The following is a 57,671-nucleotide window of genomic DNA, read 5'->3' as shown; positions in this document are numbered from 1 at the left end:
ATGGACTGCCTGCTCGTGCTGACCGGCGTGAGCGGGGCGGCGGATCTGCTGCACGCGCCGCAGCAGCGCCGCCCGACCTACGTGGCGGCCGACCTGTCGGGGCTGTTCGGCGAGGCCGAGGCCGCCCGGATCCCGGCACCCCGGGAGGAGCTCGGCGGCTGGCGGCTGGCGCCCGGAAAGCTCACCGGATCCGGTACGCCGGTGGACGCGCTGCGCCTGCTCGCAGGCGTGTACTGGAACGGCGGCGAGGTGCAGGCCGGCTCGGACGAGGCGGGTGAACTGCTGACCGGCTGGGGACTGCCCGCCTGAACCACGAGCGTTGCCGACGGCCCGTTCCGCCCGTACCGGGTGGACGGGCCGTCGGTCGTCGAGGGCTGTCCGAACGGCGGATAACCGCCGCGCGCGGCCGTCGTTGATCACCGGCAGGCGCCACGCCTACGGGGGATTTCCCCGCCGGGTGCGGCCGGAGATAGTGGACACCCAGAGGTCGGTTCCGACGCTTTGTGGTGGCCCCGACGGGAGTCGACGACCAAGTGGCAGCACGTACACAAAAGGACCGGACGCCCCCGCGTCGAGGCCTGCTGATCTGGCTCTCCGGCGCCGATCCCGACACGTTGGCGCGCAGCCCACGGGAGAAACGCAAGTTCTCCGGGCTCGGCGGCATCGTCCTGACCACCGCGTGCATGGCCGGCCTCTCCGCGGGCTTCGCCCTGCACTCCGGGGTACGCGCGCCGCTGCTCGCCTCCGCCGTGATCGCCCTGCTGTGGGCGCTCGCCATCGCCAACCTGGACCGGTGGCTCGTCGCCGCGGCGGGCCGCCGCGAGCGCTGGTGGGAGAACCTGGCCACGCTGGTGCCCCGCATCCTGCTCGCGCTGGTGATCGGCGCGGTGGTCTCGACGCCGCTGGTGCTGTGGATCTTCCAGCAGGAGATCCAGGCGCAGCTGACCGTCACCCGGCAGGTCGAGCGCAACACCTACGAGCAGAAGCTCAAGACCGACTCCCGCTTCGCGGTGATTCCCGGTCTGCAGGCCGAGGTGACCAGGCTGCAACAGGTCGCGGCGGGCTCGCTGATCGAGGATCTGGTCGGCAAGGACGCCGCGGTGAAGCGGGACCAGGCCGAGTACGACAAGCTCGACAAGCGGTACAACGACGCGCGGGCGGCCGCGATCGCCGAGTTCGACGGGACCGACGGCACCGGGCAGCGCGGCGGCGGCCCGGCGTACAAGACGAAGCTGAAGGCCGCCGCCGAGCTGCGCGACCAGCGGGACTCCGCCAAGGAGCGGCTCGAGCGGTCGAAGAGCGACGCCCTCGAGCGGCAGAAGGCGACCAGCACCAAGGAGCAGGCGACCGCGCAGTCCGACCTGGCGAAGAAGGAATCCGAGCTGGCGCGGCTCAAGAGCCTCAAGCAGGCCGATGAGGACCGCTACCTGATCGACAGCGGCAACGACCGGGGCCTGCTCGCCCAGCTCGAGGCGCTGAGCCAGATCACCGACAGCAACGCGACGCTGAAGACGGCGTACCTGACCCTGCTGCTGTTCATCACCGCGATCGAGATCCTGCCGGTGCTGACCAAGTTCCTGCTCAACATCGGGCCGGCGACCGCGTACGACGAGATCCTGGCGACCGCGGAGAAGAGCGACGTGCAGGCGGCGCGGGCCAGGATCGAGTTCGAGCGGGAGCAGGAGCGCCAGGACCTCAAGGCGCAGGCGGCGCGGCAGGAGGAGATCCGCAAGGAGACCGCCGGCCGGGAGACGCACGTGCAGACGGAGATCCGTAAGCGGGAGCTGGACCGGTGGCGCAGCGACGAGCTGCACCGGCTGAACGGCGGCGCGGAGCCGGCCACCCGCCGGACGCTGCGGTTCCCGGGTCCGCGGCGGGCCAAGGCGGACCGCTCCGGTTATCAGGACTGGCCGGCGGACGAGTCGACGACCCGGGCGGCGGGGCAGGAGACGCACCTGGCGCTGCCGCCGGAGAACGAGGGCGACGGCGAGGGCACCGTGCCGCGCTGGCGTTTCAAGTAGACGGTCATGGCGGGAGGGCCCGCAGAGCCCCGTAGCCCTCCCGCCGTGCTGCGGTCATAAATCGAAAATGCATGGGTTTTCGCCGCGGGTGGGCTCAGGTCTGGAAGTAGAAGTTGCCGACCAGCGAGCCGTCCGGTATCCCGGCGGGCGGCTTCTCCTGGCTCGCCCACGCGCCGATGCTCACGAACTGCAGCTCGGGGTACTCGTGCTGAAGCATGGCCCGCAGCCTCTTGGCCCGGTCCTCGCCGGTGCCGTAGGCGATGATCTCGATCCTCTTCGGCTTGCCCTTTCGCAAGACCTTGAGCTCCAGCTGGTGCCGGAACTCGCGCAGGTCGTCGTCCGGGCTGCTGCGCGACGGCGGCTCCAGGAGGACCTGGATCGGAGCCTCGGCCGCAGCGATGGTCGGCTCGACGGTCGCCGGCGCCGCGGCGGCCTGCGGCTGCTTGCGTACCGGCGCCGGGTCGACCCGCAGGACGATCATCGCGGCCGAGGTCGCGAGCGCCGCGGCCGCCAGGCCGGCGCCGAGGACGAAGACGTGCCGCCAGGTGAGCGCCTGCTCCCGCGGATGACCGTCGAACCAGCGCAGCCAGGATGGCCAGCCGCGGTCCGGGTGCCCGGCGTCCTCGTCGTCCGGCGACCGGAGCCGCCGCGGCGGCTCGACCGGGGTGAACCGGCTCTTGGCCAGCCGCAGCGCGGTGGCGACGTCGTGCGGCGCGCTGTCGTAGCCGATGACGAGGCAACGCTCGGCCAGCGGCCGGGTGCGCGGCGCGTCCGGATCGAGGTCGAGCAGCGCCTCGAGGGCGCCCCACATGATGCGTTTGAGCCGGTTGGTGCGCCGGGCCGAGGGCTGCGCCAGGACGGTGCGGAGCAGCTCGGCGACCCACCCCTCGTCGGCCTTGCCGCGCAGGCCGGCCCGGGTGAGCGTGGCCGTGAGCGGCTGGAGCAGGCGGGCCTCGGAGGGGCGGCCGGGGTGCCGGGACGCGGCTATCCACAGCATCGTCGCGACCTCGTCGGCCGGCAGCGGCTGCAGCTCGCCCGCCAGCGAGACCAGCAGGGCCAGCGGGTTGCGGGTCAGGTTCAGCTCGGCGTCGGCCGTCGGCGTGTACTGGTGGTGATGGTTGAGTTCGCCGATGACGATGTCCGGGCTCGCCGGGAAGTGCTCGGGGTCGTCGCCCGGCGTGAGGCCCAGCTTGAGCAGCCAGTCCCGGGCGGCGGCGAGGTCGCGGTCGTTGCCGAGCACCCCGAGCGGGGTGATCCATTGGCGGGTGTGCTCGCGCAGCCTGTCCGGCTGCCGGTAGCAGCTCAGCAGCAGCGCGGCGAGATGGTCGTGCCAGTCGGTGAGCTCGGGCGCCTCGGCGGTGGGCAGCCCGAGCAGGTTCTCCGAGGTGTCGTCCTGCGCAGCGACCGCGCCGGCGAGCACCTCCTCGGCGAGCGGGGCGGCGAAGTCGGCGCGGAGCCGGGCGATCGCCGCCGCGGGCTCCTTCCCGGCCCACTGCCGCACCAGCTTCCGGTGGTTCGCCGCCAGCCGGCGGACCCCGCCGGGCGTCTCCAGCATGGACGGTACGTCGGGCCAGTCCGGCACGTGGTTGGCGTGGCCCAGCTCGATCAGCATCTCGTCGAGCGAGTGGTCGCCGCTGAGCAGTTCGGGCTCCGGGCGCTTGCCGGTGCTGGCGTAGTGCACCAGGTACTCGAAGCCGCGGCGCACGTCGGCGCGGGTCAGGTGTGCCTTGATCTCGTCCTCGCTCACCGGCCCGCGGCGGAACCAGTGGTCGATGGACTCGGCGCGGTTCGGCTCGCTGCGCCGGAACTCGTCGGGCCAGCCGCCGGACACCACCCGCAGGTCGGCGGAGTCGGGGCGCTGCAGCATGCATGTGGTCCAGGACCAGGCGCGCGACTGGCGCTCGGGCAGGACCTTGAGCGCGGCCGGGATGAGCGCCGCGGCCTCGGCCGGGCCGCCGGCGACGGGTATGGCGGACTGCCGGACCACGACGCCGCCGAGGACCTGCAGCACGGTGCGCTCGAACCAGGCCGCGTCGTGCGGCACCGGCGGAAGACCCTGGTCGCCGGCGGCGAGCTCGCTGCCGGCGGTCCAGGCCCGCAGCGCCGGCATGTCCTCGGTGGCGAACGCGAACCGGCAGGTGCCGGCGACCCCGAACGGCCCCCGGCGGCCCTGCACGACGAAGCACCACAGCCACCGGCCCTGCACCTGTACGCGGCGCAGCGTCCAGATCGGGTGCCCGACGGTCGAGCGGATGCCCTCGGGCGGCTGGCTCAGGTCGGCCTGCAGCAGGCGCTCGGCGGCCGCCCAGTACTCCCGGGGCGCGGGCGGGCCGACCTCGTGCGGGCTGAAGCCGCGGCCGGTCAGGTCCGCCCACTGCACCATGATCATCGACGTGCTCATCGGCGGGCCCTCCCGAGTACGGCGAGCAGGAGCTGGGTGAGTGCGGCGGCACGGTCCTCGACCCGGGGGAAGCGGCTGCGGGGGTCGAGCGGCTTGAGCCGGACGTCGTCCACCGCGATCGGCACCGTGGCCAGCGGCGAGCAGAGGAAGAACCGCAGCGTGATCCAGGGCTCGCGGTGCATGCGGTAGAGGGCGCTCTGCTGGCCGAGTCCGTACGCGAGGCCGCAGCCGACCGCCGACATGATCAGGTCGCGGAGCAGGATCTGCGCGTCGGAGCCGGGCCGCAGGGCGCTGTCGAGGTGCTCGTCGATCGACGGCACCCGGATGTGCTGCGGCACCTCGGCCATCACGTCGCCGCCGGGGATGTGCACCTCGTTGGCGGTGCCGACGTGCACGAGCTTCCAGAACTCGTCGGCCTTGGAGAAGTGGTCGAGCAGGCCGCGGGCGACCTGGACGGCGCGGCGCTGCCGTACGGCGGGCTCGGTCGAGCTGGCGCCCCAGAGGTAGGTGAGCAGCTGCGCGGCGCCGGGGTCGGCCGGCGTCCTGCGCTGCGCCCAGCGCTCGACGGCGAACGCCAGGTAGCTGGCGGTGCCGCGCTCGACGTCGCCGGCCGCGCCGATGTCGTACAACCTCAGGCCCGGTCTCTCCAGCGCGGCGCGGATCAGGTCGCACTTGGTGATGGCGATCAGCATCTGCAGCGGGCGGCCCTCGTCGGTGGCGAAGAGCCCGTCGACCATGGTGATCTGTTCGCCGATGCCGTCCTGGATGGACTCGCGGTTGCCGCGCACGACCTCGGCGCCGTACGCGCTGACGGTGCCGGGCCGCAGGCTGCCGTTGAGCAGCAGGCGCTCCTCGGTGACCGACTCGGTGGCCATCCAGTCGGTGGCGTTCGGCGCGACGGCCGGGTCGACGACCCAGAGCAGGGCGTCGAACGAGCGCAGCATGCCGGCCTCGCGCCGGTTGGTGCCCTGCTCGTCGAAGAGCTCGCCGGGCAGGTCGGCGACCCCGGTCCAGGTGCGCCGGTCGCCGGTGTCGGTGCGCAGCACGAGCGGCTGGCGGAACTGCCGGCCCCACTGCTTGGCGCGGCGCTCGCCGTCGACGACCGTGCGGCGGATCAGCTCCTGTATCGCGCCCAGGGCGTCGCGGAGCTGGTCGTCGAGCATGCCGGCGGGGGTCGCCTGGCGGTCGGTGCCGGTGGGCTGGATCGCCTCGCCGGTGTTGCGGGTCTCGTTGTACTTGCTGATCCGGGCGGTCAGCGGCAGCTCCTCCAGGGGGCTGAGCTTGCGCAGCCGGATCCGGCCGGGGTCGTTCTGCGCGCTCCAGTGCGTCAGGTTGTCGAGGTTCTGCCGCAGCATCCGGACCAGCAGGTAGGTCTTGCCGCTGGCCGGCGCGCCCATCGCGGCGACCATGTTCCAGTCGTCGATCTTCTGCTGGACGTTGTCGGCGCCGCGGGCCGGTCCGGAGTGGAACACCAGCGCCGCGTCGGGGAAGATGTGGCCGCCGCCGCACAGCAGGTAGCTGAAGTCGATCTCGTGCTCGTTGAAGACCGGGTCGGTCGACTCCGCCGGCCGGTAGTTGCCGGCCAGCATCATCACCCGCCACGGCAGGCCGTTGCGGCCGTCGGGCGCGCCGACCTCGAGCCGGAACGACGGCGGCATCAGGAACCGGCCGGTCTGCCGGTCGACCGGGGGCGCGCCGCTACCGAGCTGCTGGCGGCAGACCGGGCAGGCCTTGCCGAAGCGCTCCGACGGGTCCTCGGTCGCCGGCGGCGTCCTGGACCACAGCATCAGGCGACCACGCAGACGACGAGGAACACCAGCGTCGCCGCGGCGCCGCCGACCACGAGGCCGGCGGCGGTGCCCAGCTGCCGGCCGGTCTGCGCGGCCACCTTCAGGTAGTCGGCGACGCCGGCCTCGACCTCATGGAACGCCGGCAGCCGGGCGCCGGGTGCGGCGTCGATCCAGTTGCCGAACGTGTACCCGTACCGGGCGAAGTGCTTGTCGGGCTCGCCGCACCGCCGGGCCACCCGCTCACGCAGCGCCACGCGCCAGGAATCGGTCATCTCATCCCCCGCCCACCAGAAGACCCAGCGCCACCGCGACGGCGACGCAGCTCACACACCAGATCGACGACCAGAGCACGGCCTGGCGCAGCGCCACCTCCTGCGCCCGGGCGCCGATCTCGTCGTACGCCCGGTGCACCCGTTCCGGCCGGGTCGCCGGGCCGCGCTGCGCGTACGCCCGGACCGCCTCGATGTGGCCGGCGTACTCGGGTACCAGTTCGGTGCCGGCCGGCGCCGGGCCGCCGGGCCGGTCGCGGTCGCAGCGCTGCTCGGCCTCGATGACCTCGGCCAGCCACGCCTCGGCCCACGGCCGGGACGCCTCGAGGGCGAGCTGGCCGCGCGGCCCGGTCCCGAACGGCTCGGCCAGCACCGCGATCAGCGGCTCCCAGCGCGGATCCGGCCAGTGCTCGCCCAGCGCCTTGCGCACCGCCGCCTCGCTGTCGGCGACCCGCTGGTACGGGTTGTCGGGGTCGGTGTTCAGCAGGGTGGTCTCCACCCAGTGCCGGCCGGCGAGCGCGCACAGCACCACGATCATCAGGCCGAACCGGTCCTGCGCGTAGAGCAGTCCGGGCGTCAGCCGCCAGGCCCGGGACGGGTCGGTGCGCATCCGGCGCAGGCCGCCGTACTCGTAGAGCTCGGTGCCGCGCAGCACCGGCGGCGGCGGGTCGGCCTGAGTGGCCGCGTCGGTGTCGATCAGCACGTAGCCGCTGGTCTCCTGGTACGTGCACCAGCAGACGTTGTCCGGCTTGAGGTCGCAGTGCGCCCACTTGAGCTGGTGCAGCTGGTCGAGGCCGGCGGCGAGCTGGCGGAAGTCGATCAGGTGCTCGGTGCCGGGCCAGCGCCGCAGCGCCTCCCACCGGAGCAGGTCGATCTGCGGCGAGACGGCCAGCAGGTACAGGTCCGGGCGGGCGCCCTCGCCGATCCAGGACGGCAGCCGGCGGTCCAGCTGGGCGACGACCAGATCGGACGGCGTGCCGAGCCGGGTGGTGACCGCGCCGGAGAACTTCTCGAGCTGGCCGTCGCCGCGGACCACCTGCACCGGCACCACCGCCCAGGGCGGCTCGATCGGGGTGCGGTGCGCGTGGTCGCCGAGGTACTGGTTGGCCCGTTGCAGCGCGCTGGCCTGCTCGTGCAGGTGCTGGCGCAGGGCCTCGGCGTCGCCGAGGTCGGCGCAGCCGTAGATCTTGACGTGCCAGTTCTGCCAGCCGCTGCGCTCGTTGGTCGCGGTGGTGAAGATGACCTCGGTGCGGATCCGGCGCAGCTGCCCGGACTCCCCGGCGCCGATCAGCGGCACGTCGAAGTCGACGGACTTGCGGTCGGCGGCCGGCGGTGGAGCGACGGTGAGCTGGACGTGCCAGTGCGGCCCGCTCAGGTCGATGACCATCGCGGGTTCCTGCTCGTCAGCCACGGCCACCGTCCCAGGCGAGTAGGTAGTCGAGCCGGGTCGACGAGGCGGCGCCGTCCGCGTACTCGATCGAGCCCGCCGGGCCGGCCGCTATCGGCCGGCCGTTCGCGCGCAGCGGCGTCCCGTCGATGCGGACCAGGTAGGCGGGCCGGACCCGGGACCGGGCGAACTCCACCTGGTGGCCCTGGTGGCGCAGGTAGACCAGCTCGCCGCGGGGCAGGAACGTGGCGTACTCGGGCAGGCGCACCGAGGCGTCGTGCCGGCTGCCGGTCCAGCGGCCCAGCGGCACCCAGCCGGGCGCGGACGCGAGGTGGCAGACCCAGTGGAAGTCGGCGCCGTAGCGCAGCGTCAGGTGCACGGTCTCCGGCGGCGGCTGCGCCGGCGCCACGGGCACCTCCTGCGACTCGATCCGGGTCTGCGGCAGCGCCTGCCTCGGTGCCGGCAGGGCCGGCGGCTGGATCAGGAACCGGTGGCCGGGATCCTCGGGCAGGCCCGGGTCCACGGTGCACACCACCGAGACGACCCGGGCCAGCGGCAGCCACCGGTGGGTCGACGGGTGCACGATGCGGTGGACCTTGCCGGCGAAGTCGCGGCCCATCGGCGTACGGGTCGCGACGGTGACCGAGATCCGCAGCGAGCGCGGGTCGACGTCGCCGGTGACGACGACCGCGCAGTAGCGCTCGACCGCGGACCGGAACGCGCCGAGCACGGCCCGCTCGAAACGCGGGTCCGGACTCATGCGGCTTCTCCGATCTTGGCGGCGGTTTTCGGCTGAAGAGGGAATGCACTGCGAACCGGTCGGGTCACGCCGCCGGAAACCAAAAGGTAAAGCAGCGGCCGGGGATCACGTAAATGGCCGAATGTCCGCGGTTGACACCGGACGGGTGACAGGACACGTCCGGGGTAGCCGCAAAGGCCGCGTGGTACGGGCCGTCCGGTCCCTTGATGAGATCGGAATTCGCAGCTCGACGGCGGTGCGTGAGCGCGGGCGGGCGGCGCCGGGCGGCCATTCACAAGAATGGCTCGGATAGCCGGGTCCGAATGCGCTTCCCCGGACTTCACCCGGCCGAATGACGGCCATTCGGACGGCCCCGTCACGCCGAAGGTCGAACAACGGGGAGCGTGTCGCCTGTGGATCTAGTCGACCAGCCCGGACTGATAGGCGAAGACCACCAGTTGCGCGCGGTCGCGGGCGTGCAGTTTCACCATCGCGCGGCTGACGTGTGTGCGGGCGGTCGCCGGGCTCACCGTCAGGCGGGCCGCGATCTCGTCGTTGCTCAGGCCCTCGCCGACCAGGCCGACGATCTCGCGCTCGCGGTCGGTCAGCGTGTCCAGCCGCGGGTGCGGGCGCAGCACCCGGGCCGGCCGGGCCGCGAACTCGCGCACCACCCGCCGGGTCACCGACGGCGACAGCAGCGCCTCGCCGCCGGCGACCAGGCGGATCGCGCGGACCAGCTCGGCCGGCTTGGTGTCCTTGGTGAGAAAGCCGCTGGCGCCGTTCCGGAGCGCGTCGAACACGTAGGCGTCGACCTCGAAGGTGGTCAGCACGATCACCCGGGTGCCGGCCAGCGCCGGGTCGGCGGCGATCCGGCGGGTGGCCTCGATGCCGTCGATGCCGGGCATCCGCACGTCCATCAGGACGACGTCGGGCCGGTGCGTGCGGGCCTGCTCGACGGCGCCGAGCCCGTCGGCGGCCTCGCCGGCCACGACCAGGTCGTCCTCGCTCTCCAGCAGCGCCCGCAGGCCGATGCGGACCAGGTCCTGGTCGTCGGCGAGGACCACGCGGATCGGGCCGGCGGCGTCGCCGGCGGGCCCGGTCACCGGCGCACCGGCAGCGTCGCCAGCACGGCGAACCCGCCCTCGGGCCGGGGCCCGGCGGTCAGCGACCCGCCGAGCGCCGCGACCCGCTCGCGCATCCCGGCGAGCCCGTGTCCCGGCGTGACGGCCGCCGGGCCGCCCCGGCCGGTGTCGCTGATCGACACGGTCACGTCCTCGTCGGTACGGGCGACCGAGACCGACGCCGAGGCGGTGCCCGCGTGGCGCAGCACGTTGGTCAGCGACTCCTGCACGATCCGGTAGGCGGCCAGGTCGACCGCCGCGGGCAGCGACTCCAGCCGGCCGGCCAGCTCGACCGTCACCGGAACGCCGACCGAGCGGGTGCGGTCGACCAGCTCCGGCAGCCGGGCCAGCCCCGGCGCCGGGGAGCGGTCGTCGAGGTCGTCGCCGCGGCGGACCGCGCCGAGGGCGGCGCGCAGCTCGTCGAGGGACTCGCGGCTGGTGCGGCTGATCGCGGTGAGCGCCGCCTCCGCCTGCCCGGGCTGCTTGGCCAGCAGGTGCAGGGCGATCTCGGCCTGCATGTTGATCGCGGCGAGGCCGTGGCCGACCACGTCGTGCACCTCCTGGGCGACCCGCAGCCGCTCGGCGTCGGCCAGGCGGCGGGCCTCGTCGCGGCGGTTCTGCACCCGCTGCTCGCGCCCGACGCGCACGGTGACGCCCACCGCGAGCGGGCCGGCCACCCAGGCGAGCGGGGGAGCCACCGAGTCCAGGCTCAGGCCGCCGCCGATCAGGCCGCCGACGATCACCGCGGCGAACGCCAGCGCCGCGGCGGCGGCCGCCTGCCGCAGCGGCCGGTGCGCGCCGACCGAGTAGACCGCGACCAGCAGGCTCAGCAGGATCGGCCCGAACGGCTGCCCGCCGAGCAGGTAGACGCCCACCGCGGCCGCGCAGACCGTCAGCGCCGCGACCGGCGCGGACCGGCGGGCCACCATCGCCAGCGCCGCCGCGACCACCAGGACGTAGGCCCACCCGGGCACCGAGTCGATGCCCTGGTTGCGGCCCGCCGGCGCCGTGCCGATCAGGCCGATGCCCGCCAGCGCACACGCCAGCAGGGCGTCCGGCAGATATCTCCGCACCCGGTTCATGTCGTTCACAGGATGTCACGGCGGCGCAGCAGCGCGCCGCCCAGCGCGGCGAACGCCAGCAGGTACCCGGCCACGACCGCGGCCGCCTGCCCGCCGCCGACGAGCGCCGCGACGCCCGGCGTGTCCGTGCCGGCGCCGAGCGCCGCGACCAGGGAACCGGCGTTCGGGCCGGGCAGGGCCTTCTGCGCCCGCGCCACCCAGTCCAGCAGCGGCGCGGCGATCAGGGCGAGCAGGTTCTGCACCGCGAGCAGCCAGACCAGGCCGAGGCCGACCGGCAGCGCGACGCCGCGCAGCGCGATGCCGAGCAGGGCGCCGAGCACCGTCCACATCGCCGCGATCAGCCAGCCGGCGCCGACGCCGCCGGCCAGGTCGGCCACGCCGGGCCAGTCGACCGGCCGGTCCTCGGCGAGCGCGACGAGCAGGCTCGCCGGCGCGCCGGCGGCGAAGACGGCGACCACCCCGGCGAGCGCGGCCAGGCAGAGGGTCACCAGCTTGGCGGCGTACACCCGCAGGCGGTCCGGGTCCTGGGTCAGCACGGTCTTCCAGGTGCCCCAGGCGTACTCGCCGCCGGCCGCGAGCACGCCGGGGATCAGCATCAGCGCGCCGAGGAAGACCGGCAGGCCGCCGATCGAGTTGCCGACCAGCCGGTCGGGCAGCAGGGCGTCCAGGCCGCGGTCGGCGCGCGGTCCGCCGGTGCCGCCCGCGTACCCCGCGTACGGGATCAGGTAGGTGAAGGTGACGCTCAGGGTGAGCGCGATCGCCAGCAGCGCCCAGGTCGCGGGCCGGCGCACCAGCTTGAGCGTTTCCGCGCGGATGTGGTCAGTCATCGCCTGCCGCCTCCGGTCAGGGCGAAGAAGGCCTGCTCCAGGCTGCGTTCGCAGGCGCGCAGCTCGCTGACGGCGATGCCCGCGCCGACCAGCGCCGCGTTCACCTCGGCCGCGCGGTCCGGCGGGACCGCGAGGTCCAGGCCGTCGCCGGTGACCCGGACGGCGTCGGCGCCGAGCAGGTCGCGGGCCCGGGCCGCGGCGGCGTCCAGGGGAGCGGCGACCAGCCGCAGCGTGCGTTCGCCGCGCAGCTCGGCGACCGTGCTCTCGGCCACCAGCCGGCCGTCGGCGATGACACCGACCCGGTCGCAGAGCTCCTGCACCTCGGTCATCAGGTGGCTGGAGAGCAGCACGGTGCAGCCGGCCGCGCCGAGGCGCCGCACCAGCAGGCGCATGTCCGCCATCCCCGCCGGGTCGAGGCCGTTGGTCGGCTCGTCGAGCACGACCAGGCGCGGGTCCTTCAGCAGGGCGGCGGCCACGCCGAGCCGCTGCTTCATGCCCAGCGAGTAGGTGGCGTACCGGTCGCCGGCCCGGCCGGTCAGCTCGACCTGGTCGAGCACGGCCGCGATCCGGGCGGACGGCACGCCGGCGTGGCGGGCCAGCACGCGCAGGTTGTCGCGACCGCTCAGGTACGGGTAGAAGGCCGGGCCCTCGATCAGCGCGCCGACCCCGTCGAGGCGCCCGGGCGGGGCGCCGAACAGGCGCACCTGCCCCGAGGTGGGCCGGACGAGGCCGAGCAGCATGCGCAGGGTGGTGGTCTTGCCGGCGCCGTTGGGCCCGAGGAAGCCGTACACCTCGCCCGCGCGGACGGTCAGGTCCAGGGCGTCGACGGCGGTCACCGCGCCGTACCGCTTGGTCAGGCGCCGGGTCTCGACGGGAGCTGTCATGGTCCCATCGTCGTGGCGGAGCGGCCCGGCGGCGTCCGCCCCAGCGCGGCCCGGTGCCTACGTCGCTGGACGTATGTCAGAGGAGTTTGCGCAGCTTCAGCAGGTCGAACGGGTTGGCCTTGATCGAGACCTGGCGCGACGCGATCGCCTTGGTGACGTCGAGCCGGCCGGTCACCAGCGCGATCAGCTCGTCGCTGTCGGCGGTCAGGGCGATCTTCGCCTTGGGGTCGTCGCCGTCGGCGATGTCGACCAGGCGGCCGCCGTCGAGCCGGGCGTGGAACGCGGTCTCCAGGTCCGGGATCCGGCAGGCGAGCGTGCGGTCGAGATCGAGCCGGCCGCGGGTCTCCGCGCTCGCGTCCAGCCGGGCCGCAAGATCATGTAATGCCTGCCGGCACTCGTCCACGCTGGCCAATTCCCCGACCTCCTCCGCGACACCTTGACGCACCGCACGGTACCGCAGCACGCCCGCGGTCCGGCCCGGTAGCGTGGCAGCAGCGCAACGGCGTGGCGGAGTCGGAGGGGAGTTGACATGCAGGACGCATGGCGGGCGTATCTCGAGCTGGCGCTCGGACTGACCGAGGCGCCGCGCAAGAAGGCCCAGCGGGTCGCGGGCGACCTCGTGAACCGTGGCGGCGCGACGGCCGCGCAGCTGCAGGGCCTGGTCGAGGACCTGTTGTCGACGGGCGTGGCCAACCGCGAGGCGCTGACCAACATCGTGCGCTACGAGGTGGACCGCGCGCTGGGGCTGGTGGGGCTGGCGACGGCCGACGAGGTCTCCGACCTGACCGACCGGGTGCGCGACCTGGAGCGGCAGCTGCGTGACGCCAGGTCGCGGGCGGCGCAGAACGGCGAGCCGGCCGTGATCGTGCCGCCGGCCAAGAAGGCCGTGGCGAAGAAGGCGGTCGCGAAGAAGGCGGTCAAGGCGACCCCGAACGCGATGCCGGCCGCGGGTGCGCCGGTCACCCCGACGCGCGCGGCGCCCAAGCAGGCGGCCCCCGCCAAGGCCGCCGACACCGACACCGCCCCTGCCCCCGCTAAGGCCGCGCCGGCGAAGACAGCCCCTGTCAAGGCCGCGCTGGCGAAGACAGCCCCTGTCAAGGCCGCGCCGGCGAAGTCAGCTCCCGCCAAGTCAGCTCCCGCCAAGTCAGCTCCCGCCAAGGCCGCTCCGGTCAAGGCCGCTCCCGCTAAGACGGCTTCCGCCAAGGCCGCTCCGGGTAAGGCGGCGCCGGGCAAGGCGGCCAAGGCCGCGCCGACCAAGGTTGGTCCGGGCGAGGCGGTCGGTGTAGAGGCAGGCCCCGCCGGGTCGGTGCCGCCGGCAGGCCCGTCGGATGCGCCGCCGTCGGGCGGGATCGGCACCCCGGCCGGGACCGCCGCCGCGCCGACCGCGCCGGTGAAGGAGGCCGCGGCCGCCACGTCGCTCCCGCCGGTCGCCAAGAAGACCGCCGCCAAGAAGACCGCGGCGAAGAAGACGGCCGCCAAGAAGGCCGCGCCGAAGACCACCGATTCCGCCGCGCCGGAGGCAACGCCGTGACCTACCCGAACCAGCAGCCGCCCGCGAGCCCGCGTCCCGGGCCGCCGCCCGGCGGCTTCCGCCCGGGACCGCCGCCGCAGCACCAGGCGCCGGCACACCGCCCGGAGCAGACCGCGCACGGGTACGACGACGCTCAGCCGGTGGCCGGCGCCGAGCGCGGCGAGGGCGGGCAGGGCACCGGGCACCCCGCCGTCGACGCGGTGCTGCGGTCGCTGGCCAACGCCGCCACGCTCGCGCCCGCCGACCAGATCGCCGAGTACGAGGCCGCGCATCAGGTGCTCCAGGAGACGCTGGCTAGCATCGACCGCTGACCCCGTACCCGAAAAGTTTGGATCCGATGGCCCGCCGTGCGCGTCTCGACGCGGAATTGGTTCGTCGCAAGCTGGCCCGGTCCCGGGACCAGGCCGCCGCGCTCGTCGCGGCCGGCCGGGTCCAGGTCCGTGGCACCGTGGCGCAGAAGGTTGCCACCATGATCGACCCGGCGGACCCGGTCGTCGTGACCGGCGACGATCCGGCCGACGAGTACGTGTCCCGGGGCAGCCACAAGCTCGCCGGGGCGCTCGCCGCCTTCACCGGGCTCGCGGTCGCGGGCCGGCGCTGCCTGGACGCCGGCGCGTCCACCGGCGGCTTCACCGACGTGCTGCTGCGCGCGGGCGCCGCCCGCGTCTACGCCGTGGACGTCGGTTACGGCCAGCTGGCCTGGTCGTTGCGTACCGACGAGCGGGTCATCGTCATGGACCGCAGCAATGTGCGCATCCTGCATCCGGACGTGCTGGACGGACCGGTCGACCTGACCGTCGCCGACCTGTCGTTCATCTCGCTGCGCCTGGTGCTGCCCGCGCTGGCCGCCTGCACCGTCGCCGACGGTGATCTGGCGCTGATGGTCAAGCCGCAGTTCGAGGTCGGCAGGGAGCGGGTCGGCTCCGGCGGCGTCGTGCGCGACCCGCTGCTGCGCGCCGAGGCGGTCCTCGACGTCGCCGCGGCCGGCGCCGAGCTGGGCCTGGGCGTCGCCGGTGTCGCGGCGAGCCCGCTGCCCGGTCCGAGCGGCAACGTGGAGTTCTTCCTGTGGTTCCGCCGGGACGCCCCGCCGGCCGACGAGGCCCGCGTGCACACCGTGGTCGCCGCCGGCCCGTCCGGGCCTGTAGCCTCCGCCGGGCCGGCATCGCAGTCGGTCCCTGCCCCGCTGGAGGATTCGTGACGCGGTCCGCGTTGCTGGTGACACATACCGGTCGCCGGCAGAGCACTCAGCATGCCCAGACCGTCGCCCGCGACCTGGTCGCGGCCGGTTTTGAGGTACGGGTGCTCGCGCCGGAGGTCGCCGACCTCGAGCTGCCCGCCGGCGTCACGCCGGTCGACGACCCGACGGCCGCGGAGGGCGTGGAGATCGTCTTCGCGCTCGGCGGCGACGGCACGTTCCTGCGCGCGGCCGAGCTGGCCCGACCGGCGAAGGCGCCGCTGCTCGGCATCAACCTCGGCAAGGTCGGCTTCCTGGCCGAGGCCGAGCTGACCAACATCGACCAGACGGTGCGCGACATCGTCGCCGGCGACTACACGGTCGACGAGCGGCTCACCCTCGACGTGCGCGCCGAGTACGACGGCCGGCTGATCGCCGACTCGTGGGCGCTCAACGAGGTCAGCGTCGAGAAGGGTCAGCGGGCGCAGATGCTCGAGCTGCTCGTCGACGTGGACGGGCGGCCGCTGTCGCGGTACGGCTGCGACGGCGTCGTGTGCGCCACGCCGACCGGCTCGACGGCGTACGCGTTCTCGGCCGGCGGCCCGGTGGTGTGGCCCGAGGTCGAGGCGCTGCTGCTCGTGCCGATCAGCGCGCACGCCCTGTTCAGCAGGCCGATCGTCACCGCGCCGACGTCGCGGTTCGTGCTGACCGTCGACCCGTACACGTCGTTCGCGGTGCTCTGCTGCGACGGCCGGCGCACCTGGGACCTGCCGCCGGGCGCGCAGGTCACGGTCCAGCGTGGTGAGCTGCCGGTGCGGCTGGTCCGGCTCGCGCCGCGGCCGTTCACCGACACGCTGGTGGCCAAGTTCGGGCTGCCGGTCGACGGCTGGCGGGGCAACCGACGCTAGACGCGGCGCGGGGGCGGTGGGCAATTGTCGGTGTGCACCGATACCCTTCGGCCTGTGCTGGAGGAACTGCGCATCACCGGGCTTGGCGTCATCGATGACACGACACTGCGACTGACCACGGGCATGAATGCCATCACCGGTGAGACCGGCGCCGGCAAGACCATGGTGGTGACCGGGCTCGGGCTGTTGTTCGGCGGCCGGGCCGACGCCGGCCGGGTCCGCGCGGATCCCGGCCGGGCGGTGGTCGAGGGCCGGCTGCGGCTGACCGGCCCGCTCGGCGACGCCGTGCAGACGCGCATCACCGAGGCCGGCGGCGAGCTGGACGACGACGGCACGGTGCTGCTCAGCCGCACGGTGACCATCGAGGGCCGCTCGCGGGCGCACGTCGGCGGGCGCGGCATGCCGGTGTCGATGCTGGGCGAGGTCGGCGAGCAGGTGGTGGCCGTGCACGGCCAGTCCGACCAGCTGCGCCTGCTGCGCCCGTCCGAGCAGCGCGCCGCGCTGGACCGCTTCGCCGGCGCCGAGCACGAGAAGCTGCTGGAGACCTACCGGGAGGCGTTCACCCGCTGGCGCGCCGTCGTCGAGGATCTCGCCGACCGGCGCCGGCACGCGCGCGAGCGCAGCCAGGAGGCCGACCTGCTGACCCTCGGGCTCGACGAGATCAGCCGGGTGGACCCGCAGCCGGGCGAGGACGACGACCTGCGCGCCGAGGTGCAGCGCCTCGAGCACGCCGAGGGGCTGCGCGCGGCCGCCACGATCGCCGCGCAGGCGCTCGCCGGCGGCGTCGAGGCCGCCGAGGAGACGCCGGACGCGACAGTGCTGCTGGGCACCGCGCGGCGCACCCTCGAGGCGCAGGCCGCCGTCGACCCGGCGCTCAGCGAGCTGGCGGCCCGGATCGAGGAGGCCGCCACGCTGGTCGGCGACGTCTCCGCGGAGCTGTCGGCCTACCTGAGCGCGCTGGACGCCGACCCGGCCCGGCTCGAGGTCATCTACGAGCGGCGGGCGGCGCTGCGGGCGCTCACCCGCAAGTACGCCGACGACGTCGAGGGCGTCATCGCCTGGGCGGAGAACGCGCGGACCAGGCTGGCCGCGCTGGACAGCTCCGACGAGCTGCTCGAGGAGCTGGACCGGGAGCGGCTGCGCATCGCGGCGACCGTCGGCGAGCTGGCCGGGCGGCTGACCGCGGCCCGGGCGGAGGCCGCCGGGCGGTTCGCCGAGCAGGTCAGCGTCGAGCTGACCGGGCTGGCCATGCCGCACTCCCGGGTCGCGATCGCCGTGCTGCCGCGGGCCGCCGGACGCGACGAGCCGACGGTGACCGTCGACGGCGGCGAGCTCGCGGTCGGGCCCGACGGCGCGGACGAGATCGAGCTGCGGCTGATCGCACACCCGGGCGCGCCGGCGCTGCCGCTGCAGAAGGGCGCCTCCGGCGGCGAGCTGTCCCGGGTCATGCTGGCCATAGAGGTGGTGTTCGCCGGGGCCGGCGGGCCGCCGACGCTGGTGTTCGACGAGGTCGACGCCGGCGTGGGCGGGCAGGCCGCGGTGGAGATCGGCCGGCGGCTGGCCCGGCTCGCCCGCACCCACCAGGTGCTCGTCGTCACCCACCTGCCGCAGGTGGCCGCGTTCGCCGACCGGCACCTGGTCGTCGCGAAGGACACCGGCGGGGCGATCACCACCAGCGGGGTGCGCATCGTCGAGGAGACCGAGCGGGCGCGGGAGCTGGCCCGGATGCTGGCCGGCCTGCCGGACTCGGACCTGGGCATCGCGCACGCCGAGGAGCTGCTGGCGGTCGCCGACCGGGAAAAGCGCGGCTGACCGGGCCCGTGAACGGTGAATACTGCGCAGAGTGACGGCTGTTTGTCGCTTTTGTCGGTGACCTTGTGCATGTCGCGTGGGTGATGCATGAAATGGCATGTCAGGATGGCCGGGATGCGACTTCCCACCTTGCGCCGGACCCGGAGCGTCGAACCGGGAACTGTCTCCGGCACCGCCCGACTCGACCGCCGGACCAAGCGCCTGGTTGGACGGCTGCGCCCGGGTGACATCGCGATCATCGACCACGTCGACATCGACCGGGTCGCCGCCGACTCGCTGGTCGCCGTCGGCGTCGCCGCCGTGCTCAACGTCAAGCCCTCGATCTCCGGGCGCTACCCCAACCTCGGACCCGAGGTGCTGATCCAGGCCGGCATCGTGCTCGTCGACGACCTGGGCGACGAGGTCTTCGACCGGATCAGCGAGGGCGCCCTGGTCAGCATCGACGGGGACACTGTGCTGCTGGACGGCGAGCCGGTCGCCAGCGGCATCGCGCAGGACACCCAGACCGTCGCCGCCGCGATGGCCGACGCCCGCGAGGGCCTGTCCGTGCAGCTCGAGGCGTTCGCCGCCAACACCATGGACTACCTCAAGCAGGAGCGCGACCTGCTGCTCGACGGCGTCGGCGTGCCGGACGTGCAGACGCAGATCTCCGGCCGGCACGCGCTCATCGTCGTGCGCGGCTACGACTACAAGGCCGACCTGGACGTGCTGCGGCCCTACATCCGCGAGTTCAAGCCGGTGCTGATCGGCGTCGACGGCGGCGCCGACGCGCTGGTCGAGACCGGCTACACGCCGGACATCATCATCGGCGACATGGACTCGGTCACCGACGACGTGCTGCGCTGCGGCGCCGAGATCATCGTGCACGCGTACCCGGACGGGCGGGCGCCCGGGCTGGACCGGGTGCACGGGCTCGGGGTGCCCGCGGTGACGTTCCCGGCGGCGGCGACCAGCGAGGATCTGGCCATGCTGCTGGCCGACGACAAGGGCGCCACGCTGATTGTCGCCGTCGGCACGCACGCCAACCTGGTCGAGTTCCTGGACAAGGGCCGCGGCGGCATGGCCTCGACGTTCCTGACCCGGCTCAAGGTCGGCGGCAAGCTGGTCGACGCCAAGGGTGTGAGCCGGCTCTACAAGCAGAACATCTCCGGCTCGTCCCTGCTGCTGCTCGTGCTCTCCGCGATCGCGGCGATGGCCTCGGCGGTCGCGGTTTCCACGGTCGGCAAGGCCTATCTCTCCGTGGTGTCCGAGTGGTGGGACAATCTGGTCTTCCAATTAGGGCAGCTCTTCTAATCCGCGAGTGACCAAGAGGCTTTTGGCGTGATCAACTTCCGGTACCACGTGGTGTCCCTCACCGCGGTCTTCCTTGCCCTGGCCATCGGGCTGGTGGTCGGCACGGCCGCGCTCAACGGGCCGGTCGCCGACACCCTCAAGGACCGCGTCGACGCGCTGAGCAAGGACAACAGCAACTACCGCGAGCAGGCGAACCAGTACCGCGAGGAGCTCAACAAGGCGCAGGACTTCGCCACCGAGGTCTCGCCCGCGCTGCTGGGCGGCAAGCTCGCCGGGCGCAAGATCCTGGTGATGGTGATGCCCAGCGGCCAGGACTACGCCGAGGGCGTCACCGCGATGCTCAACGCCGCCGGCGCCCGGATCACCGGCACGGTCACCGTGCAGGACAAGTTCTTCGACCCGGCGAACGCCTACGAGCTGCTGAAGCTGGCCGACAAGGCCTCGCAGCCGACCGTGCCCGCTGAGGGGCTGCCGCTCAACAGCGACGGCGTGGAGACCTCCAGCGCGCTGCTGGCCGTCGCGCTGCTGCAGCGGCCGATCCCGGTGACGCCCGCGGACCTGACGGCGGTGCTCACGGCGTACACCGAGCCGGGCTACATCGCGGTCTCCGACGACGTGGCGCCGGGCGCGGAGGCCACCGTCGTGGTCTCGGGCCTGCCGCCGGTCGACCGCGACGCCGCGAAGAAGAATCAGAACGCGGTGACGTTCACGACCCAGTTCGCCAAGGACCGGCCGCTGGTCGTCGGCGGCAACGGCATCGGCGACGGCAACCTGGTCGCCGAGGTCCGCGCCGACCCGACCCTGGTCAAGGGCATCTCGACGGTCGACAACGTGAGCACCGAGCAGGGCCAGCTGGCGACCGCGCTGACGGTGGTGGAGCGGGTGGTGGCCGGCAAGGTCGGCCACTACGGCCTGTCGGCGGGCGCCACGTCGCTGGTGCCCAAGGCCCCGGCCTGACCCGCAGCCTGACCGGCGGGCGGCGCGTCCGTGCGGCCGAGCCGGGACCGCCTAGACTGGGCGGTCGGTCGCGCAGGGGTGCGGCCCGGCGAGGCGGGAGTTCACACCAATGGCCACTCGGGTCGTGAAGTCGTTCGGGATCGGTGCCCTGGTGGCCCGCGCCACCCTGGCCTGGATCCGTAGCGATCCGCGCGCCGCCCAGCTGGAGCGGACCAACTTCCACGGCCGCACCGTCACCCTCGCGGGTGGCCCCGCGCTGGCCGCGGGCGCCACCGTCGCCGCGGCCGCCGGCGCGCCGAGCGCCGCGGTCGCCGCGGCCGTGCTCACCGCGGGCACCACCTCCGGCGCGGTCGGCTTCTACGACGACGTGGTCGGCAACCGGCCCGAGCAGAAGTCCGCGAAGGGCTTCGCCGGGCACCTCGGCGCGCTGCGCGAGGGCCGGGTCACCAGCGGGATGATCAAGATCGCCGGGCTCGGCGCCGCCGGGCTCGCCGCCGCAGCGCTGCTCGCGCGCGACCCGGGCGTGCGCGCACACCGCGGCCGCCGCCGGGGCGGCGTCGTGCGGCGCACGACCGACGTGCTGCTCGGCGCGGGCGTCATCGCCGGCACGGCCAACCTGATCAACCTGCTGGACCTGCGCCCCGGGCGCGCGCTGAAGGCGGGCACGCTGATCGGCACCCCGCTCGCGGTGGGCCGCGGCGCCGGCGTCGCCGCCGGCACGCTCGGCGCGGGCGCGGCGCTGCTGCCGGCTGACCTGGGCGAGGAGATCATGCTCGGCGACTCGGGCGCCAACGCGCTCGGCGCGCTGCTCGGCGTGGCACTGGCCGCCCGGACCGGCCCCGCCGGGCGCGCGCTCGCGCTGACCGTGCTGGCCGGGCTCACCGCCGCCAGCGAGAAGGTCAGCTTCACCAAGGTCATCCAGGACACGCCGTGGCTGCGCGAGCTGGACGCGCTGGGCCGCCGGCCGGCGGAATGACGAGCGGACCGGACCAGGACCTCGCCGGGACCGCGAAGCGTTTCGGCGCCGGGCGCATCGCCGGCGCGGCCGCGCTGATCGCCGGGCTGACCGTGCTCGCCCGGATCGCGGGCTTCGGCCGCACGGTCGTCTTCATCGGCACGGTCGAGGCCAACACGCTCGGCGACCTCTACAGCGCCGCCAACACGGTCCCGAACATCGTCTTCGAGCTGGTCGCCGGCGGCGCGCTGGCCAGCCTGGTGGTGCCGCTGCTGGCGGGCGCGGTGGCGGTGGGGGACCGGGGCCGGGTCAACGCCGTCACGTCCGCCCTGTTGACCTGGACGCTGCTGCTGATGGTTCCGCTGGCGATCGCGGTGGCGCTGTTCGCCGGGCACATCGTCGGACTGCTGCCGAACATGCCGCCGGAGGCCCACGAGGTCGGCGCCCGGATGCTGCGGGTCTTCGCGCCCCAGCTGCCCCTGTACGGGGTCGGCATCGTGTTCGCCGGGGTGCTGCAGGCACACCACCGCTTCGCCTGGCCGGTCATCGCCCCGCTGCTGTCCAGCGTCGTCGTGATGGGCGCCTACCTGACGTACGCGCTGGTCGACGGCCGGGGCAGCGACCTGCGCGGGCTGAGCACCGGCGGCGAGCTCGCCCTGTCGCTGGGCACCACGCTGGGCGTGGTCGCGCTCAGCCTGTGCCTGCTGATCCCGCTGCGCGGCCTGCGCCTGCGGCTGCGCCCGGCGCTGCGCTTCCCGGGCGACGCCGGCCGCCAGGTCGTCCGGCTCGGCTGGGCGGGCGCGGTCACCGTCGGCTCCCAGCAGGTCATGATCGTCGTGGTGCTGCTACTGGCGGCCGGCAAGGGTGACTTCACCACCTTCAACCTGGCGCAGGCGCTGTATCTACTGCCGTGGGCGGTGCTGGCCGTGCCGCTGGCAACTGCCGCATATCCGACATTGGCCGCGACGGCCGAGCGTGGCGACGAGGACGGCTACCGCGCGGCGCTGGCCGGCACCGCCCGGACCGTGGTGCTGCTGGCCTGCCTCGGCGCCGCGGCCCTGTTCGCGCTCGCCGGGCCGGTGGCGCGGCTGCTCGGCACGCCGCAGGCCGCGCCGGGCATCGCCGGGTTCGCGCCGGGCCTGCTCGGCTTCGCGCTGTTCGCGCTCCTCTCCCGGGCCCTCTACGCGCGCGGAGCGACCGCGGCGGCCGCGGCGGCGACCGCGGCGGGCTGGGCGGTGGCCGCCGGCGCCGCCCTGGCGCTGGCCGGCCTCCTGCCCGGCGTCGACCGGGTGCTGGCGCTGAGCCTGGCCAACAGTGTGGGCATGCTCACCCTCGGGGTGTTGCTGGTCGCTGCGGTACGCCGCCGCGCCGGTGCCGCGGCGCTCGCAGGGCTGCCGCGCGCGACCGGCGTGGGTATCGTTGCGGCCGTCGTCGCCGGGCTGGCCGGCTGGGGTGTCGTCGAGGGACTGCGGCACGCCTACGGCCCGACCCCGGCAGGGTGGGTGAGCGTGCTCTCGGGCATGCTGGGCGGTGTCGTGGTGTTGGCCGTCTTCGTCGCGGTCACCTACCCGCTGGACCGCCACGACCTGCGGCCCCTGGTCGCCAAGGCGATGGCACGGATCCGCCGGAGTTCGGCGCCGGACGGGAAGGAACCGACGTGACCGACACAGCGCAGCCGTGGCACGGCTCGGTGGCCCTGGTGCTGGGCTCCAGCACCGGCGGCGTCGGTCAGCATGTCGCCTCGCTGGTGCGCGGCCTGGTCGCCGCCGGCTGCCGGGTGATGGTCTGCGGCCCGGTCGCCACCGACGAGCTGTTCGGCTTCTCCGCCGCCGGCGCGGAGTTCTTCTCGGTGGAGATCCCGGCGAGCCCCGGCCCGCAGGACTCCGGCGCGGTCCGGTCGCTGCGCCGGGCCCTGGCCGGCCGCGACGTCGACGTCGTGCACGCGCACGGGCTGCGCGCCGCGTTCGTCGCCTCGCTCGCCCGCCCCGCCCCGCCGCTCGTGGTCACCTGGCACAACGCGGTGCTCGCCCGCGGCCTGCGCGGCCAGGCCTCCGCGCTGGTCGAGCGGATCGTGGCCCGGGCCGCGACGCTCACCCTCGGCGCGTCCGAGGACCTGGTCCAGCGCGCCGTCTCGCTGGGCGCCCGCACCGCCCGCCTCGGCGCGGTGTCCGCGCCCGTGCTCGCCCCGGCCCGGCGCACCCGGGCCGCCGTGCGCGCCGAGTTCCGGGTGCCGCCGGGCACCCCGCTGATCCTCGCCGTCGGCCGGCTGCATCCGCAGAAGCGCTACGACGTGCTGCTCGAGGCCGCCGCGCGCTGGCGTGGCCTCAAGCCCGCGCCGGTGGTCGTGGTGGCGGGCTCCGGGCCGAGCTACATGGTGCTGGCACAGCGGGCCTCGGAGCTGCACGCGAAGTTCTACCTGCTCGGGCACCGCCGCGACGTGCCGGACCTGCTGGCCGGCGCCGACCTGGCCGTGATCACCAGCGACTGGGAGGCCCGGCAGCTGTTCGCACAGGAGGCGCTGCGCGCCGGGGTGCCGCTGGTCAGCACGGCCGTCGGCGGGCTGCCGGGGCTGGTCGGCGACGCCGCGCTGCTGATCGCGCCGGGCGACGTCGACGCGCTCGACACCGCCGTGCGCGGCCTGCTCGCCGACCCGGAGCGGCTGGCCGACTACGCCGCCCGCGGTCCCCGGCAGGCGGCGACCTGGCCGACCGAGGACGACACCGTCGCGGACGTGCTCGCCGCCTACGCGTCGGTGACCGCCGCCGCCCGGGCGGGCCAGGGATGAGCGAGGCGACACCCGCCCAACCCGGCCCGGAGGCGCCCGCGGTGGCGCGGTGGCGGCCGGCCCGCTGGCCCGGCCGGGCCTGGCGCAGCCTGCGCCGCGGGCCGCGACCCGACTCCGCGCCGCCGTCGCGGGTGCGCGGCGGCCGCACCTGGCTGCCGTACGCGCTGATCGTGCTCGCCGCCGGCGCCAGCATCGCCGGCCTGGCGGTGCGCCCGGCCACCGGGGCGCCGCAGGACACCGCCGACTACGTCATCGTCGCGGGCGCCGCCGGCCTGCGCTGGGAGGACCTCGACCCGAAGCGCACCCCCGCGCTGTGGCGCCAGGCGACCATCGGCTCGATCGGCTGGCTCTCCGTGCGCTCCGCGCACCACACGACCTGCCCCGCGGACGGCTGGCTCACCCTCGGCGCCGGCAACCACGCGATCTGGAACGACCAGCGCATCGACGCTCAGTGCCCGGCGGCCGCCCCGGCGCTGGAGCAGCCGGACGGCATCGGCGCGAACCTGTCCCAGCTCGGCGGCGTGGTGCGGGAGAACCAGGACAATCAGCCGTACGGCGCGGTGCCGGGCGCGCTGGCCGAGTCGCTGCGGTGCACGGTCGCGGTCGGGCCGGGCGCGGCGATCGCGGCGGCCCGCCCGTTCGGCCGGGTGGACCGCTACGAGGAGTCGCTGCCGCCGGACCCGCGGACTCTGTTGTCGCTCTGCGTGCTCAGCATGGTGGACCTCGGCACCATCACCGGCACCGGTGCCGAGCGGGAGGCGCTGGTCGCCCAGGCGGACGCGACGCTGGCTCGGGTCGTGGCCGCGCGGCCGGAGCGCTCGGTGGTGATGGTCGCGGGCGTCTCGGACACCGACAACACCTCGCGGCTGCACGTGGCGATCGCCGAGGGGCCGGGCTGGCGGGGCGGCTGGCTGACCTCGGCCGGCACCGGCCGCGACGGCTACGTGCAGCTGGTCGACCTCGCGCCGACCGTGCTCACCTCGCTGGGCCGGCCGGAACCCGAGCGGCTGTTCAGCGGGCACAGCGCGTTCTCGGCGCCCGGGCGTCCCCGGGATCCGGCCGACGCGGTGCTCGGCGTGCACAACGCGGACCGGCGCGCGGGGGCCCAGCTGGGCATCGCCGGCACGTTCTTCACCGTGCTGGCCGCCGTACAGCTGGCGGTGTTCCTGCTGGTCGTGCCGTTGATGATCCGGGCGCGGCGGCATGCCGGGCCGACCGGCCCGGCCGCGGCGCCGAGGTGGCGCGGGCTCGCCGTCGAGGTGCTGCTGATCGCCGTGGCCCTGGCCATCCCGGCCGCGCTGCTCGCCGACGCGTCGCCGTGGTGGCGCACCGACCATCCCGGTCCGGTCTTCGCCCTGCTGACGCTCGCCCTGGTCGCGGCGGGCACCGCCGCGGTGCGCTTCGTGCCGCGCTACCCGCGCACGCTGTGGCCGATGGGGCTGGTCTCGGCCGTCTCCGCGGCCGTGATCGGTTTCGACCTGCTGACCGGCGCGCAGCTGCAGCTCAACGGCGTTGCCGGCTACTCGGCGCTGGAGGGCGCGCGCTACTCCGGCGTCGGCAGCGTCGGCCTGGGCATCTTCGTCGCCGGCATCCTGGGCGTCGCGGGCTGCCTCGCCCAGGCGGTGCGCCGCCCGTGGCGGCCCGTCGTGGTGGTGCTGATCGGCGGCTTCGGCGTCGTCGTGGTCGGCAGCCCGTACCTGGGCGCGGACCCGGTCGGCGCGATCGCGGTGACCGCCGGGGTGTGCGTGGCCGCCGCGATCAGCACCGGCGGCTGGCTGACCTTCCCGCGCTTCGCCTGGGCTGCCGTCGCCGGGCTGGCGGTGACCATCGGCTTCGCCGTGCTGGACCTGCGCCGGCCCGAGCACGAGCAGGGCAGCCTGGGCCGCGCGCTGACCGCGCTCGGCGACGGCACGGCCGGCCCGGCGATCCAGCGCGCGGCGACCTCCAACGCGCACGCCCTGGACAGCCCGCTGACGCTGCTGGCGCTCGTCGGCGTGCTGATGCTCGCCTTCTGCCGTTTCTCGCCCTGGGGCGGCCTCAACCGGGTCTTCGGCCTGCATCCGGCGCTGCGCGCGGCGCTGGCCGGCACGGCCGTGGCGACGCTGATCGCCGGGGTGCTCGGCGGCGCGGCGTTCGCCGTGGCGGGCGCCGCGGCGGCCGTCGCCGTGCCGCTGGCCGTGCTGACGACGCTGCGGGTGCTGGAGCACGCGGCCGACCGCACCCGGCCGGAGGGCGGTACCGACGGACCGGGCGGACCCGGCCTCTCCATGCGCCGGATCCCGGTCCGGACCCGCCGGCGGGCGCCCGCGCGTACGGATAAATCCGACTCGGAGGGCGTGACCGTCCGCGGTGGGTGACCCGGACACGCGCGGCGACCAGCCCGGACGCCCGGCCGGCGGCGATGGTGTTACCGTGGAATCCCGTGGATGGCGCGATCAACGCGTTGGGTTGAGCGCCGGTCTGCACGATCGCATCTGACCGACCACGGGAGCAGGCCTTGGCAGCAACAGTTCGCGAGACGCGGCACATCTTCGTCACCGGAGGCGTCGCCTCCTCGCTGGGCAAGGGCCTCACCGCCTCCAGCCTCGGCAATCTGCTGACCGCGCGCGGACTGCGGGTCGTCATGCAGAAGCTGGACCCCTATCTGAACGTCGACCCCGGCACGATGAACCCGTTCCAGCACGGCGAGGTCTTCGTGACCGAGGACGGCGCCGAGACGGACCTCGACGTGGGCCACTACGAGCGGTTCCTGGACCGGGCACTGTCGGCGAAGGCCAACGTCACCACCGGCCAGATCTACTCGGCCGTCATCGCCAAGGAGCGCCGCGGCGAGTACCTCGGCGACACCGTGCAGGTCATCCCGCACGTGACCAACGAGATCAAGGAGCGCATCTTCGCGATGGCCGCTCCCGACGAGTTCGGCCGCACGCCGGACGTGGTCATCACCGAGGTCGGCGGCACCGTCGGCGACATGGAGTCGCTGCCGTTCCTCGAGGCGATCCGCCAGGTGCGCCACGAGATCGGCCGGGACCACGTCTTCTACCTGCACGTCTCGCTGGTGCCGTACCTGGCGCCGTCGGGCGAGCTGAAGACCAAGCCGACCCAGCACTCGGTCGCCACGCTGCGCAACATCGGTATCCAGCCGGACGCGCTGGTCTGCCGCAGCGACCGGGAGATCCCGGAGAAGCTCAAGGTCAAGCTCTCGCTCTACTGCGACGTGGACCGCGAGGCCGTCGTCGCGGCGCCGGACGCGCCGAGCATCTACGACATCCCCAAGGTGCTGCACCGCGAGGGCCTGGACGCGTACGTGGTGCGCCGGCTGGGCCTGTCGTTCCGGGACGTGGACTGGTCGACCTGGGACGACCTGCTCGAGCGGGTGCACCACCCGCGCCGCACGATCACCGTCGCGCTGGTCGGCAAGTACGTCGACCTGCCGGACGCGTACCTGTCGGTGAGTGAGGCGATCCGGGCGGCCGGCTTCGCCAACCACGCCCGCGTGCAGCTGCGCTGGGTGCCCAGCGACGACTGCGACACCGCGGCCGGCGCCGCCTCCGCCCTGAAGGGCGTCGACGGCATCGTCATCCCCGGCGGCTTCGGCATCCGCGGGATCGAGGGCAAGATCAACACTTCCCGGTACGCCCGGGAGAACGCGATCCCGATCCTGGGGCTCTGCCTCGGCCTGCAGTGCATGACGATCGACGCCGCGCGCAACCTGGCCGGGCTCGAGGGCGCCAACTCGCTGGAGTTCGACGAGCGCGCCGCGCACCCGGTCATCTCGACGATGGCCGACCAGCAGGACATCGTCGCGGGCAAGGGCGACCTGGGCGGCACCATGCGCCTGGGTGCGTACCCGGCGGCGCTGGCGCAGGGCTCGCTGGTCGCGGAGGCGTACGGCAGCCACGAGATCTCCGAGCGGCACCGCCACCGCTACGAGGTCAACAACGCCTACCGGGACCGGCTGAGCAAGGCCGGCCTGCGGTTCTCCGGCACCTCGCCGGACGGGCGGCTGGTGGAGTTCATCGAGCTGGACCGCGAGCAGCACCCGTTCTTCGTGGCCACCCAGGCGCACCCGGAGCTCAAGAGCCGGCCGACCCGGGCGCACCCGCTGTTCGCGGCGTTCGTGCACGCCGCCGTGGAGTACGCGGCCGCCGACGAGCTGCCGGTCGAGGTCGCGGAGCCGAACCACGCCGTCAAGGCGGCGGTCGCGGCGTCATGACCTCGTTCGCGCACGAGGTCGTCTCCCGCACCGAGCGGTACTCCGGGCCGATCTTCACGGTCCACACGGACGAGGTGACCATGCCCGGCGGGCGGGTCGCCAAGCGTGACGTCGTGGTCAACAAGAACGCCGTCGTGGTCGTCGCCGTCGACGACCTCGGCCGGGTCGTGCTGATCCGGCAGTACCGGCACCCGCTGGGCACCAAGCTCTGGGAGCTGCCCGCGGGCCTGCGCGACGTCGCGGGCGAGGACCTGGCGCTCACCGCCGCGCGCGAGCTGGCGGAGGAGGCCGACCTCGTCGCGGCCCGCTTCGACCTGCTCATCGACCTGCACACCTCGCCGGGTTTCAGCGCCGAGACGGTCCGGGTATTCCTGGCCCGGGAGCTGTCGCCGGTGCCGCCGGAGCAGCTCCACGAGCGGTACGACGAGGAGGCCGACATCGAGATCGCCTGGTACGACCTCGACGAGGCCGTCGCCATGGTGCTGCGCGGCGAGATCACCAACGCGGCCGCGGCCGGCGGGCTGCTCGCCGCCGCCCGGGCCCGCGACGACGGCTGGGCGACGCTGCGCCCGGCCGGCACCCCGCCGATCTGAGCGTGCCGGCACGGCCCCGAACCGGGGACGTGCCGGCCACCGGGTGTTGTGTGCCACATCAGCGGCGGCGGTCCACTTCTTGATCTTCGGGCCGCGCATCGGCAGTATCTTCCAACTGGTGGGACGGTATTCTGCGAAGCAGCCCGTCTCGGGTATGAGCCATCGACGTCTCTCCCGGAAAGGACGGTGTCGACTCGTGAAGGTCGGCATTCCGAGCGAAGTCAAGAACAACGAGTTCCGAGTAGCGATCACCCCCGCCGGGGTCTTCGAGCTGAACCGGGCGGGCCACGAGGTCTTCGTGCAGGCCGGCGCGGGCGCCGGTTCCTCGATCGCCGACGCGGACTTCGCCGCCGCGGGCGCCACGATCCTGGCGGGCCCCGACGACGTCTGGGCCGCCGGCGACCTGATCCTCAAGGTCAAGGAGCCGATCGCCGAGGAGTACGGCCGCATGCGTGAGGGCCAGGTGCTCTTCACCTACCTGCACCTCGCGGCGTCGAAGGAGTGCACCGACGCGCTCATCGACCGCAAGGTCACCGGTATCGCCTACGAGACCGTCGAGCTGCCGGACCGCAGCCTGCCGCTGCTCGCCCCGATGTCCGAGGTCGCCGGGCGGCTCGCGCCGCAGGTCGGCTCGTACCACCTGATGCGCTCCGGCGGCGGCCGCGGCGTGCTCATGGGCGGCGTCCCCGGCGTGTACCAGGCCAAGGTCGTCGTAATCGGCGCCGGCGTCTCGGGCATGAACGCGGCGGCGATCGCGCTGGGCATGCAGGCCGAGGTGCTGGTGCTCGACAAGAACATCGCCCGGCTCCGCGCGGCCGACGCCGACTACCGCGGGCACCTGCAGACGATCGCGTCGAACGCGTACGAGATCGAGCGGGCCGTCATCGACGCCGACCTGGTGATCGGCGCGGTCCTGGTGCCCGGCGCGAAGGCGCCGAACCTGATCTCCAACGACCTCGTGTCGCGGATGAAGCCGGGCAGCGTGCTCGTCGACATCGCCATCGACCAGGGCGGCTGCTTCGAGGACTCGCGGCCGACCACGCACGCGGACCCGGTCTACCGGGTGCACGAGTCGATGTTCTACTGCGTGGCGAACATGCCCGGTGCGGTGCCGCACACCAGCACCTACGCCCTGACCAACGTGACCCTGCCGTACGCGCTGGAGCTGGCGAACCGGGGCTGGCGCGAGGCGGTCCTGGCCGACCCGGCGCTGGCGCTGGGCCTGAACACCCACGGCGGGCACGTCACCTACGGCCCGGTCGCCGAGGCCCACGGCATGCACGCCTACACCCTGTCCGAGGTGCTCAGCTGAGCCTGCCCGCGGCGGAAAACCCATGCAAAATCGCGATTTAGGTTCACTGGCGTTGCGGCAGGCCGTGCGGACCTACCTCGATCACCTCACGGTCGAGCGCGGCCTGTCCCGTAACACCCTGGCCTCGTACCGGCGGGACCTGGACCGATATCTCGAGACCCTGGCCGCGGCCGGCGTCGGCGATCTCGCCGACGTCACCGCGGCCGAGGTCGCCGGGCACCTCGCGCGGCTGCGCGAGGGCGACCCGGAGCACCCGGCGCTGTCGGCCGCGTCGGCGGCCCGGGCGGTGAGCGCCGTGCGCGGCCTGCACCGCTTCGCCGCCCGCGAGGGCATCGTCGCGCACGACGTGAGCCGCGAGGTGAAGCCGCCCGCGCCGCCGCGGCGCCTGCCCAAGGCACTCGACGTCGACCAGGTCGCCCGCCTGCTCGCCGTCGCCGTCCCGCCGCGCGACCGGGCCCTGCTGGAATTCCTGTACGGCACCGGCGCGCGGATCTCCGAGGCGGTCGGGCTGGCCGTCGACGACCTGGCCCTCGACGACGAGCCGACGGTCACCCTGCACGGCAAGGGCGGGCGCACCCGGTTCGTGCCGATCGGCCGCTACGCCCGGGAGGCGCTGGAGGCTTACCTGGTCCAGGTCCGGCCCGCGCTGGCCGCCGCCGGCCGCGGCACGCCGGCGGTGTTCCTCAACGCCCGCGGCGGGCCGCTGTCGCGGCAGAGCGCCTGGACCATCCTGCACCGCGCGGCGCGCAGCGCCGGGCTGCCCGTCGAGGGCCCGCACGCGGTGTCGCCGCACACGCTGCGGCACTCGTACGCCACGCATCTGCTCGACGGCGGCGCGGACGTCCGGGTCGTGCAGGAGTTGCTCGGGCACGCCTCGGTGACGACCACTCAGGTCTACACGCTGGTGACAGTGGACCGACTTCGCGAGGTGTACGCGACCTCCCACCCGCGCGCTCGTTGAACGGTGTGCGTGAGTAGACGCGACACGCCGGACGGCTGACCCCGGCGGGGCGGCCTCTTTGGCGTACAGTCGGGCATCGGCTCCGGCTGCGGGTCGAGAGGGGGCAGGGAAATGAGCGGGAACCATGACCGCGCCGAGGCGTGGACTTCGGCCCTGCGCGACCAGCAGAGCTCCATGGATCTCGGTGCCGACCTCGGCCCAGCCGACCCGACGGCCTACACGATGCGCAGGCCGATCCCCGAGCCGATGCCGACCGACCGGCACGGCCCGGCGCGGATCATCGCGCTCGCCAACCAGAAGGGTGGCGTCGGCAAGACCACGACGACCATCAACCTGGGCGCGGCCCTGGCCGAGTACGGCCGCAAGGTGCTGCTCGTCGACTTCGACCCGCAGGGCGCCTGCTCGGTCGGCCTCGGCGTCAACCCGCACAACCTCGACCTGAGCGTCTACAACCTGCTGATGCAGGACGACGTCACCGCCGAGGACGTCATCATCAAGACGGACGTCGCCGGGCTGCACCTGCTGCCGGCCAACATCGACCTGTCCGCGGCCGAGATCCAGCTGGTCAACGAGGTCGCCCGGGAGATGGCCCTGGCGCGGGTGTTGCGCACCGTGCGCAAGGAGTACGACTTCATCCTGATCGACTGCCAGCCCTCGCTGGGCCTGCTGGCGATCAACGCGCTGACCATCGCGCACGGCGTGCTGATCCCGCTCGAGTGCGAGTTCTTCAGCCTGCGCGGCGTCGCCCTGCTGCTCGACACGATCGACAAGGTCCGCGAGCGGCTCAACTTCGACCTCGAGCTCGAGGGCATCCTGGCGACCATGTACGACAGCCGCACCACGCACTGCCGTCAGGTGCTGCAGCGGGTCGTCGAGGCGTTCGGCGACAAGGTCTACCAGACGGTCATCACCAAGACGGTGAAGTTCCCGGAGTCCACGGTGGCCGGCGCGCCGATCACCAGCCTGGACCCGGCGTCGTCGGGCGCCCGCAACTACCGCCAGCTCGCCCGCGAGGTCATCGCCGCGCAGGCGGAGCGCTAGCTTGCTGTTCGCCCTCGGCGAGCCGATCGCGTTCGCCGCGCTGGTCGGTGCGTTCCTGCTCGGCCTGCTGCTGCGCGCACTCGCCATCCGGATCACGGCACGGGTCCTGCGCCTGGCCGACCGCCGGGATCCGGTCTCGCCGCGGCTGCGTGAGGACGTCGACCCGTTCGGCGCCGTCGCGGCGGCGGTCGGCGGCATGGGCTGGGGCAAGGCGGTCTCGGTCGACGAGGTGCCGCGCCACCAGGGTCGCGGCCGGGCCGCGGCGGTCTTCGCCGCGGGCCCGCTGGCCTGCATCCTGATCTCCCAGGTCCTGTTCGCGGCCTACGCGATCCTGTACCCGAACTTCCTGCTGTCGATTCTGCATCCCTCGGACGTGCTGCGTGGGTTCGCGCTGCCGCTGGGTGAGCAGGTGCTGCTCTGCCTGGCGGTGGGGCTGCTGACGTTCGGGCTGCTGGCGCTGATTCCGATCCCGCCGCTGGACGGCTTCGGCATCCTGTGGTCGGCGCAGCGGCGTCCGGGTCCGGGCATGCAGAAGATGCGGCTCTGGTTCGAGGACAAGAACGTCGGCGTGCTGGTCCTGCTGATCTGCTGCTTCTTCCCGTTCGAGTACCCGTTCCTGCTGATGATTCTGGACGCGCTCGGCACGCTCTTCCTGCGCGTCTGGGGCTGACGGGTCCCGTCGGCCCTGCCCGGCCCTAATGCCGGGTCGATGATGCATGATGCATCGCGCCGTTCGCCCGCGTAGTGGCGCAATCGGATGAATCATCATCAAGTGGGGGACCCCAAGGTAGCGCTGCTGATCACCGCGCTCTACGTGATGGTCTTCGTCTGGACGTCGGCGGCCTACCTGCGGCGCCGTGACCCCCTGCTGCGCGACCTGGCGCTGGTCTTCGCCTCGATGTCCATGACCTTCGTCCTCAGAGTGGCCCGGATGCTCATGGGCACACCACCCGTGGCGCTGGTGGTGGTGCTGGTCATCCTGGTGGCCGCCCAGCCCTTCCTCACCCTGCGACTGGTGAGCCGGCTGCGCCGGGTGCCGGACGGGATCCTCTGGGCCGCCGTCGCCGTCTGGATCGTGGGCGGCGCGCAGGTCATCTTCCTGCCGAGTGCGGAACCCTCCAGGGCCGCCTGGCAGACCACGCTCCTGGTCTTCGTGATGGACCTGGTCGCGGCGGCGCTGCTGGCCGGCGAGGCCCGCCGCCGCGGCGGTGCGGCCCGCATCCGGCTGTCGTGGGCCGCCGTGGGCACCGCCCTGCTCGGCGCGTCGCTGCTGCTGGTCCCCGCGACCATAGTCTGGACCTGGACTTTGATGCTCGTCTCGGCGGTGGCCTACCTGCTCGCATTTCTGCCGCCGCGCTGGCTGCGCCGGGTCTGGTCCCGCGGCGCGGCGTACTCCGTGATGCGGCAGCTGCTCGACCTCCCGGCGGACGCTCCGGCGCGACAGGTCTGGCTGCGCTACTGCCAGGGCGCCCGCCGGGAGCTCGGCGGCGACGCCGCGGTCCTGCTGCTGCCCGGCCCGGACGGCGCCGTGGCGCAGGTCTGCGATCCGGACCGCCCGCTCGACGAGCGTGCCTACGACGCCGGCGACGGCCTCGACCGGCTGGTGCACAGCGGGATCACCATCGACGCGCTGGCCGGCTGGGCCAATCCTCCGCAGGTGGCGGCGGACCTGGCCCGGCTCACCGGCACCCGGTTCGTCAGCGGGGCGCCGCTGACGGTGCAGGGCGGGGCGCTGGTGCTGCTCAACCGCTTCCGGACGCTGTTCGCCGACGACGACGTCGCCCTCTTCGCGGAGCTGAGCGCCCACGCGACGGCGCTCGCCGAGCGGGCCGCCGTGCTCGAGGAGCGCCAGCGGCTGGCCGTCATCGTGGAGTCCTCCACCGACGCGATCATCAGCACGGATCTCGACGGGATGATCACCAGCTGGAATGCCGGCGCCGAGGAGCTGTACGGGTACAGCGCCGCGGAGGCGGTCGGCCAGGAGTTCGTGTTCCTCCTGCCGCCCGGGCAGCAGGAGGCGGGGCGGCGGCTGCGGGAGCGGGTCGGCGGGGGCGAGCGCATCGAGCAGATCGAGGTCGAGCATCGGACCGCACGCGGCGCGCCGATACAGGCGTCGCTGACGGCGTTTCTGATCAGCGACGCCGCCGGCCGTCCGATGGGTTTCGCCAGCATCGTGCGCGACATCAGCGAACGCCGGCGTGCCGAGGCGATGTTCCGGGGCCTGCTGGAGGCGTCGCCGTACGCGATCGTCGGTGTCACCGCCGACGGGGAGATCGTCCTGATCAACGCGCAGGCCGAGCAGCTGTTCGGCTACCACCGCGACGAACTGCTCGGGCGCAATGTCGACATCCTGGCGCCGGAGCGGTTCCGCGCCGAACAACCCGACCAGCGCCGGGAGTACTTCGCCGACCCGCAGCCGCAGGACCTGGGCGTCGCCGAGCCCCTGATGGGTGTCCGCAAGGACGGCAGCGAGTTCCCCGCCGAGGTCAGCCTGTCCGCCATCGAGACGGAACAGGGTGTGATCGTCTCCGCCGCGGTCCGCGACGTCACGGAGCGGATCCAGGCGCAGGCCGAGCGGGAGCGCCTCGCCGCGCAGGCCGAACGCGACGCCGCGGAGCGGCGCATGCAGCACACCCGCCGGCTGGAGAGCCTCGGCCAGCTCGCCGGCGGGGTGGCGCACGACTTCAACAACATCCTGGCGGTGATCGCCAGCTACACCGAGCTGCTCGTCGACACGCTCGCCGCCCCCGAACCGGACCCGCGGGAGCTGAGCGCGGCCCGCGCCGACCTGGCCCAGATCTCCCGGGCCACCGAGCGCGCCACCCGGCTGACCAAGCAGCTGCTCGCGTTCGGCCGGCGCGAGATCACCCAGGCGCAGGTGGTCAGCCTCAACCACGTGGTCGGCGACGTCGAGCAGATGCTGCGGCGCACCCTCGGCGAGCACATCCACCTCATCACCCACCTCGACCGGGAGCTCTGGCCGGTCTGCGTCGACCCCGGCCAGTTCGAGCAGGTCCTGCTCAACCTCGCGGTGAACGCGCGGGACGCGATGCCGACCGGCGGCACGCTGTCCATCGACACCAGCAACACCAGCCTCGACGAGGACGAGGTCGCCGACGGCACCGGGCTGGTGCCCGGCCGGTACGCGCGGGTCCGGATCAGCGACACCGGCACCGGAATGCCGGCCGAGGTGGCCGAGCGCGCGTTCGAGCCGTTCTTCACCACCAAGCCGCAGGGCGCCGGCACCGGGCTCGGGCTGGCCACCGTCTACGGCATCATCGCGGCGGCCGACGGCCACGTCCGGATCTACTCCGAGAACGGCATCGGCACCACGGTCACGCTGGTGCTGCCGGCCACCGACGCCGCCGCCGAGACCGAGGTGCCGGCCGCCGCGGAGGCGCCCGCCGCGGAGACCGCCGCGCCGGAGGAGACGATCCTGCTGGTCGAGGACGAGGCCGCGCTGCGGGAGGCGGCCAGCCGGATCCTCAAGCGGGCCGGCTACCAGGTGCTGGTCGCCGACGGCGGTGCCGGCGCGCTGCGCCTCGCCGAGCAGCACCCGGGCCCGATCCACCTGCTGCTCACCGACGTGATCATGCCGAACATGATGGGCAACGAGGTCGCCGCCCGGATACAGGCGCTGCGCCCCGGCATCCCGGTGCTCTACATGTCCGGGTACGCCCAACCGGTGCTCACCGAGAACGGCACCCTGCCGCCCGGGGTCAGCATCGTCGAGAAGCCGTTCACCCGCAGCGACCTGCTCGAGCGGGTGCACGCCCGGCTGCAGGAGGCCGCCGCCGAGGACGCCGCGCGTGGAGTGTGACGAGCGTCGATGCACTAACGCCTGGACATCAACAGGGGTTCAGGCAATACCGTCTGTGCCATGAGCATCATCCGCGGGAACCGGAAGGCGTTCTACCAGCTGCTGGTCAACACGCTGCTGGTATCGGTGATCAACTTTACGGTCTGGTTCGCGATCACCTTCTACGTCTACCTGCAGACCCGCTCGGTCTTCGCCACCGGCGTGGTCTCCGGGATCTTCCTGGTGAACACGGCGCTGACCGGCATCTGGTTCGGCAGCCTGGTCGACCACCACTCGAAGAAGACCATGATGCAGGTGTCCGCGGCGGCGTCCTTCCTGCTGTACGCCGCCGCCTTCGTGGTCTACCAGGCCGTGCCGCACTCCTCGTTCACCGACCCGGCGAGCGTCGGCCTGTGGACGCTCATCGTGCTGCTGATGTTCGGCGTGATCGCCGGCAACATCCGCACCATCGCGCTGCCGACGCTGGTGACGGTGCTGATCAGCGAGGACACCCGGGACCGGGCCAACGGGCTGGTCGGCACCACCTCGGGCGTGACGTTCCTGCTGACGTCGGTGATCAGCGGCGTGCTGGTGGCGTTCGGCGGCATGTTCTGGGTGCTGGTCCTGGCGCTGGTGGTGCTCGCCGTCGCGCTGGCGCACCTGGCCTTCGTCGAGGTGCCGGAGCGCGCGAGCGAGCCGGACCACCCCGCCGCGGCCAAGCGCACGGTCGACGTGCGGGGCACCATGCGGGTGATCGCCGCGGTGCCCGGGCTGACCGCCCTGATCCTCTTCTCGGCGTTCAACAATTTCCTCGGCGGCGTGTTCATGGCGCTGCTGGACGCGTACGGGTTGTCGCTGGTCTCGGTGCAGGCGTGGGGCCTGCTGTGGGGCGTGCTGAGCACCGGCTTCATCGTCGGCGGGCTGCTGGTCGCCCGGACCGGCCTCGGCGGCAACCCGGTCCGGCTGCTGCTGCTGGTCAACCTCGTGCTGTGGACCGTCACCATGCTGTTCCCGCTGCACTCCTCGATCGTCCCGCTCGCCGCCGGCATGTACGTGTACATGCTGCTCGTGCCGTACGCGGAGGCCGCCGAGCAGACCATCCTGCAGAAGGTCGTGCCGTACGAGCGGCAGGGCCGGGTCTTCGGCTTCGCGCAGAGCGTCGAGCAGGCCGCCTCGCCGCTGACCGCGTTCCTGATCGCGCCGATCGCCCAGTTCGTGTTCATCCCGTTCATGTCCGAGGGCGGCGCGGGCGCCGTGGCGATCGGCGCCTGGTTCGGCACCGGCGCCGACCGAGGGCTGGCGCTGGTGTTCGTGCTGACCGGCGTCATCGGGGTGATCGCCACTGTCGCGGCGCTGCGCAGCCGCCCGTACCGGCGGCTGAGCGACCGTTACGCGGCGGTCCCGGCGGCCGCCGCCGACCCGGAGCCGGACCTGGCGCCGCCCGGCGCGGGCGTCGGTTAGTCACCCCGGCCGGCCATATGATCCACACAGGTTGGTCACGACCGCGGGACCGCCGGACAGGGGGCCGACGCCGATGCTGCAGAGCTACGACGAGCGCAACGCCGACATCGTGTACTGGGTCAACGGGGTACTGCGGCACCGCGACGAGCCCGGCGTCTCGCCGTTCGACTCGGCGGTGCAGGGCGGCGACGCCGTCTGGGAGGGCCTGCGCCTCTACCGTGGCCGGATCTTCGGGCTCACCGCGCACCTCGCCCGGCTGCGGCGCTCCGCGGCCGCCCTGAACTTCGCGGCCGTGCCCACCGACGCCGAGCTCACCGACGCGATCGCGGCGACCCTGCGCGCGAACCGGATGTTCGACGGCGTGCACATCCGGCTCACCCTGACCCGCGGCGTGAAGATCACCAGCGGGATGGACCCGCGCCTGAACCAGGCCGGCGCGACGCTGATCGTGCTGGCCGAGTTCAAGGCGCCGGTCTACGACACCACCGGGCTGCGGCTGATCACCGCGAGCGTGCGGCGCCCCGGCCCGGACGTGCTCGACCCGAAGATCCACCACAACAACCTGCTGAACTCGATCCTGGCGAAGATCGAGGCGAACGTGGCCGGCGCCGACGACGCGCTGATGCTCGACGGCCGCGGCTTCGTCGCCGAGACCAACGCCACCCACCTGTTCGCCGTGATCGGCGGATCGCTGGTCACCCCGACCACCGCGGCCTGCCCGGAGGGCATCACCCGGCAGACCGTGCTGGAGCTGGCCCGCGCGGCCGCCATCCCGGCCGCGGTCCGCGACGTGTCGCTCGCCGAGCTGTACGCCGCGGACGAGGCGTTCTGCACCGGCACGATGGGCGAGATCGCCGCCGTCACGATGATCGACGGCCGGCCGATCGGGGCCGGGAAGCCCGGCGACCTGACCACCCGGATCGCCCGCCTCTATCAGGAGCACGCCCGGGCACACGGCACCCCGGTGGTCACCGAGTGAGCCGGCGCGCGGCCAGCTCCTCGTAGTAGGGCAGGGCCGCCGCGACGAGCGGGCGCAGCCGGTCCGGCACCTCGGCCGGCGCCGGGTCGTACGGCGCGAACCCGGTGGAGGCGTGCACCGCCGCGTACCAGTGCGGCGCCCACACGCCGTCGGTGTCGCGCGGACCGGCCGGCCAGCGCAGCATGGCCGGGTCGAACTCCAGGCCGAGGGCGGCGCAGAGCCGGCGCAGCACCGCGTCCGGGTCGCGCAGCACGTCGGCGGCGTCGACCACCGGCCCGCCGTGGGCGCGGAAGAGCTCCGCCTGCTGCGGGTAGCCGAGGTCGGCCAGCGTCGGCTCGCCGCGCACCCGGGCGTAGGAGGCGACCACGTGCGCCGGATCGCGGATCAGGAACGCGTGGGTGAGGCCGGACAGCCAGGACCCGCCCATGCCGGGCAGCAGGTGGTGGGCCATGTGCTTCTGATAGTGCACGGCCGCGCCGTCCGGCAGCGGGCCGGTCAGCGCCGCGGCCACGTCCTGCCACCGGTTCGGCTGGCTCGCCAGCACCGCGTCGCGGCCGGGATGGTCGAGGCCGGTCACGGCCAGGTAGTGCGCGTAGAACGGCTCGTCGGCCACCACGGTGTCCGCGCGGGAGCCGAAGCTGCGCATCATGGCCGTGGAGATGTTGCGCGGCCCGGACCACATCGCCACCCGTGTCGTCATGCCACCAGGATCACATCTTTCGGGTACGGCGATTCCGGGCCCCGCACGGACAGTTACCGCTCGGCGCCCGTTGCGTTGATCTTGGGGGGAACTGCACTCGAGGTCGCGGGGGTTTGAGCATGAGCCGAGAGCAGCCGGTCGGACCCGTGGACTACCGTCAGCACGTGCCCGAACAGCCTGTCCCGTCGCCGCAGCCCGCCGAGCCGGGCGCCGCAGACGCCGCGGTACTGGACGCCGCCGACCTCGGCGCCGCCGCCGTCGACGGCGTCCCGGAGGTCGACTCCGGCCGGTTCACCGTGCGGCTGACGAACTTCACCGGGCCGTTCGACCTGCTGCTCCAGCTCATCGGCAAACACAAGCTCGACGTGACCGAGATCGCGCTGCACCAGGTCACCGACGACTTCATCGCCTACATCCGGGCCATGGGCGACGACTGGGACCTCGAAGAGACCAGCGAGTTCCTGCTGGTCGCGGCCACCCTGCTCGACCTGAAGGCGGCCCGGCTGCTGCCGGCGGCCGAGGTCGAGGACGAGGAGGACCTGGCCCTGCTCGAGGCCCGCGACCTGCTCTTCTCCCGGCTGCTGCAGTACAAGGCCTACAAGGAGGCCGCGGCCGTCATCGCGGACCTGGAGGGCGTCGGCGCGCGGCGGTGGCCGCGCGCGGTCTCCCTCGAGCCCCGGTACGCCGAGGCGCTGCCGGACCTGGTGCTCGGCGTCGGCGCGGAGCGGCTGCTGAAGCTGGCGCTGCGGCAGTTCCTACCCAAGCCGGGCCCGCCCGAGGTGTCGATCGCGCACATCCACCAGGTGCGCGTCAGCGTCCGCGAGCACGCGGTGCTGATCAGCGACAGGCTGCGCCGGGCCGGCAGCGCGACCTTCAGCCTGCTCATCGCCGACTGCGAGAACACCCTCGAGGTGGTGGCGCGGTTCCTGGCGCTGCTGGAGCTCTACCGCGAGGGGCTGATCGAGTTCGAGCAGCCGGTGTCGCTGGAGGAGATGACGGTGCGCTGGGTCGGCGGCGACCAGGCCGACGTCGAGCTCGACATCGACGACTACGAGGGCACCCCGCCGGAGCCGGACACGGCCGCCACCGAACCGGACGCCGCCCCGCCCGACACCCCCGCAGACGCCGACGATCAAGGCCAGGAAGCCGAGTTCGCAGATTCAATCGACGAGGAACAGCGATGACCGACCAGCGACCCGAATCCCTTGCCGCGCAGGCAGCCTCCTGGGTGCCGCCGTGGGAACGGGCGCAGCGCCCGCCCGACGAGGAGTACGCGGCGTCGCAGCGGTCCGCCGACGACGAGGACCACGACGAGCCCACCGCCGAGGCGGAGCCTGTGGCCGACGCCACTCAAGTGGAAGAGGAGCCTGACTTCGAGGGGGCGAACCCGGCCGAGGGCGGGACCAGGGCGCCGGAGGAACTGCCGCCGTTCCCGGGCGAAGCCGAGGGGGAGCCGGGCGTCGACGCGCCGCTGGAGCTGCCCGGTGAGCCGGCCGAGGTCGGCGGCGGGCCCGAGCTGCCGATGCCCGAGGCGATCGCCGACGCCGCCGAGCACCAGGACGCCTCGTGGCCGACGGCCGACGCCCCGATCGAGGACGCCCCGACGGAGGACGCCGCCTTCGAGGACGCCGCAGACGCCGACGCCGAGGTCGAGCCGTCGTTGGCGGAGGACGTTCCGGGGCACGAAGAGGATGACGAGCTCGCCGCGGAGGACGCCGCTGGGCGGGGCCTGGACGATGTCGCTGAGCCGTTGGTGGTGGCCGCGGTGGTGCCCGACGCGGCGGATGTCGCCGGTGCCGGTGCTGGTGAGGAGCCGGAGGGCCCGGCACGGCCCGGTTCCGAGATCCCGGCCCAGGGTCGTCGCCGCAAGGGCGACGGTGCTGCTTCTGAGGAGCCGTCGCGCCGTACTGAAAAAGAAGAGGAAGTATCGCCTGTTCCGATGGAGGACGGGGAGTTGCGGGCGGCGCTGGAATCGATCCTGCTGGTCGTTGATGAGCCGGTCGCCGAGTTGCAGCTTGCGCAGATCATGGAGCAGTCGGCCGAGCGGGTCGGCGCGATGCTGGAGGACATCTCGGCGCGCTACACGGCGGCCGGGCACGGGTTCGACCTGCGGCGGGCGGCGGGTGGCTGGCGTCTCTACACCCGGCCGGAATATGCGCCGTATGTGGAGCGGTTCGTGCTGGATGGGCAGTCCGTGCGGCTGACACAGGCCGCCCTGGAAACACTCGCTGTAGTTGCCTATAAGCAGCCTGTGACCAGGTCGCGCATCTCGGCCATCCGCGGTGTGAACTGCGACGGCGTCATGCGTACGCTTAACACTCGCGGCCTCATTGAGGAATGCGGCACTGAGGGCGAGACCGGGGCATTCCTGTACCGCACCACGGCGCTGTTCCTGGAGAAGCTCGGCCTCAACTCGGTCGACCAGCTCCCGCCGCTGGCCCCGTTCCTACCCGACGACGTGGAAGAAGTACTTGATGCCTCAGGCTGACCAGGCCGGCGCGATACGGCTGCAGAAGATCCTCGCCACCGCGGGGGTCGGATCCCGCCGTGCCTGCGAAGACCTGATCTTCCGCCGGCGGGTGACCGTCAACGGCCGCGTCGCCCAGCTCGGCGACAAGGTCGACCCGGCCACCGCCGAGATCCAGGTCGACGGCGCCCGGATCGTCACCAACACCAAGCTGGTGTACCTGGCGATGAACAAGCCCCGCGGCGTGGTCTCGAGCATGGACGACGAGAAGGGCCGCAACGAGCTCTCCGACTTCCTCGGCACGTTCGAACAGCGGATCTTCCACGTCGGCCGCCTCGACGCCGACAGCGAGGGCCTGCTGCTGCTCACCAACGACGGCGCGCTCGCGCACAAGCTGATGCACCCGTCGTACGGAATCGCCAAGACCTACCTGGCCGAGGTGGCCGGCCCGCTGCCCCGCAACGTCGGCCGCCGCCTGCTCGGCGGCGTCGAGCTCGAGGACGGCCCGGCGAAGGTCGACACGTTCAAGCTCATCGACGCGATCGGCAAGACCGCCCAGATCGAGATCACCCTGCACGAGGGCCGCAAGCACATCGTCCGCCGGATGATGGACGAGGTCGGCCACCCGGTGTCCCGCCTGATCCGCACCGCCGTCGGCCCGATCCGCCTCGGCGACATGCGCCCCGGCGGCTTCCGCCGGCTGTCGAACGCCGAGGTCGGCGCACTGTTCAAGGCCGTCGGCGACTGAGCTTCGCCCGCCGGGCACAATGGGTTGTTGATTCGTCGGTCTTCATGGAGGTAACGGTGGTGCAGGCAGTACGGCCCGAGCGGTGTGTAGTGGCCGTCGACGGTCCCTCGGGATCGGGCAAATCCACCGTTTCCCGTCGGCTCGCGACCGCGATCGACGGCATCTACCTGGACACCGGCGCCATGTACCGGGCGATCACCTGGGCGGTGCTGCACGCCGGCGCCGACCCCCACAACGCCGACGCCGTCCTGAAGATCGCCCAGGAGACCGACCTGTCGATCGGCACCGACCCGTCCGCCCCCCACTTCGAGGCGAACGGCATCGACGTCGACGCGGCCATCCGCGGCCCCGAGGTCACCGGCGCGGTCTCGGCCGTCGCCGCGGTCCCGGCGGTACGCGCCATGCTGGTCCAGCTCCAGAAGGACATCATCGCCGCCGCCCCCCGCATCATCGTCGAGGGCCGCGACATCGCGTCGGTCGTCGCCCCCGACGCCGACCTGAAGGTCTACCTGACCGCCTCGGCCGCCGCCCGCGCCCAGCGCCGCAGCGCCGAGGACGCCACCGACGTCGCCGCCACCGAGGCCGACCTGGCACGCCGCGACAAGCTCGACTCGAGCCGCGCCACCGACCCGCTCCGCCAGGCCTCCGACGCGACCACGCTCGACACCACGGGCATGGGCATCGACGAGGTCGTCGCGGAGCTCCTGAGCATGCTGAACAGCAAGGTGAGTTCGTGAGCGAGGCCCCCGATTTCGTCCTGGACGTGGATTCCCCGCCCGCCGAGGGTCCAGTCCCCGTAGTAGCCGTGGTCGGCCGGCCAAACGTCGGCAAGTCGACGCTGGTCAACCGCATCATCGGCCGCCGCCAGGCGGTCGTCGAGGACAAGCCCGGTGTCACCCGGGACCGGGTGCCGTACGACGCCCAGTGGAACGGCCGCCGCTTCACCGTCGTCGACACCGGCGGCTGGGAGCCGGACGCCAAGGACCGGGCGGCCGCGATCGCCGCCCAGGCCGAGATCGCGGTGCAGACCGCCGACGTGGTCATCTTCGTGGTCGACACCATGGTCGGCGCCACGGACGTGGACGAGAAGGCCGTGAAGATGCTGCGCCGCAGCCACAAGCCGGTCATCCTGGTCGCGAACAAGGCCGACAACCAGGCCATCGAGCACGAGGCCGTCGCGCTCTGGAGCCTGGGCCTCGGCGAGCCGTTCCCGATCTCCGCACTGCACGGCCGCGGCTCGGGCGACCTGCTCGACGCGATTCTCGCCGCCGTCCCGCCCGCGCCGCCGATCATCGAGGGCGGCCCACGCGGCCCTCGCCGGGTAGCGCTCGTCGGCCGCCCGAACGTAGGCAAGTCCTCGCTGCTCAACCGTGTGGCCCGCGAGGAACGTGCCGTCGTCGACTCCGTCGCCGGCACCACCGTCGACCCCGTCGACAGCCTGGTCGAGATGGACGGCGAGGTCTGGCAGTTCGTCGACACCGCCGGCCTGCGCAAGCGGGTGAGCCACGCCTCCGGCACGGAGTACTACGCGTCGCTGCGTACCGCCGGGGCGGTCGAGGCGGCTGAGGTCGCGGTCGTGCTGCTCGACGCCGCCGAGGTCATCAGCGAGCAGGACCAGCGGGTTCTGACCTCCGTGGTCGAGGCCGGGCGGGCGCTGGTCATCGCCTTCAACAAGTGGGATCTCGTCGACGATGATCGGCGGAACTACCTGGAGAAGGAGGTTGAGCGGGAGCTCAAGCGGATCCCCTGGGCGATCCGGGTGAACATCTCCGCCAAGACCGGGAGGGCCGTCGACAAGCTGGCGCCGGCCATTCGCCGGGCCTTGGCGAGCTGGGAGAAGCGGATCCTCACCGGGGCGCTGAACCAGTGGCTGACGGCGCTGACACAGGCCACCCCGCACCCGGTTCGGGGTGGGCGGGCGCCGCGGATCATGTTCGCCACGCAGGCGGGGGTTTCGCCGCCCCGGTTCGTGCTGTTCACGACCGGGCCCTTGGACGCGGGGTATCAGCGCTTCGTGGAGCGGAAGCTTCGTGAGGAGTTCGGGTTCGAGGGGAGTCCGATCGAGGTGTCTGTCCGGCCTCGGAAGAAGTTGGGGCCTGGTGGGCGGGGTAAGGCACACGGCTGACGCGCCGGTATACCGGTGTGTGGTCGGGGTTGGGTTGTTGGTAGGGTGATGTGGTTGCCGCGCACTGGGGTACCGGGGCGTGGCATCGGGCTGTAGCGCAGCTTGGTAGCGCACTTGACTGGGGGTCAAGGGGTCGCAGGTTCAAATCCTGTCAGCCCGACAAAATAAGGCCGGTGACCTGCGGAAACGCAGGTCACCGTTTTTGTCGATCAGCGGTCGCCCCTCGAAAACCCCTCGTTTTGAAACATGGTCGGCCTTCCGCAGTGCCTCGTTTGCGGCCTCCATGTCGTCTGCGGCGCCGAGTGGATGTTGATCAACTGCTTGGGAGCCGCGCCTCCGGGTCGCAGGTTCAAAACCTTTTAGCGTGCCGATGACCTGCGAAAACGCGAGTCGCGGTCCTCGGTGGACTGATCTCCCCTCGGAAATTCTGCTGTTGTCTCGGTGTTCCGCTGCTCGCAGGCAGAGGCGAATTGCGCCTTTACTTGGCCTCGGCGATACAGAGTCAAGCCGGCGGCGTTGGACGGCGTCGAGGAACCACCCCTGTATGTGCGGGGCGCGTGTACGCCGATTCGGGGACCCTCCTCCCGCTCGGGCGAGGGGACGGTACAACCCAGCCCCCTAGGATGCCGTGCGGGTTGTGGCCTTAGTCCGTTAGTGAACTTGCGGTGGTGCGGCACCGAACCCGGTCTATGGCGGCTGGTGGGGACGGTATTGGAGTCAGGGGCGCCCAACCCGGTATCGGAGCTACGGGCCAGCCCACTGCTGACAAGCGGTGACCAGAGGCGCCCACAACGGATGCTGGATGGGCGGCACTACGATGTAGGCGCTGTGCCGGGCGCGGGTCAGCAGCACGTAAACCAGCCGCGAGCCTTGCGGGAAGGGGTGAGTTTCGCGCCCGTGCCATTCGTCTTCCTGCAGCAGCAGGATGGTCGTGTCCGCCTCGCGGCCTTTCGTCTGGTGCAGATTCATCACCTGGACGGGGCGCCGCCGCGTGGCCATGCCACCGACGAGGGTGTCGAAGCGGGTGCGGTCGGCGGCCGCTGCGACGTCATCCCACGGCAGGCCCCCGGCCAACGATCGCACGTTGCGGCGAAGGCGAGGGGTTGCCTCGGCCCACGTCTCCAGGCCGCGGGCTGCTCCCAGCCGGGCGTAGGAACCGCTGATGATCTCGACGATCGCGGCGTAGTCGACAGAGGTCACGGCGCCAGCCGCGCGCAGTTCGCCGCCGATGTTCTTCATTATCTTCTCGAGGTCCGGGTTGCTGCGGTTCATCAAGTGCTCGGCGAGTTCGGGCAGCTGGCTGCCTTTGGTCGTCGCGGTGACGTAGACCGCCAGCGCGCGGCGCGCTTGGGCGCCGGGAATCGCCAGGGCGTACTTGAGCATCTCCAGCTGCGCGCCGGCCGCCTCGCCCTGGGCTTCGCCGAATCCGACCTGCTCGTGGGCGATGCCCATCGTGGTTAGCGTGTCGGACAGCTCGCTGGTCGCCTTGATTGTGTGGGTGAAGACGCTGACGGTGTGCCGCCGCTCTCTCGCGTTGGTGACGAGGTCGGCGGCGACCCGGTGGTGGCTGGCGGAGTCGGCTTCGACGAGCCGTAGACGTCCGGCCGCGACCGCCTCACGGATCGCCGGGTGATCGAAGTCGCGCTCGCGTGCGGCGTCAGCGGCGGCGGGCAGCACACCCGAGGGGTCGCGGTGGCTCGCCGGTCGCAGCGGCAGCGACACCGCACCGTCAAGCGCCAGCGCTTCAGCGACGCGGCCATGAGGATCGACCTTCTTGAAGGAGTAGATGCACTGGTTGAGATCGCCCAGGAACACGCGTCGCGCCCGCGGCGCGATCAGCTGGAGGAACTCCCACTCCTCGTCGTCGGTGTCTTGGAACTCGTCACAGATGATCAACCCGTATCGGCCGCCGTAGTGCGCGGCGACCTCCGGCGCGCGCAGGATATGGGCTGCGGCGGGGATCAACTGGCCGTAGGTGAGCCCCGACCGCATGCCATCGACTCGGGAGTTGGCTGCGCTGAGCACTACCTGCGGCGGGGGATAGCCGTGGGCCCGGCCGTAGTGGCAGATGACCCGCCAGGCGAAGCCGTCGAAGGTGTTCACGTCGATGCGCTGAAGGAGCGGGCCGATCACCCCGCCGGCCCGGTCGATGACTTGGCTCACCGCGGTACGGGAGAAGGAAAGGAACAGCACCCGGTCGGGTGCCGGCAGTGCTGTGCGCTGCCCGCTGAGGACGGCGTCACGGGCGACAGCAGCGCGCCGCTGGTCGGCGCGAAGCAGGTGCGCCCGCGCGGCTGCGGCTGCGGTGCTGGTCTTTCCCGTGCCGGCACCGCCCAGCACCACGATGACGGGGGCGGAGCTGTCGATGACGGCCCGTTGTTCACCGTCGGGCTCGTAGGTCATGGCGTCGGATCCGATACGGCCGTGGGCAGGGCAATGTCGATCATCGCCGGGCCGGCGTATCCCGCCCGAGCAACGAGCGCGAGGGCGTCCAGCGCGGCCGTGACCAACGGCGGCAGCAGGCCGGTCTCCTCGAAGATGGCGTCGACGAGCTGCTCGTGAAACGACGAGCTATGCAGGGCCGAGACAACCGCCTTGCGTGCGGCGTCATCGGGCTTGTCTTTGGCCGGATCGGAGATGCCGAGCAGGTCGGTGACGGCAGCGGTCGCGGCGCGCACCGTCTCAATCGGCACCCCGTGCAGGACGGCCTTCTCGATGGCCACCTTCTCGGGCAGGCGGATCACCGCATCGCACGCCATGACGACCGCCTCGAGTTCTTTGCCCGTCTGGTGATGAGCCTTGTCATGATCGATGAGCGCGATCACCCGAAACCCGAGATCGCGGGCCAGCTCGGCGATGTGCGGGATCACGGTGATGCCCCCGTCGCCGCCGGTCCCCGCACACACGATGCGCACCCCGAACGCAGACACCGGCAGCGCCGCCGGGAGCCGAAGCCGGTCGACCGCCCCGTAGACGGCGACGTCATGCGGCCCTTCGGTGATCGCCACCGTGTCCGACGTCAGCGCCGCCAGCAGCTGTGTGTGCAACTGCCGCTGCGCCTTGATGGCCTTGCGATTGGTCGGCCGCGCTAGCCGGTGGTACGACCGGACGCCGTTGCGGCGTGCGAATCGGATGACCTCGTTCAAGCTGAAGGCCCGCGCCACCTCCGGGCGCCGCGTCGACATCCACAGCTGCCCCGAGTTGGCACGCAGCACCGCTGCCAGGTGCTCGGCCCCCGCCGCGTCCAGGCGGTCCCCGAAATCATCGGCGAGCACGACCGCACCGGGCACCGTGGCCTGCATGATCGCCTCCGCCACCGACAGAGTCGCCGTGGCGGTGCTGCCGTGCGCGGAGAGACCCAGCGGCCCGGCGCCGTCCAGGTGCAGCGTCGCCTGCAGGGAACGCAGAATGCCGTGCACCGACCCGTCATCCGCTTGGAACCCGACCTGTTCGGCGCTGACCGGCTGGTCGCCGATGCGGGCCCCCACCTGGCCGCTTCCCAGCGCGAGACCGACCGCCTGACGTACCGCATGGTTCGTCGCCAGCTGGGCCACCCCGCTGGACACGGTCTCGTCGAGCCGGTCGAACGCCTGCGTCGCGGCGACTGGGTCGATCGTGTCCAGGACCCGACGCAACGCGGCCCCACCGCGAAGCTGCAACGGCTGATCGTTGCCGAGCACCACCACCGGCAGCGCCCGGCGGACCTTGATCGGCACCCGGAGGAAGTGTTCGGTTGCCGGGCTGCTTCCAGCCGGGAAGTACACGAAGTGCTCGAGGGTGTCCGTCTCCTCATCGTGTCCGATGCGGTAGGTCAAACGCAGGCACGAGCCGGCCCCGTCCGGGACGTCACCGTCCGGCTCGACGGCACGGCCATCGTTACCGACCGGCTCGAGGAAACCCTCTGCGAGCTGCTCGAGCTCCTCGTCGAGGTCGACGAGCGTGACCTCGACCTCTGCCACGCGGCTGCGCACGACAACCTGGGCAGCCGGGAGCCCGGCATCCGCATCCCCGCTGGCAAGTGCCGGCGCCTTGGCCGAGGCCCCACCAGTCACGGCAACCGCAGGCACGGTCGCGTCGTCAACGGGTACGTCCTCGCCATCCGTGCCGACCGAAGCGGGTGCGGCTTCGTCGTCCGCCGCGGGCTGAAGTTCCTGCCACAGGTCGGACGGCGTCACCCCGCGCCGGAACAAGTCGAGGCTAAGCACGCGGCTGAGTGCCTCGATGGCATCCGAGCGCCCGCCACGCGGCACCCCGCTCAGCAGGACGTGATCACCGGGCTGCAGCTCGAGGTGACGCCACCCACGGAACCGGTCAATCTTGAGAAAGCTCACGCGCACGCTGCATTTTCGCCGCCGTGCGGCGCGTAGACAAATAGAAATTGACCGTTGTTATGCCGAACGAGTGAGTCGGCAATGAACTGTCCGACCTCCAAGATCGAATTTTAGAACAGCTGATCTTGACGCTGTGAATCTGCAGCTCAGGACCTTCGTTCGCCGATTGTGAAACGCCCACAAGTGCTGAGGCGACTCGAAGGTATCGATCATGCTCGTCGCATCGTCCACAAAGGACCTCGTTTTTACGTGCCGCAGTCGATCGTGTACGAAGAGTGGGGGCTGCGGCATCGAGGCGGCGCCGGGGCGCATCTCGATGACGACCGTGCCGCCGCGGGACAGGGAGATCTGCCGGCGTGGACGGCGGCCGTGCAGACGGAGGAGTCGCTGGAGTAGGGGTCGGTGAGCTCCAGCGGCTGGGTAGGGTCGAAGGCGCCGTCCGGGGTGAGCGCGGAGTTGACGCCGGGTGCTGGTGGCCACGATGCCGCACACCGCGCAGCGGCTTTAGGCACGCTGTCGATGTCCAGTCCGCAGTCTGGGTGGATCCGGTGGCGGGGTGCCGGCTCGGGTGCGGGGTCCCTAGGTCACCGGGTCTCCTCCGGGGCGCTCTGCCGCGGCGGTGGCGTACGGCGCGCCGGGCCGGGCGAATCGTCGTCGGGCGTGGTCCGGCCGAGCGCAGCGGCCATGCCGTAGGGCCGCAGGTAGATCGGCAGCATTGTGTGCTCGTCGAGCTTGGCGTCCTGCAGCTGCGCGGCGGTCAGTCCCGTGGCCTGGCGCAGATCGGCGCCGTCGGTGAAGTCGGTCCGCTTTAGCGTCGCTCCGGACAGGTCGCCCTGCACCACAGGGCCGAGCCGGGCCTCGATCAGGTCGGCGTCGGTCAGTCGCGCGCCGGCGAGCGAGGCGCCACGCAGGTCCGCCTGCCACAGCCTGCAGGCGTGCAAGTCGGCGAGGTCGAGCACCGCGTGCTGCAGCCGCGCGCCGCCCAGCTCCGCGTGCCGCAGCGAGGCGCCGTCCAACACGGCGCCGCGCAGGTCGGCGGTGATCAGGTCGGCGTGGTCCAGCTGCACGTCGTTCAACTGCGCCCCGGCCAGTGAGGCGTCGGTGAGTCGCGCCCCGTACAGCCGGGCGCCGGTGAGGTCGATGGAGTGTTGGTCGGGGTCGGGGCGCCGGGCGAGCACGGTGAGCGCGGCCTGCACGTCGGTGGCCGGCCGCGGGCCCGGCCCGGCGAGGTCGGTACGTGTCGGTGGGTCCACCGTGCGGGTCTGCTCGCGGACGAACGCGGCGAGGACCTCCACCACGGTGGGCCGCTCACGCTCGGACTCGACCATCAGGTGTTCGAGGGCGTAGATGCCGCCGAGGCGCTCGGTGAGCTTGTCCGAGGCCAGGTGGGTGATGGCCTTGCCGTAGCGGTCGGTGAACTGGCCGCGCCGGGTCAGGAAGTAGGTGCGGGCGGTGAACCCGGCGCCGGTGAGCAGCACCAGGCCGCCGACCGCGGCGAGGAGCACCTGCCGGGTGGCGGTGCGCGCGTCGGCCTTGTCCTTGCCCTGGAGGTGTTTGGCCGGGGTGGCCCACCAAGCGATCGGGCCGAGCAGCAGTACCAGCAGCCCGACCGCCGTCAGCGCGGCCAGCGGCATCCACAGCACCGCGGGGCGGTGCCGCAGCAGCTGTCGCAGTACCCGGGCTCTCGCACGCGTCATCGCCACCGGCAGAGGATAACAGTCATTATTCTATGTATTGACCTATGTAACTGCGATCGTATGGCAGGCGTTGAATGGTTCTTACGTCCAGTTCATTGCGGGTCAGGCATGGGTCCGAGGGTGTTGAGTATTCGGGTGACGTCCGGGGCGATGGCGGGTTTGACGATGTAGTAGGTCTTGGTGACCTCTTCGCTGCCGTGGCCGAGTTGAATGGTCGCTGCTTCGGTTTGGTCTTCGTTATTGAGGATGGTGGCGACGGTCTTGCGGAAGATGTGGGGTGTGACCCATTCGAGTCCGGTGTCGGCACGGGCCTGACGCCATTGTCGGCGGACGTTGTTGGGGGAGAGCCAGGTTTCGTTCCGGGTGACGAAGACCCCGTCGAGGCGGTTGGTGCTCGAATCCTGGAATCGTCTGAGTAGAACATGGACGGCGAATTGCGGCAGGATCACGGTGCGGAACCCGGCGACGGACTTGGTCCACTCCTGACGGACGAAGCCACGTCCCTTGATGTAGACGATCGTTCCGCAGATGATCATGGTCGGCCGGGGCCCCTGCAGGTCGAGGTCCTGCCATCGCACCGCGAGGATTTCACCGATCCGGGCCCCGGTGCCCAGGAGCAGGTCGATGATGTCCGCGAGATCACTGCTGCGGCGCGGCCCGGATCTGTGGGGGACGGGCTGCTGCCATTGACGGATGGCCGCGCGGACCCTTTCGAGGTCATCGACGGTCAAGGCGACGACGGTCCGGCGTTGGCCGGGCAGACGCCCGATGTCTCGCATGGGATTGGTGGTGATGGCGCCGTGCCGCACTGCCATGGCCAGCATCTGCCCGATGATCACCTTGGCGTTGCGTGCCTGCGCCGGATGGTTCTTGACGAGGGCCTTGAAGAACTTGTCCAGACGCCCGACGGTGGTTTCTCGCACGCGTAGTCTGCCGAGCGCGCCCAGGATCGCTTGGCGAAGGCAGGCCTGGTACCGGTCGAGGGTCTGCACGGAGAGGCGGCCTTCGGCGGTGATCTCGTCGATCCACAGCGGGGCCAGCTTCTCGATGCGCGTCTCGGCGGTGATCTCGTCGTTGGTCGGGGCGGACCGATCCCGCAGCATGACACGGAGTTTGTTCTCGGCTTTCGCGCCGGTGGTGTCGTGGGCTTCGACGTCGCGGGTGACACCGTCGTAGTCGCGGAACCGGGCCCGTGCCCGCCAGGAGTGCGGGCCCAATTGTTCGCGGCGCAGGGTGCCCCAGGTGCCGATCGGGAGCTGGGGTCTAGGCATCGGCGTGGCCGTTCAGGGCTGTTGGTCGGTGTGCTCGTCGAGCCAGCGTTCGATCTCGCTGCGCCGGTAGCGCAGGGTGTTGCCGACGCGAATCGCGCGTGGTCCCTTTCCTCGGCTGTGCCAGGCATAGAGGGTGTTTCTCGGCTTGCCCAGCCAATGGGCTACCTGCTCTACGGTCAGCAGAGGATCGGGCTGCCAGAGCGGGTTGTTGGACGGAGCGTCGGTCATCGCAACCTGCCCACAAGCACGTGAGGGCGAACGGCGCGGTGATGTCGGTGCGGGTCGTCATGGTCACTGGGCTTGGTGGTCCTTTGGGACGTGTTCGAGAGAGGGCTGCGTCGCTGCCGCAGCGGCGCGGGACCGTAGCGCGACTCGCCAATGTGTGGCCAGGACCCTCGTTGAACAGGGGCGCGAGAGTCGGGCGGCCTGGGGGAGCGCCGACGAAGGCCAAACTTCAGCGACCCTGTTGCCGGGAGGCCGTGGCGCCGCTGGCATCGGCGCGATTGGCTGGTCCACCCGGGCCGATTACCGGGCTCTGCGTCGGCGATGGTGTCGATTGGCGGATCTGTCGCACTGCGGTGGCATCGATGGGCGGTCATGCGCGCCTCGCCTGGTCGCCGTCGGGTGGACGGCGGAGGACGGCCACGTGGTCGTGCTGGGGCAGGCACGCAGCGCGTCCCTTGGCGCGGGTCTGGCGGGTGACGTGGAGCTGGAAGAAGGAGTGCCGGGCGACGAGCCGGCCGTCGCGGGCGGCGGCGTGACTGGCTCGCCGGTCCTGGACGAACTCCAGGCCGACGGCAAGGCCGGCCTGGATGATCTGTCCGGGCAGGTCGACCAGGAGCCGGTCGCGTCGCCATGGTCGCGACACGATGGCGACGATGCCGCCGGGGGCGAGCAACGGTAGGCAGCCGGCCAGGACGGCGGTGATGCCGTCGACGAGGCCGGTGCGCCGGCGATGTGCCAGGTTCGCCTCGTCCGGGCTCTCGACCAGGTGGGTCGCGCGGGCGGTGTAGCTGTTGTGGAACCGTACGAGCGGGCCGCGGCGGTGCTCGACCCGGCCGTGCATGGTCCGCCCGTACGGCGGTGAGGTGATCACCAGTCGGAACTGGCCACGCAGGGCGGTGGGGATGCCGCGGGGCAGCCGGGTGGCGTCGGCGGTGACGATCCGGGCGGTGCCGGTGCCGCCCTGGCGGCGGGCCAGGCCGATGTTGGCGCGGGCGAGCGCCACCCAGCCGGGTTCGATCTCCATGCCGAGGCCGTTGCGGTCGGCGTGGACGGCCTCGACCAGGGTGGTGCCGATCCCGGCGAGCGGGTCCAGGACCCAGTCGCCGGGATCGGTGTAGTCGCGGATGAGCGCGGCGGCCAGGTCGGGCGCCATCCGGGCGGGGTGGGCGCCGGAGCCGGCGACGAACCGGCCGCGTCGTTGAGCAACCAGGCTGCGCTGGCCGATCATCAGCACCGACACCTGGGCCGCCGAAGCGGATCCGGTGTCGCTCTGCGACGCGTCTCGGCTGGTCGGGTGGGTCGCGGCGACACGCGCGTGACGGTGGTCAGCCACGGCGACCTCCTCGGATGACGAAGACGTAGAGGTCGATGTGTACGGACAGGTCGTCGGCCAGGCGAAGCGTCGCCCGGTCGGTCGGTGTGGCGGGTATGGCGAGGTGGTCGCCGTCGATGGCGGCGGTGACGGCCACGATCTGCTCGACCCAGCCGAGTCCGGCCTTGCGGGCGGCCGGGACCAGCTGCCAGAGGTGCTCGACGCGCTCGGCGGTGGCCGGGGGGACGGCGACGATGGTGTAGCCGTCGGCGGCGAGCAGCACCCGGCAGGCGGTGAACAGATCCACCATGGCCTCGGGATCCATACTCGGCTCGGCTGCATGGATGGCGGGTGGCCAGCGCAGGATGACCAGTCGGACCGCTCCGGACACGTGGTCGAGGTCGGCCAGCCGGTGCGCCGCGTCGACGGCAAGGTAGCGGCAGCCACCGGCGCCGGCCGCCCCGGCGATGGCCGGGTCGTCGCCGAGGGACACGATTGTGTCGCCGGGCCGGGTGTACAGGCCGACAAGCAGTTGAGCGGTGCGCCCGGTCAGCCCGTCCAGGTCGTGGCGGTACGGGTCGTCCGGGTCGGCGACCCGCCAGACGGTGATCGGCACCGGCGGGACGCCGGGCACGACGTCGATGACCCCGCTGGCGATCAGCTGCGACAGGCCGAGCGGGTCGTCGCCGTCGCGGCGGGCGCCAGCGGTGCTGCTGCTGTCGTGCCGGTCGTGGACGGGAGGGGAGTGGTGCGGTGCAGTCATGGGCGGGTGTGGCTCCCGCCCCGGGTAGGCCGTGTTCATGTCAACGCATGGCCCAAATCGAGCCTGTCGCGCAGCACCCGCAGCCCGCCGTGGCACCCAACCGGCACCCAACCGGGGGTGCCCGACGAGGTCCTTGCGCTGCACTGCCTGTTGGTCAGCGGCTCCAACCAGAGCCGTACCACCCAACCGGCGCGCACCCGACTGGCCGGTTCAGATGCAACGGGTCAGTTGAGTACCCAACTGACCCAACAGTCCGCGATGAGCGCGGGCCGCGGCCGGCCGGGACGCACCCGGCCGGCTCCCGCGGCCCGTCGCGCCGGTCCCCGCTCGGATGCCCGGAGTCGGACCGCCGCCGGTGCCGGGCGGGCGGCCTGCACCGCCACCGCAGTCCTCCTACTTGTCTCGGCCGGTTCTAGCGGGAACGGACTGATGCCTGGACCGAGGCCCGCACTTAAGGCGGCACCGGTCGCCGGACGGCGGTACCGCAGCGACTACCAAACCCGGTCAGGGCCGGTCGGGACCGTTGGCACGCGGACTTGACCGGTGGCGGGGCCTGCGGTACCGGATCGGTCCACCGCGGGAACGGAGACCGATGCCGCTCTGGTTCGCCGGCGGTACGCGTCTTGCACGGCGAAGACTTCGTACCGGTGGTTACCGTTCGCCAGGCGGCGTACCGCTACCGTTGCTGGCTGCGGTACCGAGGTTGCCGGCACCGGGGACCGGTCCCGGACCCCAACCGCCCGGGAGCGGTCCTGGCTTGTGAGGACCGGTCCTGGCTCCGGTACCGGTCCTGGCTGAGAACCGCTCGGATCGGTCCGGGCTGATCGATCGAATGCTCCCGGTCGCGACGCCGTTGCGCGGTTGGCGGGCGATCGGCAGCCATCGAGTCCTCGCGCTGATGCGTCCCTGTTGTCGACTGCCTGCGGCGGGAGGTCTCGACCACCTGGTGCGCGGCATCGCCCAGGGGTGAGGCGGGACGCCGGACGCGGCGGGACTCGATCCTCTGGAGAGCGTCCGCAGCGACTCGGGGACCGTGACATTGCGCAGTGACCCATGCGTTGGGCGCGGTGTAGCTGGTTGGGTAGCGGCTGTTCAACGGAGCCAACACACCATGGCTGAGGTGCACGAACGCGGCCGGTCGGCCACTACCTTGCCGTGCCGATCGCGGGCGGCCGGCACCGTCCGGCGCGCCGGCGTCAAACGGCGGCTGAGCTGGGGCCAACAACTCAATCACCTCGCGGCCGGCGGACTCTGCCGTGATCAACGTCGTGGGTGTGCGGGTTGGCCAACGCGTTGGGTCGGCATGCCCGGATAGAGAGCGACATCCGCGTCGCCAGGCCATCGGCGGCGCCTTCGAGCCTGATCGGGAGCCCACCATGCCGAAGTCCTGGCCCTCATCGCCGCTTGCCGCGGCGGAGCGCGCGTTCCTGTTGCTGACCTGCCCGCCCGCGCCGTTGGCGTTCGACCCCCGCGGTATTGCCGATCTGCCGCAGAACATGCTGCCGTTGGACGAACTGCGCCGCCTGCTCATCTGTGACCGCACCGCCCGCCCGGTCCGCGACCAGGTGTGGCATGACGTGGTGGTCCGGGCCCGCCGGGACGGACCGGCCTGGGTGATCGCCGCAGTCGGTCTGGCGATGCCAGGGCTGCGCCGGGCGGCCGGCCGGCTGGCCGCCGGCTGGCACGGTGAGACCGCCGATTTCGACGCCGAGCTGCTGGCCGGGTTCCTGGCCCGGCTGCGCACCGTCGATGTGGACGAGCCGCGCATCTGCGGCCGGCTGATCGACGCCGGCGCCCGCGCGGCCAAGAAGGTCCGCGAGCGCGAGGAGGAGACCGACATCCTGCACGTCGACGGGGCGTGGTCGCTGCCGCCGCGCCCGTCGTGGGACCACCCGGACTGGGTCTTGGCCCGGGCCGTGGCGCAGGCCGTGATCGACCCCGACGAGCACCTGCTGATCTCCGCCACCCGGCTGGATGACATTGCGCTGCGGGTGGTCGCCGACAAGATCGGTATCGCCGTGCCGGTCGCCGCCACGTGGCGACGCAAGGCTGAGCGGCGCCTGGCCGAGGCGATCGGCCTCGGCGACCTCGAGTGGACTCCGCAGGCGCTGCCGGACGCGATCCGGCGTCAACGTGCCGCCCGCGCCGCCGCAGCGGGACAGGCCCGGCGCCGCCGCACCCCGCCGTACTCACCGTCGTGTTCGGAGCATGTCGACACGGCTGACCAGCGTGACCGGAGGCCGCCGGTGACGGGTACCGCCGCCTGAACCAGCCGTTGTACCGCTTGGCGGGGCGACGACCCGACTGTTGGGTCGTTGCCCCGTTCTTGCGTGTGGTGCCCCGGCCACGCCCGCCGCTTCAGTGCGGGGCGGCGCATGCCCCCGGTTGGGCTCGTTGGGTGCCGGTTGGGTAGCCGGCGGCGGCCGGCCGCTGTGTTGGGTAGCCAACCGGAGCCCTTGGTGGGCAAGGAATCACCGCAAGAGCCGGCCAGCGTGACGGCGCCGTGAGTGGTTCCCCGCGCCACCAAGAGACAAGGGTATCCAGCCGGCCGGCACCGGCCTGTTCACCCCGGATTCGCTGCGGCTTGTGAAGGAGCACGGCTCCCACGGCCGGCACCCCTGACGCCTCTGGTAGCGCCTCCCATCCGCTCTCGGACACGCCCCACCTGCATGTGGGGCGGGAGGTGTGAGCTCCATGTATCGCATTCCCCACCGTGGTTGCCGGTTCACGGCCACCACCGTCGTGCTGACTATCGCGACAACCGCCTGGCTGCTGGCCGGCGCCGCCGCTCCTGCGTCCGCCGCCGGCACGGCCGACTCCGTTCCGCTGGCGGTCAATGACCTGCCCACGGTGATCAACAACATGACCGCGTGGATCACCGGCATCCTCGCCGCGGTCGCCACCCTGTTCCTGACCATCGGCGGAGCCCGCTACCTGATGGCCGGCGGGGACCCGTCGGAGGTCGAGCGGGCGAAAGGCTCGCTGAAGTCGGCGGGCATCGGCTACGGCCTGGCGTTGCTCGCCCCGATCATCCTGACCATTCTCAAGAACATCCTGGGCGCCTGACATGTGGCCGTTCCCGAACGCGGAATTTCTACTGGACGGCGTCCTGGGCTGGCTGGCCAAGGCGATCGTGGCCACGCTGAAAGCGCTGTGGGGACTGTTGGAGCAGACCGCGTTCACCAGCCCGGACGTGACCACGCTGCCGCAGGTGGTCACGATCAGCGGCCGGTCGCAGATGATCGTCAACACCGCGTTCGTGTTGGCGATCATCGCGGTCGGAGTCACTGTGATGACCCACGAAACCGTTCAGGTGCGCTACGGCGTCGGTGACCTCGTCCCGCGCATGGTGATCGGTTTCATCGCCGCCAACTTCGCCACCCCGATCTGTGCCCAGCTGATCGAGATCGCCAACGCGCTGACCGGGGCGCTGACCGGCGACGGCATCGCCGCCGACGGCTCCTTCGAGCACATGCAGCGGGTCGTGGAAGACGCCCTGACCAACGAAACCGGCGCGTTCCTGCTGGTCATCATCGGCCTGATCATCGCCGTGCTGACCGGGATGCTGCTGGTGGCGATGCTGATCCGCATCGGCGTGCTCGTGGTGCTGGTCGGCATCGCCCCGGCGGCGCTGGCCTGCCTGGCCACCCCGTTCACCGACCCGGTGGCCAAGCTGTGGTGTCGTTCCATGCTCGGCGTGCTCGCCACGGTGGTGTTGCAGGCCCTGGCCATGC

Annotated in this window: 48 protein-coding genes, 1 tRNA gene and 2 pseudogenes (2 of these 51 cut by a window edge); 31 read left to right on the top strand and 20 right to left on the bottom strand. The window is 72.6% G+C overall.

Annotation, left to right across the window (positions count from 1 at the left end):
- Both ACIBSW_RS39985 and ACIBSW_RS39980 read left to right on the top strand, forming a co-directional pair.
- Positions 1-309, top strand: the 3' portion of a protein-coding gene (locus tag ACIBSW_RS39985) for an HAD-IIA family hydrolase (protein WP_354727878.1). Its footprint begins 675 nt before the window's first position; only the last 309 of its 984 coding nucleotides appear in the window; its start codon lies off the left edge, out of view; its stop codon occupies positions 307-309.
- 224 nt (positions 310-533) lie between these two features.
- Entirely contained in the window at positions 534-2,021 is a 1,488-nt protein-coding gene (locus ACIBSW_RS39980; RefSeq protein WP_354727876.1) for a DUF4407 domain-containing protein, read from the top strand.
- A 94-nt stretch (positions 2,022-2,115) separates the two neighbouring features.
- Here ACIBSW_RS39980 and ACIBSW_RS39975 read toward each other — a convergent pair whose 3' ends face one another.
- From ACIBSW_RS39975 to ACIBSW_RS39930, 10 genes are all read right to left on the bottom strand, one after another.
- On the bottom strand, positions 2,116-4,422 hold the full coding sequence (locus tag ACIBSW_RS39975) for a hypothetical protein (protein WP_354727874.1): 2,307 nt from the start codon (positions 4,420-4,422) through the stop codon (positions 2,116-2,118).
- Positions 4,419-6,209 (bottom strand): hypothetical protein, encoded by a 1,791-nt coding sequence (locus ACIBSW_RS39970; RefSeq protein ID WP_354727872.1) that lies wholly within the window; start codon positions 6,207-6,209, stop codon positions 4,419-4,421. Before ACIBSW_RS39970 ends, ACIBSW_RS39975 begins: the two co-directional genes overlap by 4 nt.
- Positions 6,209-6,484 carry a hypothetical protein gene (locus ACIBSW_RS39965; protein ID WP_354727870.1) on the bottom strand — a complete coding sequence of 92 codons (276 nt, stop codon included), beginning with the start codon at positions 6,482-6,484 and terminating at the stop codon, positions 6,209-6,211. Before ACIBSW_RS39965 ends, ACIBSW_RS39970 begins: the two co-directional genes overlap by 1 nt.
- 1 nt (position 6,485) lies before the next feature.
- Positions 6,486-7,892, bottom strand: a complete 1,407-nt coding sequence (locus tag ACIBSW_RS39960; protein WP_354727868.1) for a hypothetical protein — start codon at positions 7,890-7,892, stop codon at positions 6,486-6,488.
- Positions 7,885-8,628, bottom strand: coding sequence for a hypothetical protein (locus ACIBSW_RS39955; protein ID WP_354727866.1), 744 nt, complete (start codon positions 8,626-8,628; stop codon positions 7,885-7,887). Before ACIBSW_RS39955 ends, ACIBSW_RS39960 begins: the two co-directional genes overlap by 8 nt.
- Before the next feature lie 398 nt (positions 8,629-9,026).
- Positions 9,027-9,710 (bottom strand): response regulator transcription factor, encoded by a 684-nt coding sequence (locus ACIBSW_RS39950; protein ID WP_354727864.1) that lies wholly within the window; start codon positions 9,708-9,710, stop codon positions 9,027-9,029.
- Positions 9,707-10,810 carry a sensor histidine kinase gene (locus tag ACIBSW_RS39945; protein ID WP_354727862.1) on the bottom strand — a complete coding sequence of 368 codons (1,104 nt, stop codon included), beginning with the start codon at positions 10,808-10,810 and terminating at the stop codon, positions 9,707-9,709. Before ACIBSW_RS39945 ends, ACIBSW_RS39950 begins: the two co-directional genes overlap by 4 nt.
- A gap of 5 nt (positions 10,811-10,815) precedes the next feature.
- Positions 10,816-11,637, bottom strand: coding sequence for an ABC transporter permease (locus ACIBSW_RS39940; protein ID WP_354727860.1), 822 nt, complete (start codon positions 11,635-11,637; stop codon positions 10,816-10,818).
- Positions 11,634-12,521 carry an ABC transporter ATP-binding protein gene (locus tag ACIBSW_RS39935; RefSeq protein ID WP_354727858.1) on the bottom strand — a complete coding sequence of 296 codons (888 nt, stop codon included), beginning with the start codon at positions 12,519-12,521 and terminating at the stop codon, positions 11,634-11,636. The genes ACIBSW_RS39940 and ACIBSW_RS39935 overlap by 4 nt, the downstream gene beginning before the upstream one ends.
- 76 nt (positions 12,522-12,597) lie before the next feature.
- A complete protein-coding gene (locus ACIBSW_RS39930; RefSeq protein ID WP_354727856.1) occupies positions 12,598-12,933 on the bottom strand; it encodes an SCP2 sterol-binding domain-containing protein in 336 nt (111 codons plus the stop codon).
- Between the two features lie 117 nt (positions 12,934-13,050).
- Here ACIBSW_RS39930 and ACIBSW_RS39925 point away from each other — a divergent pair.
- Positions 13,051-13,716, top strand: a pseudogene (locus ACIBSW_RS39925) (phasin family protein); the annotation flags it as partial.
- On the opposite strand, the pseudogene ACIBSW_RS39920 reads toward ACIBSW_RS39925, so the two are convergent.
- Positions 13,599-13,877: pseudogene (locus ACIBSW_RS39920) on the bottom strand (pentapeptide repeat-containing protein); the annotation flags it as partial. The pseudogenes ACIBSW_RS39925 and ACIBSW_RS39920 sit on opposite strands and share 118 nt — an antisense overlap.
- A 171-nt stretch (positions 13,878-14,048) precedes the next feature.
- Here ACIBSW_RS39920 and ACIBSW_RS39915 point away from each other — a divergent pair.
- The 19 genes from ACIBSW_RS39915 to ACIBSW_RS39825 all read left to right on the top strand — a co-directional run bounded on the left by ACIBSW_RS39915 (position 14,049) and on the right by ACIBSW_RS39825 (position 38,298).
- Positions 14,049-14,363 carry a hypothetical protein gene (locus ACIBSW_RS39915; RefSeq protein WP_354727854.1) on the top strand — a complete coding sequence of 105 codons (315 nt, stop codon included), beginning with the start codon at positions 14,049-14,051 and terminating at the stop codon, positions 14,361-14,363.
- A gap of 26 nt (positions 14,364-14,389) precedes the next feature.
- The gene (locus tag ACIBSW_RS39910) at positions 14,390-15,250 is read left to right on the top strand and encodes a TlyA family RNA methyltransferase (RefSeq protein WP_354727852.1); all 861 of its coding nucleotides are present in this window, start codon (positions 14,390-14,392) and stop codon (positions 15,248-15,250) included.
- On the top strand, positions 15,247-16,134 hold the full coding sequence (locus ACIBSW_RS39905) for an NAD kinase (protein ID WP_354727850.1): 888 nt from the start codon (positions 15,247-15,249) through the stop codon (positions 16,132-16,134). The genes ACIBSW_RS39910 and ACIBSW_RS39905 overlap by 4 nt, the downstream gene beginning before the upstream one ends.
- Positions 16,135-16,188: 54 nt before the next feature.
- Positions 16,189-17,946 carry a DNA repair protein RecN gene (gene recN, locus ACIBSW_RS39900; protein WP_354727848.1) on the top strand — a complete coding sequence of 586 codons (1,758 nt, stop codon included), beginning with the start codon at positions 16,189-16,191 and terminating at the stop codon, positions 17,944-17,946.
- A gap of 114 nt (positions 17,947-18,060) precedes the next feature.
- Positions 18,061-19,239, top strand: a complete 1,179-nt coding sequence (gene steA, locus ACIBSW_RS39895) for a putative cytokinetic ring protein SteA (RefSeq protein ID WP_354727846.1) — start codon at positions 18,061-18,063, stop codon at positions 19,237-19,239.
- 27 nt (positions 19,240-19,266) lie between these two features.
- Positions 19,267-20,196, top strand: a complete 930-nt coding sequence (locus ACIBSW_RS39890; RefSeq protein WP_354727844.1) for a copper transporter — start codon at positions 19,267-19,269, stop codon at positions 20,194-20,196.
- Positions 20,197-20,305: 109 nt separating this feature from the next.
- Positions 20,306-21,172 carry a hypothetical protein gene (locus ACIBSW_RS39885; protein ID WP_354727842.1) on the top strand — a complete coding sequence of 289 codons (867 nt, stop codon included), beginning with the start codon at positions 20,306-20,308 and terminating at the stop codon, positions 21,170-21,172.
- Positions 21,169-22,812 (top strand): lipid II flippase MurJ, encoded by a 1,644-nt coding sequence (murJ, locus tag ACIBSW_RS39880; RefSeq protein WP_354727840.1) that lies wholly within the window; start codon positions 21,169-21,171, stop codon positions 22,810-22,812. Before ACIBSW_RS39885 ends, murJ begins: the two co-directional genes overlap by 4 nt.
- Complete coding sequence (locus ACIBSW_RS39875; RefSeq protein WP_354727838.1) at positions 22,809-23,936, top strand: glycosyltransferase family 4 protein; 1,128 nt, start codon at positions 22,809-22,811, stop codon at positions 23,934-23,936. The genes murJ and ACIBSW_RS39875 overlap by 4 nt, the downstream gene beginning before the upstream one ends.
- A complete protein-coding gene (locus ACIBSW_RS39870; RefSeq protein ID WP_404799608.1) occupies positions 23,933-26,293 on the top strand; it encodes a hypothetical protein in 2,361 nt (786 codons plus the stop codon). The genes ACIBSW_RS39875 and ACIBSW_RS39870 overlap by 4 nt, the downstream gene beginning before the upstream one ends.
- A gap of 140 nt (positions 26,294-26,433) precedes the next feature.
- A complete protein-coding gene (locus tag ACIBSW_RS39865; protein ID WP_354721397.1) occupies positions 26,434-28,152 on the top strand; it encodes a CTP synthase in 1,719 nt (572 codons plus the stop codon).
- Positions 28,149-28,745: an NUDIX hydrolase gene (locus ACIBSW_RS39860; protein WP_354721395.1), complete on the top strand. Its 597-nt coding sequence runs from the start codon at positions 28,149-28,151 to the stop codon at positions 28,743-28,745. Before ACIBSW_RS39865 ends, ACIBSW_RS39860 begins: the two co-directional genes overlap by 4 nt.
- Positions 28,746-28,941: 196 nt before the next feature.
- Positions 28,942-30,057 carry an alanine dehydrogenase gene (ald, locus tag ACIBSW_RS39855; protein ID WP_354721393.1) on the top strand — a complete coding sequence of 372 codons (1,116 nt, stop codon included), beginning with the start codon at positions 28,942-28,944 and terminating at the stop codon, positions 30,055-30,057.
- 22 nt (positions 30,058-30,079) lie between these two features.
- Positions 30,080-31,018 (top strand): site-specific tyrosine recombinase XerD, encoded by a 939-nt coding sequence (locus tag ACIBSW_RS39850; RefSeq protein ID WP_354721391.1) that lies wholly within the window; start codon positions 30,080-30,082, stop codon positions 31,016-31,018.
- Positions 31,019-31,129: 111 nt separating this feature from the next.
- A complete protein-coding gene (locus ACIBSW_RS39845; RefSeq protein ID WP_354721389.1) occupies positions 31,130-32,059 on the top strand; it encodes an AAA family ATPase in 930 nt (309 codons plus the stop codon).
- 1 nt (position 32,060) lies between these two features.
- Complete coding sequence (locus tag ACIBSW_RS39840) at positions 32,061-32,729, top strand: hypothetical protein (protein WP_354721388.1); 669 nt, start codon at positions 32,061-32,063, stop codon at positions 32,727-32,729.
- A gap of 102 nt (positions 32,730-32,831) precedes the next feature.
- Complete coding sequence (locus tag ACIBSW_RS39835) at positions 32,832-35,879, top strand: PAS domain S-box protein (protein ID WP_354721386.1); 3,048 nt, start codon at positions 32,832-32,834, stop codon at positions 35,877-35,879.
- 60 nt (positions 35,880-35,939) lie between these two features.
- Positions 35,940-37,319, top strand: coding sequence for an MFS transporter (locus ACIBSW_RS39830; RefSeq protein WP_354721384.1), 1,380 nt, complete (start codon positions 35,940-35,942; stop codon positions 37,317-37,319).
- Positions 37,320-37,392: 73 nt separating this feature from the next.
- Complete coding sequence (locus ACIBSW_RS39825) at positions 37,393-38,298, top strand: aminotransferase class IV (RefSeq protein ID WP_354721382.1); 906 nt, start codon at positions 37,393-37,395, stop codon at positions 38,296-38,298.
- Here the strand turns inward: ACIBSW_RS39825 and ACIBSW_RS39820 are convergent.
- Complete coding sequence (locus ACIBSW_RS39820) at positions 38,288-38,998, bottom strand: HAD family hydrolase (protein WP_354721380.1); 711 nt, start codon at positions 38,996-38,998, stop codon at positions 38,288-38,290. The genes ACIBSW_RS39825 and ACIBSW_RS39820 overlap by 11 nt on opposite strands.
- Before the next feature lie 119 nt (positions 38,999-39,117).
- Here ACIBSW_RS39820 and ACIBSW_RS39815 point away from each other — a divergent pair, with 119 nt between their 5' ends.
- The 6 genes from ACIBSW_RS39815 (at position 39,118) to ACIBSW_RS39790 (ending at position 44,498) form a co-directional block, all read left to right on the top strand.
- A complete protein-coding gene (locus ACIBSW_RS39815; RefSeq protein ID WP_354721378.1) occupies positions 39,118-40,182 on the top strand; it encodes a ScpA family protein in 1,065 nt (354 codons plus the stop codon).
- A complete protein-coding gene (gene scpB, locus ACIBSW_RS39810) occupies positions 40,179-41,486 on the top strand; it encodes an SMC-Scp complex subunit ScpB (RefSeq protein ID WP_404799607.1) in 1,308 nt (435 codons plus the stop codon). The genes ACIBSW_RS39815 and scpB overlap by 4 nt, the downstream gene beginning before the upstream one ends.
- Complete coding sequence (locus ACIBSW_RS39805; protein WP_354721376.1) at positions 41,473-42,213, top strand: pseudouridine synthase; 741 nt, start codon at positions 41,473-41,475, stop codon at positions 42,211-42,213. The genes scpB and ACIBSW_RS39805 overlap by 14 nt, the downstream gene beginning before the upstream one ends.
- A gap of 56 nt (positions 42,214-42,269) precedes the next feature.
- Positions 42,270-42,950, top strand: coding sequence for a (d)CMP kinase (gene cmk, locus ACIBSW_RS39800; protein ID WP_354721374.1), 681 nt, complete (start codon positions 42,270-42,272; stop codon positions 42,948-42,950).
- The gene (gene der, locus ACIBSW_RS39795; protein ID WP_354721372.1) at positions 42,947-44,338 is read left to right on the top strand and encodes a ribosome biogenesis GTPase Der; all 1,392 of its coding nucleotides are present in this window, start codon (positions 42,947-42,949) and stop codon (positions 44,336-44,338) included. Before cmk ends, der begins: the two co-directional genes overlap by 4 nt.
- An 86-nt stretch (positions 44,339-44,424) precedes the next feature.
- A tRNA-Pro gene (locus ACIBSW_RS39790) sits at positions 44,425-44,498 on the top strand.
- Between the two features lie 584 nt (positions 44,499-45,082).
- Here the strand turns inward: ACIBSW_RS39790 and ACIBSW_RS39785 are convergent.
- The 8 genes from ACIBSW_RS39785 to ACIBSW_RS39750 form a co-directional block, all read right to left on the bottom strand.
- The gene (locus ACIBSW_RS39785; protein WP_354721370.1) at positions 45,083-46,741 is read right to left on the bottom strand and encodes a UvrD-helicase domain-containing protein; all 1,659 of its coding nucleotides are present in this window, start codon (positions 46,739-46,741) and stop codon (positions 45,083-45,085) included.
- A complete protein-coding gene (locus tag ACIBSW_RS39780) occupies positions 46,738-48,669 on the bottom strand; it encodes a hypothetical protein (protein ID WP_354721368.1) in 1,932 nt (643 codons plus the stop codon). The genes ACIBSW_RS39785 and ACIBSW_RS39780 overlap by 4 nt, the downstream gene beginning before the upstream one ends.
- 245 nt (positions 48,670-48,914) lie before the next feature.
- On the bottom strand, positions 48,915-49,181 hold the full coding sequence (locus ACIBSW_RS39775; protein ID WP_354721366.1) for an LCCL domain-containing protein: 267 nt from the start codon (positions 49,179-49,181) through the stop codon (positions 48,915-48,917).
- Between the two features lie 72 nt (positions 49,182-49,253).
- Complete coding sequence (locus ACIBSW_RS39770) at positions 49,254-50,366, bottom strand: pentapeptide repeat-containing protein (RefSeq protein WP_354721409.1); 1,113 nt, start codon at positions 50,364-50,366, stop codon at positions 49,254-49,256.
- A 92-nt stretch (positions 50,367-50,458) separates the two neighbouring features.
- Positions 50,459-51,637: a site-specific integrase gene (locus ACIBSW_RS39765; RefSeq protein ID WP_354721365.1), complete on the bottom strand. Its 1,179-nt coding sequence runs from the start codon at positions 51,635-51,637 to the stop codon at positions 50,459-50,461.
- A 12-nt stretch (positions 51,638-51,649) separates the two neighbouring features.
- Positions 51,650-51,865 (bottom strand): helix-turn-helix domain-containing protein, encoded by a 216-nt coding sequence (locus ACIBSW_RS39760; RefSeq protein ID WP_354721363.1) that lies wholly within the window; start codon positions 51,863-51,865, stop codon positions 51,650-51,652.
- Between the two features lie 367 nt (positions 51,866-52,232).
- Positions 52,233-53,195 carry a DNA methyltransferase gene (locus ACIBSW_RS39755; RefSeq protein ID WP_354721361.1) on the bottom strand — a complete coding sequence of 321 codons (963 nt, stop codon included), beginning with the start codon at positions 53,193-53,195 and terminating at the stop codon, positions 52,233-52,235.
- The gene (locus ACIBSW_RS39750) at positions 53,188-53,937 is read right to left on the bottom strand and encodes a hypothetical protein (RefSeq protein ID WP_354721359.1); all 750 of its coding nucleotides are present in this window, start codon (positions 53,935-53,937) and stop codon (positions 53,188-53,190) included. Before ACIBSW_RS39750 ends, ACIBSW_RS39755 begins: the two co-directional genes overlap by 8 nt.
- Positions 53,938-55,193: 1,256 nt before the next feature.
- On the opposite strand from ACIBSW_RS39750, the gene ACIBSW_RS39745 reads away from it, so the two are divergent.
- The 3 genes from ACIBSW_RS39745 to ACIBSW_RS39735 all read left to right on the top strand — a co-directional run.
- Positions 55,194-56,204: a hypothetical protein gene (locus ACIBSW_RS39745; protein ID WP_354721357.1), complete on the top strand. Its 1,011-nt coding sequence runs from the start codon at positions 55,194-55,196 to the stop codon at positions 56,202-56,204.
- Between the two features lie 427 nt (positions 56,205-56,631).
- Positions 56,632-57,003, top strand: a complete 372-nt coding sequence (locus ACIBSW_RS39740) for a pilin (protein WP_354721355.1) — start codon at positions 56,632-56,634, stop codon at positions 57,001-57,003.
- A gap of 1 nt (position 57,004) precedes the next feature.
- A protein-coding gene (locus tag ACIBSW_RS39735; RefSeq protein ID WP_354721354.1) for a conjugal transfer protein TrbL family protein crosses the window boundary here: on the top strand, positions 57,005-57,671 show its beginning. It continues 740 nt past the right edge of the window; 667 of the gene's 1,407 nt are visible here — the first part of the coding sequence; it begins with the start codon at positions 57,005-57,007; its stop codon lies beyond the right edge, outside the window.

The sequence above is a fragment of the Actinoplanes sp. NPDC049668 genome, from assembly GCF_044465445.1.
Taxonomy (GTDB): domain Bacteria; phylum Actinomycetota; class Actinomycetes; order Mycobacteriales; family Micromonosporaceae; genus Actinoplanes.
This window is presented reverse-complemented; position numbering and strand designations above follow the sequence as displayed.

Bases quoted from the DNA above. Each gene is read 5' to 3' on its own strand.
- ACIBSW_RS39740 (WP_354721355.1), top strand. From the start codon at position 56,632: ATGTATCGCATTCCCCACCGTGGTTGCCGGTTCACGGCCACCACCGTC.
- scpB (WP_404799607.1), top strand. From the start codon at position 40,179: ATGACCGACCAGCGACCCGAATCCCTTGCCGCGCAGGCAGCCTCCTGG.
- ACIBSW_RS39765 (WP_354721365.1), bottom strand. From the start codon at position 51,637: ATGCCTAGACCCCAGCTCCCGATCGGCACCTGGGGCACCCTGCGCCGC.
- steA (WP_354727846.1), top strand. From the start codon at position 18,061: ATGCGACTTCCCACCTTGCGCCGGACCCGGAGCGTCGAACCGGGAACT.
- murJ (WP_354727840.1), top strand. From the start codon at position 21,169: ATGACGAGCGGACCGGACCAGGACCTCGCCGGGACCGCGAAGCGTTTC.
- ACIBSW_RS39850 (WP_354721391.1), top strand. From the start codon at position 30,080: ATGCAAAATCGCGATTTAGGTTCACTGGCGTTGCGGCAGGCCGTGCGG.
- ACIBSW_RS39770 (WP_354721409.1), bottom strand. From the start codon at position 50,366: ATGACGCGTGCGAGAGCCCGGGTACTGCGACAGCTGCTGCGGCACCGC.
- ACIBSW_RS39860 (WP_354721395.1), top strand. From the start codon at position 28,149: ATGACCTCGTTCGCGCACGAGGTCGTCTCCCGCACCGAGCGGTACTCC.
- ACIBSW_RS39940 (WP_354727860.1), bottom strand. From the start codon at position 11,637: ATGACTGACCACATCCGCGCGGAAACGCTCAAGCTGGTGCGCCGGCCC.
- ACIBSW_RS39805 (WP_354721376.1), top strand. From the start codon at position 41,473: ATGCCTCAGGCTGACCAGGCCGGCGCGATACGGCTGCAGAAGATCCTC.
- ACIBSW_RS39845 (WP_354721389.1), top strand. From the start codon at position 31,130: ATGAGCGGGAACCATGACCGCGCCGAGGCGTGGACTTCGGCCCTGCGC.
- ACIBSW_RS39750 (WP_354721359.1), bottom strand. From the start codon at position 53,937: ATGACTGCACCGCACCACTCCCCTCCCGTCCACGACCGGCACGACAGC.
- ACIBSW_RS39830 (WP_354721384.1), top strand. From the start codon at position 35,940: ATGAGCATCATCCGCGGGAACCGGAAGGCGTTCTACCAGCTGCTGGTC.
- ACIBSW_RS39935 (WP_354727858.1), bottom strand. From the start codon at position 12,521: ATGACAGCTCCCGTCGAGACCCGGCGCCTGACCAAGCGGTACGGCGCG.
- ACIBSW_RS39870 (WP_404799608.1), top strand. From the start codon at position 23,933: ATGAGCGAGGCGACACCCGCCCAACCCGGCCCGGAGGCGCCCGCGGTG.
- ACIBSW_RS39815 (WP_354721378.1), top strand. From the start codon at position 39,118: ATGAGCCGAGAGCAGCCGGTCGGACCCGTGGACTACCGTCAGCACGTG.
- ACIBSW_RS39970 (WP_354727872.1), bottom strand. From the start codon at position 6,209: ATGCTGTGGTCCAGGACGCCGCCGGCGACCGAGGACCCGTCGGAGCGC.
- ACIBSW_RS39945 (WP_354727862.1), bottom strand. From the start codon at position 10,810: ATGAACCGGGTGCGGAGATATCTGCCGGACGCCCTGCTGGCGTGTGCG.
- ACIBSW_RS39955 (WP_354727866.1), bottom strand. From the start codon at position 8,628: ATGAGTCCGGACCCGCGTTTCGAGCGGGCCGTGCTCGGCGCGTTCCGG.
- ACIBSW_RS39820 (WP_354721380.1), bottom strand. From the start codon at position 38,998: ATGACGACACGGGTGGCGATGTGGTCCGGGCCGCGCAACATCTCCACG.
- ACIBSW_RS39825 (WP_354721382.1), top strand. From the start codon at position 37,393: ATGCTGCAGAGCTACGACGAGCGCAACGCCGACATCGTGTACTGGGTC.
- ACIBSW_RS39910 (WP_354727852.1), top strand. From the start codon at position 14,390: ATGGCCCGCCGTGCGCGTCTCGACGCGGAATTGGTTCGTCGCAAGCTG.
- ACIBSW_RS39885 (WP_354727842.1), top strand. From the start codon at position 20,306: ATGGCCACTCGGGTCGTGAAGTCGTTCGGGATCGGTGCCCTGGTGGCC.
- ACIBSW_RS39760 (WP_354721363.1), bottom strand. From the start codon at position 51,865: ATGACCGACGCTCCGTCCAACAACCCGCTCTGGCAGCCCGATCCTCTG.
- ACIBSW_RS39965 (WP_354727870.1), bottom strand. From the start codon at position 6,484: ATGACCGATTCCTGGCGCGTGGCGCTGCGTGAGCGGGTGGCCCGGCGG.
- ACIBSW_RS39975 (WP_354727874.1), bottom strand. From the start codon at position 4,422: ATGAGCACGTCGATGATCATGGTGCAGTGGGCGGACCTGACCGGCCGC.
- ACIBSW_RS39785 (WP_354721370.1), bottom strand. From the start codon at position 46,741: ATGACCTACGAGCCCGACGGTGAACAACGGGCCGTCATCGACAGCTCC.